A 57,671-nucleotide genomic window follows, 5' to 3' on the forward strand; every position below is an offset into this window, starting at 1 on the left:
GAATTGTTTTGTAGAGATGAGTTTACAAAAAGGAAGGCTATCAATGCATCAAGTTGAAGAAGATGGTTCATTAAGCTCGTTGGATGATTTGTTTGAAGACGAGGACCTACAAGTAGGAATGTAACCCAAACCATTCACGAGAATAGTTTATAAAGAAGGGTAAAGATCTAGAATGAGAATATGGTACAAAGAGGGTGACACTCTAACCTTTGTTAGATAGAGTTCTCCCTCTTTTTCTATGCATAAAAATTGTATGGATATAAAAAGGCTGCACACACTATAGATTGGGAGGTGTGTAGATGGATAAAGTTCAACAAAAGTGGTTATATCGGCTTATTTTTATTTTACTAACACTACTAATTCTTTATATGATTGTTCAACTAGCGCCACTTTTGTCTCCAATTGGTGCGGTGTTTAGAGCTCTATTATTACCTGTTGGAATAGCAATATTATTAACATACCTTCTGCATCCTCTGGTAGAAAAGATGCACGATGATGCAAATATCCCAAGGCCAGTAGCCGTTTTACTTATATTCTTAGTAATCGTCTTTGTATTAGGATTTCTTTTAACAATAGGTCTTCCATCTTTTATTAATCAGGTACAGCATGCATTTGAAACAATCCCAGCCCAAATAAGAGAAATTGAAAAGGAAACACAGAGAATACAAAGATACATTGATACACTTCCAGCGCCTTTACAAACCCAAACTCAAGAATGGAAGGTACAGCTAGTAAGAATGAGTGAAGGTGTTTTTGATCAAATAGAAGGCGCAGTACTCTTCCTTATCAAATCGATGTTTTCTTTTATCGTAATTCCTTTTCTCGTGTTCTTTTTTTTAAAGGATCATGAGTTGATAAGAAAATTATCCTGGTATTTGACTCCAAGGAAATGGCGTGATTCGTTAAAGAGATATATAAAGGATGTAGATCATACATTCGGCAATTATATACGTGGACAGCTGTTAGTATCTTTGTCAGTTTTTATCATTTCAACTACGGGATTATGGATTTTGGGTGTACCTTATCCGATATTACTAGGTTTGTTTATGGGGGCGATGGACTTAATCCCTTATTTTGGTCCTTTTATTGGTGCGATTCCTGCTGTAATTGTTGCATTTTTACAATCATGGCAACTCGGTGTAGCTACCATCATTCTTATCTTTGTAATTCAACAAATTGAGGGCAATATTCTTTCGCCCGTAATCGTAGGGAAGACACTTCACTTGCACCCAGCACTGATCATTTTAGCTTTATTAGTCGGTGTTGAAGTAGGAGGCTTTCTTGGTATGTTAGTTGCGGTTCCGATCTTAGCAATTGGGAAAGTTACGCTCTTGCATATTCGCTTTCATTTTATGAAAGATTGACATTTTAATGTTTGTTTTTCTATAATAGAGGCAAATGAAAAACGTAGATGGAACGAGTATGAAGCAGACCACTCTAAAGAGAGGTGTATCTAGGCTGAAAGTACACTGAGTGAAGGGTTTCAGAAGGCTACTCCTGAGTGCAGATAACCTCTGACGTTATTGTCGCGTTAAGACAATTAAGTGATAGACATAACTCCATGTCTATAATTAGGGTGGTACCGCGTGAAAAACTCTCGTCCCTTTTCTAGGGATTAGGGTTTTTTTTTATGAAAATGTAACTAAGCTAGTCGGCATTTAGAAAAAAGAAAAAAGTCTCTTTTTTCATTTTTGCCTGGGGTAATGAAACGAACTATTCAGTACGTACCCTTAGAGTGAGCGCTCATGGTTGTTTTTGTTCCGAAAGAATATACATACTAAGGAGAGACGAAGATGAAAAAACTGACATCTGCAGAAGTTAGACAAATGTATTTAGATTTCTTTAAAGAAAAGGGACATGATATTGAACCAAGTGCATCTTTGGTTCCTCATGAAGATCCTTCTTTACTTTGGATTAATAGTGGTGTAGCAACTTTAAAGAAATACTTTGATGGAAGGGTTATACCTGAAAATCCGCGAATTACTAATGCACAAAAGTCGATAAGAACGAATGATATTGAAAATGTTGGGAAGACAGCACGTCATCATACTTTCTTTGAAATGCTCGGAAACTTCTCAATCGGTGACTACTTTAAAGAAGAAGCGATTGAATGGGGATGGGAATTTTTAACTAGTGAGAAGTGGATTGGATTTGCTCCAGATAAATTATCCGTTACGGTTCATCCAGAAGATGATGAAGCCTATGATTATTGGAAGAATAAAATTGGGATTCCTAAGGAACGTATTATTCGATTAGAAGGGAATTTTTGGGATATTGGGGAAGGCCCGAGTGGACCTAACACGGAGATTTTTTATGATCGTGGACCGAGCTATGGCAATGATGAAAATGATCCTGAACTTTATCCAGGGGGAGAGAATGAACGGTATTTAGAAGTTTGGAATCTGGTTTTTTCTCAATTTAATCATAACCCAGACGGTAGTTATACGCCGCTGCCAAAGAAAAATATTGATACGGGTATGGGGCTTGAACGTATGGTTTCTGTCATTCAAGACACACCAACCAACTTTGAAACTGATTTATTTTTGCCTATTATTCAAGCGACAGAAAAAATTGCTGGAGTAAAATACGGTGAAAATAAGGAAACTGATGTTGCATTTAAGGTCATTGCCGACCATGTTCGTACGGTTACATTCGCTGTGTCAGATGGAGCTCTTCCTTCTAATGAAGGACGTGGCTATGTTCTCAGAAGATTGTTACGACGTGCAGTTCGTTATGCAAAGTTAATTTCAATCCATAGACCGTTTATGTATGAGCTTGTTCCTGTAGTTGGAGAAATTATGGTTGACTTCTATCCAGAAGTACAAGAGAAAACTGAATTTGTTCAAAAGGTTATGAAAAATGAAGAGGAACGGTTCCACGAGACATTAAACGAAGGTTTATCAATTCTTGAGAAAATTCTAGTTGATGCAGAGTCTTCTAATAAAGAAGTGATTGATGGGAAAGACGTATTCCGTCTATATGATACTTATGGCTTTCCGGTGGATTTGACAGAGGAATATGTTCAAGAAAAAGGCTTGGAAATCGATCGTGAAGGTTTTGATCGTGAAATGGCAGCGCAACGAGAGCGTGCCCGTTCGGCACGTCAAGAATCTGGTTCCATGCAAGTTCAAGATGAAGTGCTTGGACAACTAACTACGGAAAGTAAGTTTATTGGTTATGATCATTTAAAAGCAAATGCAAAGATCGAAGTGATTGTTTTTGAAAGAGAGCTTGCGAACGTCGTTTCAGCTGGTAATACGGCTCAAATTCTTCTTGATGAAACACCGTTTTATGCAGAGAGTGGTGGTCAAGTTGCAGATAAAGGAACGATTCGAGGAGAAAATGTCCTTGCGCAGGTAACAGCAGTAACCAAAGCTCCTAATGGCCAACACCTTCATACCGTTCAAGTTAAAGAAGGTGTACTTGAAAAAGGAGCAAGCGTAAGCTGTATCGTCGAAGAAACTGAGCGTATATCAATCGTGAAAAATCATACGGCTACGCACTTACTACATCAAGCTTTAAAAGATGTTCTTGGAGCGCATGTTAACCAAGCTGGATCACTTGTATCGGAGGAACGCTTGCGTTTTGATTTCTCTCATTTTGGTCAAGTAACTCCTGATGAGATGACAAAAATTGAAGAAATCGTAAATGAACAAATATGGAATGCTCTTTCCGTCGATATATCTTTGAAGAAGCTTGACGAGGCTAAAGAGATGGGTGCAATGGCTCTGTTTGGAGAAAAATATGGCGAAACGGTTCGGGTTGTAAAAGTTGGAGAATATAGCTTAGAGCTTTGTGGTGGCTGTCATGTCCGTAATACAGCTGAAATTGGTTTGTTTAAACTTGTCTCGGAGTCAGGGATCGGAGCAGGCATACGCCGAATTGAGGCGGTAACTGGAAAGGCTGCTTACGAACATATGAATGAACAAATTCAATTGTTAAAAGATGTAGCAACGAGCTTAAAAGTGAAAAGAGTACAAGACGTTCCAGCTCGGATGGAAGCAACTCAACAACAAATTCGTGATTTACAAAGAGAGAATGAATCATTGGCGGCCAAATTGGGTAACATGGAAGCTGGGAATCTTGTTAATGAAGCAGTTGAAGTGAATGGTGTGAAAGTTTTAGCGAAAAAAGTTGACGCACAAGACATGGATAGCTTAAGAGGTATTGTGGATACCTTAAAGCAAGATTTATCATCAGGCGTAATCGTTTTAGGTGCTGTTTCAGGTGAAAAGGTGAATATTGTTGCCGGCGTAACAAAAGATTTAAACAAACAAGGCCTTCATGCTGGCAAATTAGTAAAAGAGATCGCAACACGTTGTGGTGGCGGTGGTGGTGGTCGCCCTGACATGGCTCAAGCTGGAGGTAAGAATCCAGCAGAGTTGGAAACAGCGCTAGCTTTTGTAGAAGAATATGTAAAATCGATTTCCTAATTCGACTTTAATGTTGTACAATGGAAATAACCAAGCTATTTGCCGGGTTGTTCAAACGTAAAACAGACCGAAATAGCAAAGAATGAAAGAGGTGTTTGTGATGAGCTCTATGGACAAAACGATGCAATTTAATTTTCATGATGATACGGATGATGTTGATGTCCAAGAGGTACTCCTTTCTGTATATGAATCACTAGAGGAGAAAGGATATAACCCCATTAACCAAATTGTGGGCTACTTACTATCAGGAGACCCTGCGTACATACCACGTCATAAGGATGCGCGCACGCTCATTCGTAAGCTTGAACGTGATGAACTAATTGAAGAGTTAGTAAAATCCTATTTATCACAGCACCGTAAGGAGAATGGATGAGAGCACTAGGTTTAGATGTTGGTACAAAAACAATAGGCGTAGCATTAAGTGATGAACTTGGTTGGACGGCACAAGGTTTGACGACCATTAAACGGGTTGAAAATGAAGAAGACAAAGACTACGAAGCAATTGTTAGCCTCGTTGAAGAACATGATGTAGGTACGATCGTGATTGGTATGCCTAAAAATATGAATGGAACAATTGGTCCAAGTGGTGAGCGTAGCCAAATTTTCGCTGATACATTAAGTAAACATGTTTCGTGCACGATAAAGATGTGGGATGAGCGTTTGACAACTGTCGCAGCTGAAAAAATGCTCATCTCAGCAGATGTTCGTAGGAAAAAGAGAAAGCAAGTGATTGATAAGATGGCTGCGGTCATGATTTTACAAGGCTATCTTGACCACAAAGGAATGTAGCAGTGCTTTCTAACGTTGAAATTTATGTTGGGGCCAGCCTTCTACAAACATTAAGACAAAGAGGTGCAGAATAATGACAGAACAAGAAAAAGAGCGTATTGTGATCCCTGATGAGAATGGGGACGAGCATCTTTTTGATGAATTATTTAGATTCCATGTTGATGCAACTAATAAGTCCTACATTCTAGTTACACCTGTTGGCGCAGAAGAGGACGAGGACGAAGAAGTAGAAGTATTTGCTTTTCGTTTTGAGGATCGTGAAGGAGAAGAGGATGACATTGCCCTTTTCCCAGTTGAAACAGATGAAGAATGGGAAATGGTTGAGGAAATGTTAAATACATTTCAACCTGAAGATGAATAAATAACAGTGAGAAAGATTGAGGAGTTATCCTCAGTCTTTTTTTTTAACTTTTTTAATAGCAAAATTGAGACCAGGTGCTATCGGGTAAAAGCAATCCCAAAAACCAGGGTACTTTCGAGTAAAAGTAGTACCCAAAATCAGGGTATTTTCGAGTAAAAGCAATACCTAAAATCAGGGTATTGCTTTTACTCTTTATCTTTCGTCGAAATGTAGTATAATAAGGTGGTGGAAGGAGGGGAATGATGTCTAATTCCAGCAAAAAACCTCGAAATGAATTGTATGAAGAACGAGTTTCTCAGGCTAGAGTTGTGAGAAAGGTCGTCTTTTTTTGTGTTGTTGGGTTGTTAGTAATAGGTATCATTATATTTCTTAGTGGTTACTTTTATATTAAGAATACATTAGGTCCTATGGACAAGGATAATCCGGAAGAGGTCCATGTGACGATTCCAATCAATACTACTGCAAACCAAATTGGAACAATACTTGAAGAAGAGGGACTTGTTCGAAATGGAACGTTTTTTCGCTACTACGTTCGATATAAAAATGAAACAGGTTTTCAAGCAGGCGATTACTCTCTATCAACTTCTATGACAATGGATGAGATTATAACGGAGTTGAAAGAAGGAAAAGTTATGCAAGAGCCGGAACTATCTTTTACTGTACCTGAAGGAAGATGGCTTGAAGATGTAGTGAAGATTGTTGCTGAAGAGACTAGTTATTCAGGCGATGAAGTAATGGATTTTATTACTGACCAAGAGTATGTAGAAGGTCTGGTTGACCAATACTCAATGTTAACGGATGAAATATTAGATGAAGATATTCGATATGCGTTAGAAGGTTACTTATTTCCTGCTCGTTATGATTTTATGGAGGAACAGCCTTCAATTGAATCAGTGATTGAGGCTATGTTAAATCGCACAGAAAATATACTAGAGAAGTATTCAACTGAGATCGAAAATAGTGAATATACGATTCATGAATTGTTAACACTTGCCTCGATTATTGAAAGAGAAGCCCAAAAATCAGAAGATCGTTATTTGATTTCGGGGGTTCTTTATAATCGTTTAGACAGTGAAATGAGGCTTCAGGTGGATCCAACGGTTTCTTATGCTGTAGGAGAACATCTGTATATGACGAGTTATAATGCTACAGAAGTCGATTCACCATATAACACTTATCGCTATAGTGGCATTCCAATTGGACCTATTGCCAATCCGGGAGAGGATTCAATTAGAGCTGCTCTAAACCCTGAAGAGACTGATTATTTATTCTTCTATGCCCGTTTTAATGGAGAAGTTATTTATAATCAAACGTATGAAGATCATCATCGTACCCATCAGACATATCGAGATGAATGGGTAGAAGGTCAAAGTCAACAAGAAGATTAATTTTTAATGGGGGGATGTGTTTGATAACACACCCTCTTTTCTATGCTTGAACAAAAAGAATGGAGTGTAGCAATGATTAGTGAACAAGTTGAAAGTTACTTGAAGTCTCTCGTGCCAAAACGAGATGAACGAGTCGAGCAAATAGAGGCATTTGCAAAAGAAAATCAAGTTCCCATTATGGATCTAGTAGGAATGGAAAGTCTGTTACAACAGTTAAAGCTGCAAAAACCTAAGCGAATACTAGAAATAGGGACAGCAATTGGTTATTCTGCAATTCGAATGGCTCAAGCATTACCTGATGTAGAAATTGTTACGATTGAGCGTGATCTAGAGAGATATAAGCAAGCTGAAGTGAATGTTTCTAGGCTAGGTCTGTCTAGTAGAATTGAGTTAAAATTTGGTGATGCTTTTGATTTGGTTCAAATACTTGAATCTGAACCCCATTTTGATGTATTATTTATTGATGCCGCGAAAGGACAGTACCAACGTTTTTTTGAAATGTATGGGAAGCTTGTCCATAAAGGTGGAGTTATTTACTCAGATAATGTGCTTTTCCGTGGGTTTGTTGCGGGGTCAGACATAGAAAATAAACGGTTACGCAAAATAGCGTCAAAGATACAAAGTTATAATGAATGGTTAATGAACCATCCCAGCTATGATACGAGGATTTTGCCAGTTGGAGACGGATTAGCCGTTAGTATAAAGCTATAAAAGGAGGAAGTTGAAAGTATGGAACAGAAACCAGAATTACTTGTAACACCTATAGACATCGATGCAATCAAGCGCTTATTTCGTGCCGGTGCTGATGCAATTGTAATTGGGGAAGAACGTTATGGGTTACGTTTAGCTGGAGAGTTTTCTAGAGAAGATGTAAAAGAAGCTACAAAGCTTGCCCATGAGCAAGCAAAAAAAGTTTATGTGTCCATGAATGCACTTTTTCATAACGAAAAAGTAGACGAATTAGCTGATTATATTCTCTTTTTAAAAGATGCACAGGTAGACGGAATCATCTTCGGGGACCCTGCTGTTTTAATGGTCGCACGCGAGGTCGCTCCTGAGATGAAATTGCACTGGAATACTGAACAAACTGCTACTAACTGGTTTACGGCAAACTATTGGGGACGTAAAGGAGCCAAGCGTGCAGTGTTAGCTCGTGAAATTAATATGGATGCAATCGTTGAAATTAAAGAAAATGCTGATGTTGAAATTGAAGTTCAAGTTCACGGAATGACAAGTATGTTCCAGTCAAAGAGAACATTGATTGGAAACTACATGCAATTCCAAGGAAAGAACTTAGGGGTTGAGAAGCGTGATAAAGAGCGCAATTTGCATTTATTTGATCCTGAGCGTGATGCGCGTTATCCAATTTTTGAAGATGAGAATGGCACTCACATTATGAGTCCTAATGATATTTGCATTATTGATGAGTTAGAAGAGATGATAGATGCAGGAATTGATAGTTTTAAAATTGATGGAGTATTAAAGTCAACAGATTATATGGAAACAACTACGGCACTTTATCGCGAGGCAATTGATCTGTGTATAAATGACCGTGATAAATACGAAGAACGTAAAGAGGAATATGTAAACAAACTCGAAGAAATCCAGCCGGAAAATCGCAAACTTGATACGGGATTCTTCTTTAAAGAGACGGTCTATTAGAAGGGAGGATATTATTATGACAACGACGATTGCTGAACGCACGAAAGAAGGAAAACGAATTATTACAAAAAAACCAGAATTATTAGCTCCAGCTGGAAGTTTAGAAAAACTCAAAGTAGCTGTGCATTATGGTGCTGATGCTGTTTTCATCGGTGGACGTGAATTTGGCCTACGTTCTAATGCAGATAATTTCTCACTAGAAGAAATGAGAGAAGGAGTAGAGTTTGCCAATAAATATGGAGCGAAAATTTATGTAACAACTAACATTTTTGCCCATAATGAAAATATGGACGGGTTAGAAGAGTATTTACAGTCACTTCAAGAAGTGGGGGTTACAGGGATTATTGTAGCCGATCCTCTTATTATTGAAACGTGTAAAAGAGTCGCTCCAAAAGTAGAAGTGCACTTAAGTACACAACAGTCTTTATCTAACTGGCTAGCTGTGAAGTTCTGGAAAGAAGAAGGGCTTCATCGGGTCGTGCTTGCACGTGAGGTTGGGCTTGAAGAAATGCTTGAAATGAAGAAAAAGGTCGATATCGAGATTGAAGCGTTTATTCATGGTGCAATGTGTATTTCATATTCAGGTCGCTGTGTATTGAGTAACCATATGACAGCACGTGATTCAAATCGTGGTGGCTGTTGTCAATCTTGTCGCTGGGAATATGATTTATATGAAACAAATGAAAACGGCGAGAAGGCATTATTTGGGGAAGATGACCCACAGTATACAATGAGCCCGAAAGATTTAAACCTTGTTCAAGCAATTCCAAAGTTAATTGAAGCTGGGATTGATAGCTTAAAGGTTGAAGGGCGAATGAAGTCAATTCATTATGTAGCAACTGTTACAAGCGTGTATCGCAAGGTGATTGATGCGTATTGCGCTGACCCAGATAACTTCCAAATAGATAAAGCTTGGTTAGACGAGCTTGAAAAATGTGCGAATCGTGATTTTGCTCCTCAGTTTATTGAAGGTACACCAACCTTTGAAGAGCAAATGTATGGCAAGCATGGTAAACGAACTAAGTATGATTTTGCCGGCTTAGTCCTAGATTATAATGAAGAAACATCCATGGTAACCTTGCAACAACGTAACCATTTTAAAAAGGGAGATGAAGTGGAGTTTTTCGGTCCTGAAATTTCAAATTTCGTTCAAAAAGTTGAAACAATTTGGGATGAAGATGGCAATGAGCTTGATGCGGCTAGACACCCACTGCAAATTGTCCGTTTTAAAGTAGAAAAACCAGTTTATCCACAAAACATGATGCGTAAAGAGGTAAGATAATGACGAAGAAACCTATTGTTATCGGAGTTGCTGGAGGAACTGGTTCAGGAAAAACGACGGTAGCAAAAGAAATATTTCATCAATTCAATGAACAGTCGATCGTATTAATAGAGCAAGATGCCTACTATAAAGATCAAAGCCATCTTAGTTATAAAGAACGGTTAAATACAAATTATGATCATCCATTGGCGTTTGATAATACATTATTACTAGAACACCTGCAAATGCTATCAAATGGTCAAAAAGTTGAGAAACCAGTTTATGATTATAAGGCCCATACTAGATCAGAAGAAGTAGTTGTGATTGAGCCGAAGGACGTTATTATTCTAGAGGGTATTTTAATCCTTGAAGATGAATATTTGCGCAATATGATGGATATCAAATTATTTGTAGATGCCGATGCTGATATTCGTATTATTAGGCGTTTAATGAGAGATATTGAGGATCGTGGACGTTCAATCAAATCAGTAATTGATCAATATACTTCTGTTGTGAGGCCGATGCATTTACAATTTATAGAGCCGACAAAGCGTTATGCCGATATTATTGTGCCAGAAGGTGGGCAGAATCGTGTCGCAATTGATCTAATGGTGACAAAAATTCGTACAATTATTGAAGAAAAAGCAATTTTGTAATAGCATAGGAACAGGTCTATAAGTTAAAAACTCGGGTTTCCGAGTTTTTAATTTACATATGTAGCAGTTATCCAATATTATATTATCGATGTAGTAGATGATGAGGAGTGAAAGACATGGCAGAAGAGAAAAAGCATTATATGACGATGGATGGAAAAAAGAAATTAGAAGAGGAATTAGAGTATTTAAAAACAGAACGACGGAAGGAAGTCGTTGAACGCATAAAAATAGCACGTAGTTTCGGTGACCTTTCTGAGAATTCAGAGTATGATTCTGCGAAAGAAGAGCAAGCATTTGTTGAAGGCCGTATTGCGCAACTTGAGAAAATGATTCGAAATGCAGTCATGATTGAAGATGAAGAAGGAGCAGCAAATGTTGTCTCTTTAGGAAAAACCGTTAAGTTTATAGAACTACCAGATGGAGATGAGGAAGAGTATACAATTGTCGGTAGTGCAGAATCAGATCCGGCTGAAGGTAAAATTTCAAATGATTCTCCTATGGCACAAAGCTTGTTAGGAAAAGCAATTAATGAAACTGTTGTTGTAAATACTCCTGGTGGAGAAATGGAAATTAAAATTATTGATATTAGTTAAACGTTTACACCGAGCCACTCGAGTTATATAGAGTGGCTCTTTTCGATTTGGTATCATCTATGTTTTTTTATGTGAAATCTTGTATAAAGCGAATATCGCGCTTTTTAGTAAGATCTTGTATAATAACGAAAGAGATATTACTAAGGGAGTGGAACTATGTCAGGGTATCGTTATGAGCAACGTAAAAAGAAACGAGTCAACCGTATATTAAATGTGGCGATAGGTATTGTAACCATTCTTATTATTGTATTTGCTGTCCAAATCTTTTTTGATAATTCTATAGCCGAAGAAACGATAAGTGAAAGTGATAATTTAGATGGAGTTGAACCGGTGGATGAACTAGAAGGAAAGGAAGCTAACCTTATTGGTGCAAACACCGAAACTGAGGATGAGACAGTCGAGGAAGACACTAGTCTAAGTGAAGAAGAGGCTGAAGAAGAGGAACTTGAACCAATTCCTGATGGGGAGTGGGAGCCAGTTGGTACCACACAAACTGGGGAATTTTCTCATGATTTCACAAGAGATGGTACAAACTGGAATGAGATGGTGAAGGCCATTAAATCAACAGGGTTTGAAGACATAACTTTATGGCGGCTTGAAAATGGAGGTACAGGTACAACAGCACGTGGAGAAGTGAGTGAAAAAGGATCCAATGATAAGTACGAAGTCATTATTGAATGGATTGACGGCCATGGCTGGATGGCTGTTGAGAAAAATAAAATAAATTAAGGTAAGCATGCTATAGGAATCTGCTCCTCATTTCTATTGAGGACAGGTTCTTTGATTTAGATAACCACAACATGGCTTTGAGAAGAAAGGAATTATTATGTCACATACAATTATTACGAATGGAACGATTATTACAGTAGATTCGAATCAAACAGTACATAAAAATGGAGCTTTGGCATTTGAGAATGGGAAAATAACTTATGTTGGGAACGTGCCAAAAGATTTATCTGACTATGATGAGGTCATCGATGTAAAAGGAAATATTGTATTACCAGGATTGATTAACACTCATGGTCATGCCTCCATGTCTTTATTACGTGGATATGCAGATGATTTGCCGTTGCAACAATGGTTAGAAGAAAAAATGTGGCCAAATGAGGCAAAATATACGAAGGATCATGCAAAGTGGGGAGCGTACTTATCAATTATTGAAATGCTTCGGACAGGAACGACTACATTTGTAGATATGTATGACAATATGGATGAAGTCGCTATGGCTGTAGAAGCATCTGGTATGCGTGCAAGGCTATGCCGTGGAATGATAGGGTTTGGAACTGAAGAATTGCGTCAAAGCAAATTAGAAGAAGCTGCGAATTTTGCACGCAATTGGAATAATCAAGCAAATGGACGTATTACGACAATGATGTCGCCTCATTCTCCGTATACTTGTGGACCTGATTTCATAGAGAAAATTGTATCTAAAGCAGTTGAGTTAAATTCACCTATCCATATTCACATGTCAGAAACTCAATCTGAAGTGGAATTAAACGAACGTGAATATGGAGAACGTCCCGTAAGACATTTAGAGAAATTAGATGTCTTTCAGCAACCGACTCTTGTGGCACATGCTGTACATGTTGAAGAGTGGGAAATGGACATTCTTGCCAAACATGATGTAAAAGTTTCTAATAATATTATTAGTAATCTAAAATTAGCTAGTGGAATTGCTCCGGTGCCTGACATGCTAAATAAAGGGATTACGGTTTCACTTGGAACTGATAGCTCTGCTTCTAACAATAATTTGGATTTGTTTGAAGAATTGAAGCAGGTCGCCCTTTTGTATAAAGGTGTGCACAATGATGCTACGTTAATCTCAGCAGAAAAAGCACTTCAAATGGCAACGATTTATGGAGCTGAAGCTATTTGGTTAGATGAGCAAATTGGAAGCCTTGAAGTAGGGAAGGAAGCAGATCTAGTTATTATGAATACGAATCAAGCTTTTTATCAGCCAGCTCATAACTCTATTTCTCACCTTGTCTACTCGGGAAGTGGAAGAGATGTGAAAGATGTATTCGTACAAGGAAAACAAGTTGTGAAAAATGGAAAGTGCGTAACGGTAGATGAAGAAAAAGTGATATTTGAAGTGAATCGTTTAAGCGAGCAGTTCTAAATGTAAATGCCCCGTAGCTGTTACTGCTAGGGGGCATTTTTTAACTTCTTTAATCTATTTTCCAGCTCTCTAAATAGGTTTTTTGCTTTTCTGTTAACGAATCAATACTGATTCCAAGAGATTGTAACTTTAACTGTGCCACTTGTTGGTCTAGTTCATACGGAACTGTAATAATACGGTTGCCAATTTCTTTGTAGTGTTCATTAACATAGGCTAGGGATACAGCTTGTAAGGCAAAGGTCATATCCATAATTTCAGCTGGGTGACCATCACCTGCACCAAGGTTCACTAAACGTCCTTCTGCAAGTAAATAAAGCTTACGACCATCTTTTAATAGATACTCTTCAATGTTTTTGCGAACTTCACGTTTAGATGTCGATAGTTCATCAAGAGCATGCTTATTTACTTCTACATCAAAATGACCTGCGTTTGCAAGGATTGCCCCATCTTTCATATTTTCCATATGCTCACGGCTTATTACATATTGGTTACCAGTTACTGCGATAAAATAATCACCCTTTTTAGCTGCATCAACAAGCGACATTACTTCAAAGCCATCCATATAAGCTTCAATAGCTTTGATGCTATCTACTTCTGTGACTATTACCTTTGCACCGAGCCCCTTCGCTCTCATCGCTACACCTCGGCCACACCAACCGTAGCCAACGACAACAACGGTTTTACCAGCAACGACTAAGTTTGTTGTTCGGTTAATACTGTCCCAAACGGATTGACCAGTTCCATAACGGTTATCAAAAAGATGTTTACAATAGCCGTCGTTAACTGCAATCATTGGAAAAGGAAGATCGCCTGATTTCTCTAGTGCTTTATCGCGAATAACACCTGTAGTTGTTTCTTCACAACCACCACGAATGTTTTTAATAAGGTCAGGTCGTTCTGAATGTAGAAGAGTTGTAAAATCTCCTCCGTCGTCAATGATCAAATCAGGCTCGACTTCAAGCGCCATAATTAGATGTTGCTTAAATTCTTCTGGGTCAGGACGATGCTTCGCAAAAACAGTAATACCATCCTCTGCAAGAGCAGCACATACATCATCTTGTGTAGAAAGAGGATTACTTCCAGCGATATAAACATCAGCTCCACCTGCTTTAACGACTTTAGCGAGATAGGCTGTTTTTGCTTCTAAATGCAGGCAGATAGCAACTTTTAACCCTTTGAATGGTTGGGTAACTTCAAATTCTTCTCGAATACGATTTAAGACGGGCATATGTTCTTTAACCCAATCAATTTTTAAATGGCCTTCCGGTGCGAGACTCATATCACGAACGATGCTTTTCATATTTATTATTTCCTCCATTGTATGTAATTCCAACTAACCATTATCATAACGTATAATGACATGAGAAGAAAGTTTGCTACATTAATGTGCTTGAAAAAAATTTTTATTATTTTTTAAGAGTATTTAACCAGTTCCCACTGATGGAATTGTTTTTCTGTATTAACAGAGATTACATCTGCTATTCATGCTAAAAGCTGATAGAATGAATCTAGTAGGAGGCAGATAAAATGGAAGAAAAAAAGGTAAAACAACTTGAAGCGAAAATTGCAGATTATAAACAATTCGGGTTCATTTTATTGTCTTTAAGCATCTTTATGTTTATTGGATTAGTGATTCCAACAGAAAATGCAGCCATTACACTACCAGGTGTATTTATTGGTGGTATATTTATAGCGCTTGTTACAGCAGTTGTGTTTCATCGACTTGCAATGAAAGCACAGAAACAATTGTATGAAGAAAGCAATCAATCTTAAATATATATGAGGAGCTGACTTAGCTTGAGGTTAAGTCAGTTTTTTCGTGTTAAAATAATAAACTTAAAGGTTATAGACAGACGTATCTATAATAAAATGTGTACATACTTCAAAATAAAAGTAAAAGAGAAAGAGTTTGAGGGGAGTAATACATGGTACATTCTAAGACTAAAAGACCGCTCGTTCTTGCTGCAATTATGTTGTCGATGTTTCTAGCGGCAGTGGAAGCGACAATTGTAGCTACAGTGATGCCAGGGATCGTTGCGGACTTAGGGGGATTTTCATTATTTAGTTGGGTTTTTTCTGCCTATTTGCTAATGCAAGTTGTTATGATACCTTTATATGGTAAACTTGCAGATTTGTATGGGCGAAAAATTATATTCTCCATAGGTATTGGGATCTTTTTGCTAGGATCTATTTTATGTGGATTTTCATTGTCAATGGAAATGTTAATCATTAGCCGTATATTACAAGGGATAGGAGCGGGGGCAGTTCAACCAATAGCGACAACAATTGTAGGTGATATGTACACCAAAGAAGAAAGAGCGAACATTCAAGGCTATTTAGCAAGTGTATGGGGAGTTTCCGCGATTTTAGGACCGGTTCTTGGTGCTGTATTTGTGGAGTTTGCTCATTGGTCTTGGGTATTTTGGATGAATGTACCGTTAGGGATTCTTTCAGCTTTGATTGTTATATTTTTCCTTCATGAAGAAGTCGATAAAAAGAAGAAAAATATCGACTATGTAGGAGCGTTTTTATTATTTTTATCTGTATCATCTTTAATGTTCGTGTTGGTACAATTTGATGGTGAACTCTTGTTGACTCCGTTTCAGCTTATTAGCATAAGTGGTGTTTCATTAATGAGTTTTATTTTATTTATCCTGAACGAGCGTAGAGTGAGAGAACCGATGATCACGCTCTCCCTATGGAAGAAAAAAGAAATACGATATGCTAATTTAGCTTCATTTATGTCTGGAGCCATGTTACTAGCAGTCGCAAGCTATTTACCAACCTATGTTCAAGGGGTTCTTGGCCAAACTCCTCTAATTGCTGGGTTGACTTTAACAGTTATCTCAATAGGCTGGCCAATTTCATCTACGATAGCTGGAAAAATGATGCTAAAAACTGGGTTTCGGGTTACGGCAGTTATTGGTGGAGTGGCTTTAATATTAAGTAGTTTATGTTATTTGATGCTACCCTATATAGCACATCCCCTTTGGGCGGCGCTGGGATCGTTTTTATTAGGGGTTGGTATGGGCTTTTCAACAACGACCTTTATTGTTTCGATTCAATCTAGTGTTGATTGGAAAGTGAGAGGCGAAGCGACAGGGATGAATATTTTTATGCGTCAATTAGGTGGAGCAGTTGGTGTAGCGTTTCTCGGAGGAGTCTTAAATAAGCAATTACAAACATCTCTTAATCAAGCAGATGAGATGTTACCAATTGATCCAAACATTGATGCAGTCAACGTTTTACTCGAAGCAGAACAAAGGGCCCAGCTCTCAATAGGTGAACTAGAGCAATTGCAGATGATCCTTGCTAACAGTTTATCAGCAGTATTTATGGCGTTGTTTTTACTAGCGATAATCGGCTTTGTTTTCATTAGTCTATTGCCAAAGGATTCAGTTCAATCGAAAAACCAAGATGCCTAGTTAGGGCTATCTTGGTTTTGTTATTTCTAAAAAATGGGTAAGGATGCGCGCGGTTAGACCCCATATTACATAGTCTTGATAATAATAAAAGTATTCAGCTGTCTCGTTATAACGTTTCGTATACGATTTCCGGTTTGAAATTTTATCCATAGGGAAGTCGTCTCCAGGTTCATGCCACATCTTCATAACATGTTGTTTTGGTTTGTAACTCATTAAAAAAGAAAGAGGAACAGTAAAAATGTGGTCAACTTCCTTTTGGTTGATGTTTACTTCACTCAGGTTCTTTAACTTACCTACATACGGATAGATAATTCCTCGGTAAGGTGTAACAAGGATATCAAGTGGAGCAATAATAGAAACTTCGCCCTCAGGAATGCCTATTTCCTCTGATAGTTCACGGACGGCAGCAGCTTCTGCAGATGAATCGTTCTGGTCAATTTTGCCACCCGGAAAGCAAATTTCTCCTGGCTGTTTATTTAACGCTTTTGACCTCACTTCAAAAACGATTGATAATTCATCATTTACATGAACTAATGGGACAACGATAGCTGAATTCATTGTATTAGATGAACTGAGGATTCCATTTTTTCTATTCGTTAACTTTTGTTGAATGAAAGAGAAGTCATTCATGTTTTAACCTCCTACTAATAAAATACATTGCACTTATTAAGTTTATTAATGTCGAATTACTGAGTTTATTATTTATCTTACATGTTAATAGATTTCACACTTTTTTAGTAGCTTTAAGTTTTATGTTAGATGATATAACAAAAGTGCTGTAAGTAGAAATAGTATAGGGTACATTAATTACAGGAAAGGTCATTGACCTAGCTTCCAAAATGTTCTCTCTACTCTCCCCCATTGCGAGCGATTCGATGAATCGCTCATTTTTTTATTTTCAAGGTTTTAAATTTACTTTTTCGTTAATTATTTAGTTTCTTATAATAATTAGTTAATTTGTTTGGTATGATCAAATAAAGAACTTTATAAATCATAATAAGCAAAAGATTGGTTTTGATTAAAGAATAGTAAGGGCGATGTTTTATGAGAGACATACAAAAAAACTTTATGAATAATGAAACTTTGTACGAAGTGTTTTACGATCCAGAAACAGAGTGTTTATCTTTTGAGCGACTCATTCATTTTTTAAATCACTCTTATGATGGGTTGTTACTCAGTGACAGGAATGGTCGTATTTTCTTTGTTAATGAAGCTGTTGAGCGGATATCTGGTTTGAAAAATGAAGATATGTTAGGGCTTACACCAGAAGAAATGCAAGAAAAAGGCTATATTTTAACCCAATCAAAACTGAAAAAAAATCCACTTACAATTGAACAAACATTAAGAACTGGCAAAGAGATTTTCACAACAAGCCTTCCTATAAAGAATGAAGGTGGCGAGATTGTTTGTTATATTGCTACTTTTCGAGATATCAACGAACTAAATGAATTGCACCAAGAACATAACCTCCAACGAGATATAGATTATACGGAGTTACAGGAATTACGGACACGCTTTTTAGTTATGGATGAATTCGTAACGACTAGTGCACAGATGAAAAAGATAATTGAAAAATCGATTAAGGTAGCTCAATCAGATGCGACCGTCCTCATTAGAGGAGAGTCAGGTGTTGGGAAAGAATTAATCGCGAAAACAATTCATAATTCGAGTTTCCGTTCGGAAAAGCCTTATATCCAAATAAATTGTGGGGCTATTCCTGAGAATTTAATTGAGGCTGAGTTATTTGGATATGAAAAAGGAGCATTTACGGGGGCTGAACGAACAAAAGCTGGTTTACTTGAAATGGGAAATGAAGGCACAGTTTTATTGGATGAAGTTGGAGATTTACCGTTAACTGTTCAAGTGAAGTTGCTTCGAGTTTTGCAAACCGGTGAATTTTACCGAGTAGGTTCTACTAAACCTAGAAAATTGCAGGTGCGTTTTCTAGCTGCAACACATCGCAACTTAAAAGAAATGGTGAAAACAGGTGAGTTTCGAGAAGACTTGTTTTATCGATTAAATGTAATTCCGATTGAAATTGCTCCACTTAGGGAGAGAAAAGAGGATATCATTCCTCTTGCTTACCATTTTTTAAAGAAGAACAATGAAAAGTATCAAACAAGAAAACGCTTAGATGAAGAAACTTGTAAGTTATTAGAGCAGTATACTTGGCCTGGAAACATACGTCAATTAGAAAATGCTATAGAAAGAATGGTTATTATGTCAGATGAAGATAGCATAAAACCATCGGTTATGCCTGAAGAAATATTAGTTACGAAACACCCTGAAACTAAGTTACCGAGCATAATGGATGAAAGGGAAATTATTCCATTAGCTGAATTAAGAGAGAAAACAGAGAAAGAGATGATCCAAAGAGCAATTAAAGCATATGGAAGCATTAGAAAGGCTTCCAAACATTTGAAAGTTGATCATACGACAATTGTTAGAAAGATGAAAAAGTATGGGATAACAAAAGAGATGGAGTAAAACACGGTGATAATAATCACCGTGTTTTACTTGTGCACCAGTTAGTGTTTTGTTTATGCACCGTTTTTGTAATGCGATCTAGAGAAATAAGATAGATGCGTGTTTCATGACTTGGCATGAATTTTGCAATAGAAGGAGTGAAGGCATAAGGAAGAAGGAGATGTGAAGTTATGAATATATTACTTGGAGCTAACATAGTATTGTTTCTCATTGTTACATTATATGCCGTGTATTTATTTATTACACTTGTCAAAACAAGGTATGAATACATTAAGCTCGGCAAGAAAGCAGAATTTCAACATACGATGAAGGAGCGTCTTAATGCAATTTGGGTCAATGTATTTGGCCAGAAAAAATTGATGAAAGACAAAAAGAGTGGAACGATTCATTTAATGTTTTTCTACGGCTTTTTACTCGTTCAACTTGGGGCGATTGATTTAATTTGGAAAGGACTTGCGATTGGTTCGCATTTGCCACTTGGTGGGATTTATCCTTATTTTACGTTTTTCCAAGAAATTGTCGTTCTCATGATCTTAGTTGCTGTTTACTGGGCATTCCACCGTCGTTATGTGGAAAAGTTAGGTCGTCTGAAGCGCAACTGGAAAGCTGGACTTGTGTTGATTTTTATCGGGGGATTGATGACATCTAAGTTACTCGCAAAAGGGATGGAACTCATTTGGCTTGAAAAATCATTAAGTGGGTTTGAGCCGATCGCATCTGGTATTGCCACTGTCTTTGGCTTTATGTCTCCAGCTGTTGCGGGCGCTTTATTCTTTGTGTTCTGGTGGATGCACTTATTATTCTTATTAACATTTTTAGTGTACGTACCACAATCTAAGCATGCTCACTTACTTGCGGGGCCAGTCAATGTCTTTTTAGGGCGTACACATAAAGTTGGGCAACTGTCTTCGATTAACTTTGAAGATGAAGAACAAGAAGTGTTTGGAGTCAACAAAATTGAAGACTTTAACCAAAAGCAGCTTGTCGATCTTTATGCATGTGTCGAGTGTGGACGCTGTACGAATATGTGTCCAGCAAGTGGAACTGGTAAGATGCTCTCACCAATGGATTTAATCGTGAAAATGCGCGACCATTTAACGGAAAAAGGGGCTGCTGTAACGTCAAAATCAGCTTGGCTGCCAGCATATGCGTTTTCGAACACGAAAGCGAACCAACTAGCGATGCAAGGAGCCGGAAGCAAGGAAGCAGCTGCGGGCTATGACGTTAGCTTAATTGGTGATGTAATAACAGAAGAAGAGATTTGGGCTTGTACAACATGCCGTAACTGTGAAGATCAGTGCCCGGTGATGAATGAGCATGTTGATAAGATCATCGATATGCGTCGCTATCTTGTGTTAACAGAAGGGCAAATGGATGCCGATGCCCAGCGCGCCATGACAAACATTGAGCGCCAAGGCAATCCGTGGGGCATCAGCCGAAAAGAGCGCGAAAACTGGAGAGACGGCCGTGATGATATTCACGTACCGACGGTAAAAGAAATGGAGAAAGCAGGAGAAGAATTTGAATTTTTATTCTTCGCAGGTTCAATGGGCTCCTACGATAAACGCAGTCAAAAGATCGCACAGTCTTTTGCGAAGGTGATGAATGAAGCAGATGTGAAGTTTGCGATTATCGGAAACAAAGAAAAGAACTCAGGTGATACGCCAAGGCGTCTTGGGAATGAGTTCTTGTTCCAAGAGCTTGCAACGGCAAACATTGAATTGTTCAAAAAGCATAACGTGAAAAAAATCGTTACGATTGACCCACATGCTTACAACACCTTCAAAAATGAGTATCCGGAGTTTGGGTTAGAAGATGTTGAAGTCTATCACCATACTGAATTACTCGCAGAGTTAATCAAGGAAGGCCGCATCAAGCCGAAACATGAAGTAAATGAAAAAATCGTTTATCATGATTCTTGTTATCTCGGACGTTACAACGAAGTTTACGAGCCACCACGCGAAATTTTACAGGCGATTCCGGGAGTAGAAATCGTTGAAATGAAACGTAATCGCCAGGACGGCATGTGTTGCGGAGCCGGTGGTGGCATGATGTGGATGGAAGAAGATACGGGTACTCGTGTGAACGTTGCTAGAACGGAGCAGGCACTTGAAGTTGAGCCATCCGTGATCGGAAGTGGCTGTCCGTATTGCTTAACGATGTTAAGTGACGGAACGAAAGCAAAAGAAGTCGAAGAAGGCGTTCAAACGCTTGACTTAGTCGAAATTTTAGAAAAATCATTGACTGCATAATTAGGAAGAAAAAGCTGTTCACATTTTTTTGTGAGCAGCTTTTTTCAATAAGGTTTAGTTTTCTTTAAGAGTTTTTCATATAGAGGAACTATGCTCTTTTATAAAACCATTTCTTAGTATATTATTGTTATTATTAACATAATATTTCAAAAATTCAATTATGTATCTTGTCTTAAAACAAGATAGTACGAACAGAGTGAAAAGCTTTCTTTACGAATGCCGTGAGTATATAAGACTCTTGCTAAGATTACTGTCTAGACATCCAAATCGTGTCTAGTAATACCTACATATGTAGGGCGAGTGGTTTTGAATGGACATGAAAGAAGGGTTTAATTTGCAGGGAGCTAGTAAAAACGGTTGTTATAAAAAAAGACTTTTTATGTTGATTAAATGGATATTATTTATAACAGGATTATTTATATTGTCGTTAGGTGTAGTATTAATGATGAAAGCAAATTTAGGTGTAGTTTCATGGGATGTATTGCATATAGGACTTTCTAATAAAACACCTTTTTCGATCGGAATATGGGTCCAAATTGTTGGCATTATTATGATATTTATTACGTGTATCCTGGACTACAGTTGGCCTCAGATTGGTAGTGTATTAAATATAATTATAGCAGGGTGGTTTATTGATCTAATACTTTATTCTAATATAATCCCAACATATACCGGTTTTATGATGCAATTCCTAATATTTTTTTTAGGTGTAATATTAATGGGATTCGGAATAGGAATGTATGTGGTAACAAATATTGGTGCGGGGCCAAGGGACGGTATGACAATAGTATTGGCTAAGAAACTGAAATGGTCAATCCGTTCAGTACGGACAATATTAGAATCATTAGCGCTAGGATTAGGTTGGTTACTTGGAGGCCCTGTGGCAATAGGGACTTTCCTAGCTGTATTCTTAATTGGTCCTGTCATGCAGTTATTTTTAAAGTTTTGGAGAAAGATTATTAGAAGGGTCGAGCTAGTGTTAAGCGCAGATAAGGGGATGGTTGTACAACAAGTTAAGAAAAAAAGTCTATAAGCAAAGTAAAACAACATTCCATTTTTTTTGGAGTGTTGTTTTACTTTCCAACAAAAATTGAAGGAAAGAATGAAATATATGTCTGAATAATGTTATGATTAAATAAAATTCATCAAAGTATTCAAGGGTGTGTAAACGTTCTTATTGGTGTTTTCCTCAGTTTAGATAAAACCCTTTCTTAACATAGATTGTTCGAAGATAGGAAGGAGAGTTTCGAATGCAAATGAGTAAAAGAGAAGTACTGTTAAATAGACTAGAAAATCATTTGCGAATGACTGCAAGACAACTTGTAAAATTCGATACGAAAGAAGAAACGTTACAATACTTGAGTGACTCATTTCGAACTGAACTCAATTGTGATTTTATCGGAATATTTTTTCAAGAGGGAAACCTTCTTATTCCAAAAGTTTGGAGTGGGGTTCAAACTAAAATGATTGAAGCATTCCCTCTTAAAGTTGAACAGTGCTCGCCGTCGCTTTTAAACAAAAGTTTGGTATTTCAAAATATTAAGGAAAAGTCTAGTTGCGAATTTACAAACTTGTTAAAAGAAGAAAGACTTGCAACTTGGTTTACGATTCCGTTAAAGGATGATTCGAACCGGTTCGGTTTTTGTATCATTGGCTTTGTAGAATACGTTCAATTATTACTTGAAATGCAAAAGGCATTTGTGGAGTTTGGTAAGGATGTAGCGGTTGCGTTGTCATTATCTAAACAAAAGGAAATGCAAAAGAATAAAATGAAAGGCATTGAATGGATCAGTAAAAATCTAACATTAGATAGTTCTATTGATCAGGTAGTCGAAAAGATAGTAGAACGTGCCGGTAAAGCAACAAATGCAAGGGGAGCATGCATTTATTTATATAATGAAACTGATAATTGTTTTACTTTTCAACCACCTTTGTATGGAGAGGTAAACCAATCTAAAAGCATTATGATTGAAGAAAATTATTTACTAAAGGAATATTTCCCGTACTTAGAAACCCCTGGAGGACCACAACTCACAGTTCCTCTTGTTATTAATTTAAAAACAATTGGTGTTCTCCATGTTGAAAATAAGGAACAAGGTTTCTTTAAAGATGAGGATTTAGGAATTTTGGAGTTGTTATGTAATCATGTGTCAGCCATGCTTGAAAATGCCCGTCTTTACAATAATGAAAGAGATCATAAGCAAAGGTTGCATTATTTAATGGAGTATCAACAAGCACTTGTAAAAGAAACTGTTGAGGATGATAATTTTGACGGGATTACCTTAACTTTAAGTCAACTGTTTACAAGGTCAGTGATTTTATTTGATCGCTTTATGAGACCGATAGCTTATAAATTATATCAGTTAGATGAAGATCAATTCCAACAACTGGTGGAGATTGCTACAGTAAAAACTTTTCAGAAAAAGAATCAGGATTTATGGTTCTCGATGGAAAATGAAAAAAAGGTTGGTGTGTGGCCGATAAATGGTGGTGGGGATTTATTGGGCTACCTAGCTATTGACATTACGGATGAAGAGATAGACGATTTTTACAGATTGAGTATTGATTTAGCGCGAAATATTTATTCAATTCAATTTATTAAACAAAAACTCGTTTTAGATGCAAAGGAACAAGTTAAAGATGGATTTGTCCATAAATTACTAGTGAGCAAAATAGAAGATGAGGATAGTATTATCCAGTATGCAAACTTGTTTAACTGGAATTTATTCAGCCCTCATAGAGTGGCTGTTCTATCTATTACATGGGATGGACAAGAGGAAACTAACCAGAACCTCCTAGAAGAACAAGCAAAAAAGTCGTTGTTATGGGATAAATTAAAAACAAAAATTATGATGTATGATCAAGATATTTTAATAGCAAATAAAGGAGAACATTATATTCTTATTGCTCCCTTAGAAAAAGAAAAAGAAAATCCAAAACGTTATTGGGCTAAACTTTATGAAAATATCAAAAAAAGAGTAGAATTAGATGGTATTCCATGTACAATCCTCGTAGGAATAGGAGGGAAAACAGATAAGCTAGCAAGTTACTATCCGGCTTATCAACAAGCAGTTCAGGCATTAAATGTCGTTTACCATCGCTTTAAAGATGCGGGTTTTGCTTTGTTTGAGGAATTAGGATCCTATACATTATTGCATCATTTGAAGAACTCTGAAATAGCTACTCTATTTATTCAAATACATTTGGAGCCATTGATTGAGTACTCAGAAGGCAAGAATATGGATTTATTTAAAACATTGCGAGTGTTTCTCCATCACAATGGAAGTATAAAAGAAAGCGCTAAAGAATTATTTATTCATAGAAGCTCCCTTTTATATCGTTTAGAGAAGATAGAAAGCTTATTAGGGATTGAACTTAGTGATTCAGGTCATCGCTTTGATTTAATGATGGCTTATAAATTATATGATATGTATTCTACAACGTAGAACTTAATTAATTATGTTTAGAGGTTATCTTATAAGGTCAGACTCCTGTAGATTGTTAAATTAGGAGTGAATTTGACTATAGGATAATCTTTTTTTTTGGGAACAGAAAGGGTTATCCGTCAAGCAGTTAAAAAAAGATCATGAGTTTCCTACATTATGAAGGTATTTTTTGATGATTGTTCATTCTATAATGAAAACATAGAAAATAATAAAAGTGGTGATACATTTAGGAGGGGATTCGGATGAGCATAAAAACAGTAGGAGTCGTCGGTGCTGGGGCAATGGGAAGTGGGATTGCCAACCTTGCAGCTATATCAGGGTTTAACGTTATTTTAAGAGATATTGAAGAAAAGTATGTACAAGGTGGATTAACAAGAATTAATAAATTTATGGAAAAAAGCGTTGCCAAAGGAAAAATGACAGTCGAGCAAAAAGCAGAGGTGCTTGAGAGAATAAAGGTAACAACAGAGTTAGAGGATTTGAAAAATGCTGATATTGTTATAGAGGCTGTAATTGAAGATTTAGAAGTGAAAAAAGATGTTTTTTCTAAATTAGACGAAATTGTACCTGAGCATGTCATTTTGGCAACGAATACATCATCTATGTCGATTACAACGATTGCTGAAGCGACAAATCGACCTGATCGTGTTGCTGGACTGCATTTCTTCAACCCAGCTCAAATTATGAAACTAGTTGAAATCGTTCGAGGATATAAAACTAGTGATGAAACAGTCGAACAATTAAAAGCGCTTTCAAAAGAATTGAACAAAGAATCTGTTGTTGTTAATAAGGACACTCCAGGATTTATTGTTAATCGAATTATGATTCCACAATTTATAGAAGCGATTAAACTTCTTGAAGAAGGTGTGGCATCTGCAGAAGATATTGATAAGGCTGTTACTCTTGGCTTAAATTATCCAATGGGTCCTTTCACATTACAAGATTTTGCAGGAGTAGATATCGGTTATCATGTAATGGAATATTTTAAAGAAGAGTTTGATGATTCACGTTTTGCACCACCATTATTAATTAAACAACTAGTAAGGGCAGGAAGATTAGGTAAAAAGACGGGAGCTGGCTTCTATGACTACGAATAATCAATTGGAGGGAAAAGCAATGAATTTGGAGTTCTTACAATGTGAAATTGAAAATAAAGTGGCAGTTGTTACAATTAATCGACCACCCGTTAATCCATTAAATACACAAGTGTTTAAAGAGATTGATACTCTAATGGGCGAACTTGAGGAAAATGAAGAAGTACGTGCCATTGTACTTACTGGCAGTGGTGAAAAAGCGTTTGTTGCAGGTGCTGACCTAAATGAGATGATGCATTTAGATACGGTAGGTATTGCAGACATGAATCGAGTATCTAGAAATGCTTTCACGAAGGTTGAAAACTTGACTAAACCAGTAATTGCTGCAGTGAATGGGTTAGCTTTAGGGGGAGGATTAGAATTAGCATTGGCTTGTGATTTGCGCTTATGTTCTGATAAAGCAAAATTTGCTTTTCCTGAAGTGGGCTTAGGTATTATCCCTGGTGGGGGTGGTACACAACGCTTGCAAAGAATTGTAGGGCAAGGAATCGCTAAGGAATTACTGTACTTCGGTGATATGTTCGATGCAGAGAGAGCGTTAAGCTTACAAATCGTGAATAAAGTCGTATCGAAAGAAGAATTGTTATCAGAAGCAAAAGAGTGGGCTGGAAAGTTAGCACAAAAACCACCAGTTGCATTACGTATGGTTAAGGTAGCTGTTAATACGGGAGCGAACGTAGATATAGAGGCAGGCTTAACAGTTGAGTCAGCATGCTTTGGTAATGCCTTTGCTACTGAAGACCGTAAAGAAGGACTACAAGCTTTCGTTGATAAAAGAAAACCAGTCTATACAGGACGCTAGTATAAGAAGTCTTTTAGAGGTATGGGAGGATACAAACACCATACCTCTACTTTAAGATGAAATATGCAATTCAATCAATGCAATCGAGGAACCACACTCTAGGGAGGAAATTTTGTTATGGGTTATGATTTGACACTAGCAGAAGTTTTAGAACAGACATACGAAGTAAATCCAAACAAAGAAGTTATCTATGATGGTGAGAATCGAATCACTTATCAAGAGCTCTATGATCAATCAAGACAAATAGCTTCTGCCTTATCTCAAAAAGGGATCCAAAAAGGTGATAGAGTAATTGTTTGTTTACCGAATTGGCATGAGTTTGTTGCTGTTTATTTTGGGTTGGCTACTATAGGTGCAATTTTAGTTCCAGCTAATACGAGGTATCGTACTGAAGAATTGGAATACATTCTGGAGAATTCAGGAGCCAAAGCTGTCTTTATTGCTAAGGACTTTGGACATGTTGACATGTTTAAGCATTATATTAAGGAAGAAAGCAATCAATATTCACTCGAAAATATTTTTACTGTTCGTTTTCAAAGTGATGAGTATTGTTCTTATGAAGACTTGTTACAGTTAGGGAAACAGGCATCCGTTCCCGAAGTGAAGATTGATTCCAAAGAAGACATATTTTCGATTCTCTATACGTCTGGTACTACAGGGAAACCAAAGGGTGCGATGTTAACACATAAAAACGTTGTCCATACTGCAAAAGTATCAGCAGAGTCATTGGAATGTACAAGTGAAGACGTTTTTTTGGTCGCGGTTCCCGCATTCCATGTTTTTGGTATGGTACCTGGTATTCTATCGGCTATTTCAGCTGGGGCAAAAATTGTTTTTATGGAAAAGTTCAAAGCTGGCCCGGCATTAAAGTTAATTGAACAAGAAAAAATCTCTGTTCATCATGGTGTGCCAACTATGTTTATTCTTGAATTAAATCATCCAGAATTTGACCAGGCTGATTTATCGTCATTACGAACAGGAATAATTGCTGCAGCGCCATGTCCAGAAGAAATCGTGAGAAAGATCCGTAATAAGATGGGCTGCGATGTTGTTGTCTCATATGGGTTAACAGAATCTTCAGCCGGAGTCACGATGACGAGCTTTTCAGACAGTGATTTACTCCGATCGGAAACGGTTGGAAAAGTCCTTGAGGGAGCAGAAGCGAAAGTTGTTGACTCCTATCGGGAAGAAGTAAAGGGTGATGTTGGAGAATTAGCGATCCGAAGCTTTGGCGTTATGAAAGGCTATTATCGTATGCCTGAAAAAACAGAAGAAGTTAAGGATGAAGCTGGTTGGTTTTATACAGGTGATTTAGCAACCATTGATGAGAGTGGTTATATTCGAATCGTTGGACGTAAAAAAGAAATGATTATTCGTGGTGGGTATAACATTTATCCGCGTGAAATAGAAGAACTTTTCTATAAGCATCCAAGTGTATTAGAAATAGCGGTTATTGGATTACCAGATACCGTATTAGGTGAAATAACCTGTGCAGCAATCAAGTTAAAACCCAATCAAGTAGAAGATGAAGAGTCAATGAAGGCTTTTATTAAAGAAAAAGTGGCAAATTATAAGATTCCAGACCGATTTGTTTTTCTTGATGAATTACCAATGACGGCCAGTGGAAAGATAAAGAAAGTCGCTTTAGAAGAAGAACTACGAAATGAGTTTAAGACGTCGCTACGTTAACGTTTGCATATTTTACAAAGAGGCGCCTAAAAGGCGAAAATAGAGGGGGTGTCCTAAAAGGTGAAAATCAACCTTTGGGACACCCCCTTTTGTTAATTATAATGTGTTCTAATAAATGTCTGACCGATAGTAACCTAGTAATTCGGAGATTTCTTCGGCTGCTTTTTTTAGTTCTTCTAGGAAATACATATATTTATTTTCGGTAATTCTTGATGTAGGTCCTATAACAGCTAAAGAGGAAACAACTTCATCAGTATAGTCACGTATAGGAACTGCAATCCCAATAAAGCCTTCATAATACTGGTGTTTAGAGATAGCATATCCTCTACTCTTTATTTTTTGTAGCTCTTTTTCTAACGTCTTAGGATCTGTAATTGTATGAGGTGTAAAGGAAGAGAGTTCATCTTGTAGAACTTGTTTGATACGGTCTTCATGTTGATAGGCTAAAATTGCCATTCCTTCACTTGTACAATGAACAGGGTTTCTCCTTCCAATTGTTGTAACTAAAGGGGTGGAACTATGATTTTCCACTCGGTATAAGTAGACAACTTCATTTTTCTCTAATAAACAGATATGAGCCGTTTCTTTAAGTGTTTGAACGAGTGTGTTTAAAATAGGAAGAGCATCTTGATAGACTTCCCTCTGTACAGTTACAACACCACCTAATGTAAGAAGGGAAAGACCTAATCGGTAACGATTTGTACGTGGGTTTTTCGATAGGAAATTTTCCTTTGCTAACGTTTTTATTAGACGATGAACTGTACTTTTAGGCAGGTGAAGTTTCTCAGCAATTTCTGTTACACCAAGTTCATTTTGGTTAACTTTAAATAAACGTAATATTTTCATAGCATTTTTAACGGAGGATAATAAATTTGGATCTTGTAATTTTGACATAAAGCAGCCCTCCTCAAACTGAATCTTAAATTATTTTCTTGAGATAATGGTGTTAGATAATTGCTCACTAGCAATTAACACGTATTTTATGATTTGTTCTTTTGATGGATAGATTCGCTTAATGGGTCCAGTTACATCTATAGATGCAATCACTTTATTCTTAGCATTATATATTGGGGCTGCAATTGATATAATTCCTTCGTGCAGCTCTTGTTCACATGAAACGAAGCCCTGTTTTTTTATTAAGGTTAATCTCTCTATTAATTTTTCTGGTTGAGTAATGGTGAATTTGGTGAATTTCTTTAATGGACCAGATATAATTCTTTCTATAAATTCACCTTTCTGGTGCGCTAGTAAAACTTGGCCACTGCTCGTACAATGAATAGGGTTTCTCTTTCCGATGTGTGAGTTTAATGTTACTGGAAACCTACACTCTACTTTTTGAAGATAGATAATGCTAGTCCCTTCAATGATCCCGATGTGGGAACTTTCCCCCATTTTACTAGTAAGTTCTTTAAGAATTGGATTTGCTTCTTGTATGATTTTTAATTGAGATGTGACGGTGTTTGTTAACGACAAAACGGAGACCCCTAAACTATATTGATTTGAATAAGGATCTTTATGGACAAACCCTTCACTTGCTAGTGTACTAAGTAAACGATGAGTGGTACTTTTGGCAATATTTAATTTTTGAGCGAGCTCGCTAACTCCAATTTCTGGTTCTTCTATTGAAAAACATTTCAATAATCGCAATGAATTCTCTAGTGAAGTAAATTTATTTGTATTAGTCATTGAAATCCCACTCTTTTCGTAATCAAGTTTAAACAGAAGGAGAAACGATACCATTCTTCACTCATAAAAAATTAAAAATATCTCTAAAACGTTCCATATAAAAGAACAAAGATCTATTATAACTATAACATAAATTTTATAATGAATTCAGAAGCTTACAAAAGCAAACGCTTTCTTAAAATAGTTGGGGGGATTTATTTATGAGTACGGTTGAAAAACGACAAGTAGTTGTAGTTGGAGCAGGTCCTGTTGGCTTGACAGCAGCCCTAGCTCTTAGAAGCAAAGGAATTGAAGTTACGGTATTGGAAGCGGATCCAAAAGACCGTCCACGTCCAGGAAGTCGTGCAATTTATATCCATAAGGCGACGTTAACTCACTTAGAAGAGATTTCTCCAGGACTTGGCTTCACACTTGCTAGAAATGGAATCGCTTGGCCAGTTAAGCGTACATTATTCCGTGGTAAGGAAGTATATGTAAAAAACTATGGTGTTACTGATATGCATCATCCAACAAAGTTACCTCCATTTACAAGTTTACATCAAGATGAAATAGAACGCCATATGTTTGATGCTTGTATAGAAGCAGATGTAGAGTTTGTTTGGGATACACCAGTTAAAGAGGTTAAAACAGATGAAAATGGAGCGCAAATTGTAACAGAGTCTGGAGATATTTGGGAAGCCTCATATGTTATTGGTGCAGATGGAGCTCGCTCAGTTGTGAGAGAAACAGCTGGAATGAAATTAGAGGGACCTCGAACAAATGATACATTTTTAGTTGTTGATGTTAAAGAAGATGAAGAGAATCCACTTCCGGTTGAAAGGGTATTCCACTATCAACACCAAGCTATGGGTGGACGAAATGTTATGTTAGTTCCATTTAAAGGTGGATGGAGAATTGATTTACAACTTCTAGAAGGAGACAATCCAGACGATTTCACTGAAATTGAAGGAGTAAAAAAATGGTTACCAAACGTAATGGATGCTAAATATGCTGAGCGTATTACATGGGTATCTTCTTACCGTTTCCATCAAGTTGTCGCGAACTCTTTCACTGACAAGAATAATAAAGTTCTACTTGTCGGTGAAGCGGCACATCTATTCGCTCCATTTGGCGCCCGTGGGTTAAATTCAGGAGTACCAGATGCTGTTATATCGGTTAATGGTATTGCAAAAGCGCTTAAGACAGATGATTCAACAGTTGCAAATGAAGCAATTCAAGCTGCAGCCAAAGAGCGTAAAATTGCAGCAGAGTGGAATCGTAATGGTTCAACAACGGCACTAGAGCATCTTCAAGGTAATTCATCATATATGAATATGAAGCGTGAGCTTGCAGCGTCTCTTACACCAGTAGTACCTAAGTTAGGTAGATGGTTGGATGAAGGCCCTTATGGACCGAAGTCAGGACCACCTGAATTAACAACTAAGTATTAAGCGTTAAAGAGTAGATCAATGGTTCGGGAGCGTAGCTAGTATATGAAATTACTAATGTCTCCTGTGTTGCAGTAGTAATGTTAATTCCACACCTCCTGCGAAAGTAGTTAGTAAGGTGTGGAATTTTTCAAATCAAGATAATCTAGGCAAGAGGTGCATTACAATCGGTCATTTAAGAGATAAAGTTATTATCGTTACAGGTGGAGGACGTGGAATTGGATTTGCGATTGCTCAATATTGTTTAGAACAAGAGGCTGATGTCGTTATTGTTGACCATCTGAATGAGCGAATTCAAGAGGCTATTGATAAGCTCGACTCAAAAGGTAGCAACATCTATGGGATCGTGGAAAGTGTGGCGACTCGTGCTGGAGCAACTCGAATCGTTAAAGAAACACTTGATAGATTTGGGAAAATTGATACGTTAATTAATAATGCAGCCATCACCCGTGATAATAGTCTACTTAAAATGGAAGATGATGAGTTTGATGAGGTTATAAATACTAATTTAAAGGGACCTTATTATTGTATGAAAGCTGTTGCAGGGCCAATGGCTGAGCAAGGTAGTGGCTGCATAGTCAATATGATTGCTGCTTCGGCAGTTGCAGGTAACCCAGGTCAAACTAACTATGCTGCAGCTAAAGGTGGACTTTTAGCAATGACTTTAACATGGAGTGCAGAACTTGCAAGAAAAAATATCCAAGTTAATGCTGTTATTCCCGCTGCATGGACGGAAATGTCTGAGAATATTCCGGAAGAAGTGATGAAAAAAGTTGTTGGTGAAGAGAAACTACGCAAGCTACAATCTCGTAAACCTGACCAAGTAGCTCCATTAATCGGTTTTCTTATTTCGAATTCTGGACGGGAAATTTCAGGACAGTGCTTTGGGATTGCAGGTAAAGAGCTATCTATTTGGAGTTATGCTAAACCGGCCGTAACAAAGGAATCAAACGAAGAGAAATGGTCATACGATGAACTTTGTCAATTAGTTGAAAAGGATCATAACAACTTATGGCAAGTTCCTGTATCTCCTTTTCTTTAATATAAGTATGTAAATATAAGGGAGAGGATAATATGGTAACAGCGTTAGAAAAGAAAAATACGGAAATTTATGGACCTAATGGTAATAATGTTGCGATTCTTGTGTCGCGTTTAAATGAAATAAACTGGTACGAAAATCTCGGGAAACAAAATGGGAGAGTAGAAGCAGAGAAAGCAATTAAAGATTTCACAAATCATTTAAAAGTTGATGGTTACCAAGTAAATTGGTTAACAAAAGAACAACTACCTGCTTTTTTTGAAGATATGCATTTAGAAACAAGCCCTTTGTGGAGAGATTTACAAGATATTCCTGAGAGGATAAAGCAAAAGGCTGTAGAATCTGGACGTGAAGAGCTTTTGTCCTTTGCTAACGATGTTGTTCCTGAACAAGCGTTTCATGGTTCATATGAGGGGGCTTTTAGTGAATTAGAACAATATGACCGAAAAGTTATTCATATTGCTACTGTTACTGGTATGTATATTGCTGGTTTAGCGGTAGCGTGGGAATTGCTTGGGGATTTAGAAGGCTTTGAGGTGAACCCGTTCTTGGCGCTTATTGAGATAGTTGAAAAGGGTCACTTACCTCTTGGTTTATATGATAATCAGTTTTCTGTAATATAGGGTTACTAGAGAAAGGGCATCTACTAAATGAGTTAGTTTTTACTACTCATTTGGGGATGTACCTTTTTTGCTTTTCAATAGGATACAATATTTTAGTAGGAAGTGATAGTCGATATGAAATATAAAAATGGTGACAGTATTGTTTTACCAATAAGCATTCCCATACGAAATTCACTAAAAACAATAAATTATTTCTTGCAAAAAAATGAACAAGGTCTTGTATTAATAGATGCAGGTATGGATCAGGAGGTATTTTGGGATGGTTTGGTAGAAGGACTTCAGAAACTTGGATGTATTATTAGTGATTTAGATGCTATTTTACTGACTCATCACCATATGGATCATGTTGGCCTAGTTAATAGAATTCTCTCGGTACATAACCTGCCTGTCTATGCTCATTCATTAGCTATTCCTAGGTTGAAAAGGCATAAGGACTTTCTAGAGATGAGGATTAATTTTTTTCAACAGTTGTACAACGAAATGGACTGTGGTGAATACGGAGACAAGCAAATTCAAAAGATGCAAGTAAATACGAGAAAGAACGATAATCTTAAATTGCAGACTGAAGTAAAGACTTTAGAAGAAAACCAAGAAGTTTATGGTCTTAAAGTGAAGGAGTTGCCAGGGCATGCTCCGGACCAAATAGCCTTTTTAGATGAAAAAAACAAGTGGGGATTTGGAGGAGATCAACTCATTCAACATGTGATGAGTATTGCGTTAGTAGAACCAGATGAAAAAGGGAACAGAAGAGCAACACTAGTGGAGTATGTTCATTCTTTAAAGAAATGCCTGGAGTATGAGTTGGAACTTGTATTTTCTGGACATGGAGAAGTGATCACAGATGCACAGGCATTAATTAATGCTAAGTTAGTGAGTATTGAACAAAAGGCAGAGGATATTCTAACTAGCATTAATCAAGGCGCCTCAACAGGAAAAGAGATTGCCATTCAACAAGTAGGAACGGACAAATTTGAGAGGAAGTTTTATTTTGTAATGTCAGAATTGATCGCATACCTAGATTATTTAGAAGTGAATAACTATGTGAAGAAAAGTAAGCTTGATAACAAATGGCATTATTATGTCTTAAAGTAACATTGACGCCAATAAAAGATCAAAATAAAATGGGGGTAATATAACGAAAATAAGTGATGGATCGAGGAGAAAAATGAGAGAACTAAATGTTGAACCGATTAGAGCATTAGAAAGAGCAATTCAAATACTGAATTGCTTTTCATTTGACAGAGTGGAGCTAAGCATTGATGAAATTGTAACGAAAACCCAATTAGCTAAAGCGACTACCTACAGACTGCTTTGGACGTTAGAGAAAAACGGTCTTGTTCATTTTGATGAAAAAGGTAACAAATACCGTCTTGGACATAAGTTACTAGAGTATGGTGGAATTGTATTGGAAAATTTGGATATACGTAGAGAGGCTGAACCTATAGTTGTTGAGCTATTTGAAAAGAGTGGACATACGGTTTTATTTGGTGTTCCACAAGATGATACGATTCAATATGTACTAAGGTATGACAGCGATGAGGGATTTCAACCACGTTCCTACATTGGAGGAAGGCGTATTTTGAATATGGGGGCATTAGGCATTGTCATGCTAGCATTTATGGAAGAAAAATATGTGCAAAATCTCTTAGATAAACATCCTTTACAAGCCCATACCCCTCATACTGTTGTAAGCAACTCAAAGTTTTTGGAGCGACTCAACACAATAAAAACACAAAAATACTATGTCGATGTCGATGAGACATTTGTTGGTTTTACAGCGATTGCCTTACCAGTGTTTGGATCGAGAGGAGAAATTGTAGCGTCTCTTGGTATTGCAGGTCCAAATTTCAAAATGGAGGGAGAGGCAAGAGATCACCTCATTTCCATGACCAGAAAAGCTGCAGAGAAAGTTTCGGAAAGGCTTGGTTTTGTTAATTAAATAGTTAGATTGTAAGCGGCTAAAAAGGTATCCTTTTAAGTCGTTTTTTTTATAAGAAAGTTTGTTATAACTTCTTTTGGAATTGTTTGACTTTTTAAAAAGATAGCTTTATAATTTAATTGAGATCACCAAATGAATTATCAATTCATACAGTGAATCAAAAAAAAGGGGGGGTCTTGCGTGAGTAACCAGAGTAATGTCGAGAGTCAGCTTGATATATTGTCTAAAACGTTAGAGGATTCTAACTTAGGACCATTGTGGGAAACGTTAGGGGAAATGGTAACAAAGGAACCAACACATAAGATAAAGCCATACCTTTGGAAATGGCATATTATTAGAGAGAATCTCATGAAATCTGGTGAACTTCTCAAAGTTGGCAGGAAAGCTGAAAGAAGAGTGATCTACTTACAGAACCCTTCATTGAAAGACAAGGTGGGGTTTGCTACTGAAACACTTTATGCAGGCATTCAATTATTACTTCCGGGTGAAGTTGCACCATCGCATCGCCACTCGCAAGGAGCAATTCGCTTTGTGATTGAAGGAGAAGGCGCATTTACAACGGTAAACGGTGAAAAGACATATATGGATGAAGGTGATTTAGTCTTAACGCCAGCATGGACTTGGCATGATCATGGGCACGAAGGAACAGAGCCGATGTTGTGGATGGACGGATTAGATGTTGGTATGGTGAAAAATCTATGTGGATCCTTTTTTGAGCTATTTGATCAAGATACGTACCCAGTGAAAGGTGTACCGGATGGAACCGTATCAAGATTTGCTGCAACAGGTGTACGTTCTGTTACAGAAAGAAAGAATCATAATGGTTATCCTTCACCATTAATCAATTATAAGTGGACAAAAGTAAAGGATGGAATAGAAGAACTGTCTCGATTAGAACCATGTCCATTTAATGGGTATGCTGTAGATTATATTAATCCAGCCAATGGCCAGTCAGCTGATGCGAGAATTGGTTGCACGATGCAAAAGTTAACAGTTGATATGCATACACGCGCACACCGTCATGTTCACAGCGTCATCTATCATGTGAAGGCTGGAGCCGGTTATACGGTTATTAACGGTGAGAAGTTTGAATGGTCAAAAGGTGATTTTTTTGTGATTCCCCCTTGGCATTGGCATGAGCACCATAATACAGGTGAGGAAGATGCTTATTTATTTTCCATCAACGATCGACCAGTTATGGAACTAGTAGGTCTCGAGATGGATGAGGAGTATACTGAAAATAATGGGTATCAAACTATCACAAGTACGTTCCAACCGTAAATAAAAAATAAATGAATAGCAGGAGGAAACTATGAAATTTGCACTTTTTAATAATTTCCAATTAGGATTAGTAGAAGACAATGTCATTTTTGATATCGGAGAGTTGCTTTTTGGGAAAGAATATAATTTCTGTCCAATGGTAGAATTTATTGAAAATTACGCAGAGTACAAAGAGAAGGTGGAGATGAATTATAAAAATGCTACTACCTATCCATTAAGTGAAGTTCGTTTAAGGCAACCGGTTTCTCGTCCTGGAAAAGTAGTTGCAGCACCTGTAAATTATTTGTCTCATAAAAAGGAGATGAAAGTTGAACATACAGCTCGAGGACTAGGTTTCTTTTTAAAAGCAAATTCATCGATTGTTGGTCCAGAGGATGAGATTGAACTTCCTTATGAAGATCGTCGATTTGATCCGGAATTAGAGTTGGCATTTGTAATCGGGAAAAGAGCGAAGAATGTGAAAAGAGAGGACGCTCATGAGTACATCTTTGGTTATACAGGTTTAAACGATGTAACGCTTAGACCAAATGACGATAAAGAGGAAGAACGTTGTCTCCGTAAATCATTTGATACATTTACTCCTATGGGGCCGTGGCTCGTAACTGCTGATGAAGTAGGAGATGCTCAAAATCTAGAAATCTCTTTAACGGTAAACGGTGAAGTTCGCCAAAAGACGAATACAAAAGATATGATTTGTGGAATTGCAGAATTAGTAGAAATTTACTCACATGTATTAACGCTTGAGCCAGGTGATATTATTGCTACTGGTACTCCTGATGGGGTAGCTCCAATTCATAAGGGTGACATTGTGACAATTAATATTGAAAAGGTAGGTTCTTTCTCAAATCCAGTTACTCACGTTAAAAGTTTAACAACCTCATAAAAGTTGAAGACATTTAAATTATGATAAGGAGGCTTTTCCAACAAGACTTTAGCTTAGAGGAAGTCATTGGCAAAAGCCTTTTTTTAAAGAGTTATTTAATGTAATTCCAGAAGGGGTGTTTAGTGTGATTGTAGAAGAAAATACGTTATCGGTAGCTGAATTGTTAGAACGCGCTGCAAAAGTCAATCCGAATAGGGAAGCACTTTACGATCTTAACAAAAGAATAACCTATAAAGAGTTTCAAGAAAATGTAGATCAACTCGCTTCTTCTCTCGTTAAGTTAGGGGTGACAAAAGGAGACCATTTAGGTGTTTGTTTGCCCAATTGGAATGAAACCGCTATTATTTTGTTTGCGACAGCAAAAGTAGGAGCAACAGTTGTTCCGTTTAATACTGGTTATCGAGAGCACGAAATAGAATATATAATAGCTAATTCAGATCCTAAATTTTTATTTGTTAGTGAACAAATAGATGAGCAGATCGGAATGGCTTTGTTAGCATCTAAAGTTGAACGTGTGATCTCGGTAAGGTTTGAGCATTTCAGTGCAACTTCGTTTCAATCGTTAATGACAGAAGAGCATGATCAAAGTATTTCTATGCCGAACATTGATGTCGATAATGATATTTTTTGTATTTTATACTCTTCAGGTACAACAGGAACTCCAAAAGGTGTCATGATTCCTCATCGTAGCTTCATTCAATCAGGTTTAACAATTGGAAAAAGCTTAAGATGTACGTCTGATGATGTTTTTATTGTTCCAGCACCTCTTTTTCACATCTTTGGAATATCATGTAACCTGATGGTAGCTGTAGCGTATCAAGCAAAGGTAGTCCTTCAAGAGAAATTCAAACCAAGAGATACGCTGGAACTAATTGAACAAGAGAACGTAACCATTCATCAAGGTGTACCAACGATGTTTATTATGGAATTGAATTACACTGATTTTGAAAAGTATGATTTATCTTCGTTACGAACGGGGATGGTAGGAGCTGCGCCGTGCCCACCGGAGATTATAAAAGCCGTTAGAGAAAAAATGGGGTTAAACCTTTTAATCTCATTTGGAATAACAGAATCTGGGACCGTAACGATTACAGACTATGATGAAAAAGAGGAAAATTACTTTCAAACAGTCGGCAAACCTATCGATGGAGTCGAATTAAAAATTGTAAATGAACATAGAGAGACACTGCCTGCTGGTGAGATTGGTGAAATTGCTTGCAAGAGTGTAAGTAATATGAAAGGCTATTATAAATTACAGGAACAAACACAAAAAGTTCTTGATGATGAAGGATGGTTTTATACAGGGGACCTTGGAACATTAAATGAAAGCGGTTACCTTCGTTTTGTTGGCAGAAAGAAGGAAATGATCATCCGTGGAGGGTATAATATTTACCCCCAAGAAATAGAAGGAATATTATCAAAAAATACAAAGGTATTGGAGTCAGCTGTTGTTGGGGTTCCGAATGAGGTTCTTGGTGAACTTGTTTATGCAGTGATCAAGTTAAAAAGTGGAGTAATATGTACAACTGATGAGGTGAAATCATATTTAAAGCGTTTTATTGCTGATTATAAAATACCGAGTGAAGTTATTTTTGTTGAAGAGTTCCCTGTAACAGCGAGTGGGAAAATTCAAAAGTTGAAATTACGAGATCAAATTATTGAAAAAACAATTGGATAGCTAAAGCTGTAAATATAAGAGATTGCCTCACAAGGTTCAAATCCTAAAAGATTCAGTATAAGAGTAGCGTCAAAAAACTGAACAATTGGATTAAGGAGCTTTGCTTTGGGTCAATCTTTTAGTTGTTAGAAGGTTTTTTATAGACTTTTTTGAGTGTACAGACACATACAAGCCCAATTATACATAGTGTTAGAGTAACGACATTATGGGGGTGATCTCGTGTCTACAATAATTGCTGCGATTTCTTACTTATTTAAAGAGGTTATCGTTTTTGTATCATACGTTAAAAACAACGCTTTCCCACAACCACTCAAAAAAGAGGAAGAACGTAAATACTTAAAGTTAATGCAAGAGGGAGACGAAAAAGCACGCGACCTTCTAATTGAACATAACTTGCGACTTGTCGCACATATTGTGAAGAAATTTGAGAACACAAGGGAAGATACAGAGGATCTAATCTCAATTGGCACAATTGGATTGATCAAGGCAATAGAAAGCTATTCAGATGGAAAAGGGACAAAGTTAGCGACCTATGCCGCACGCTGTATCGAAAATGAAATCCTAATGCATCTACGTGCTTTAAAAAAGGTAAAGAAAGATGTATCATTGCATGACCCAATTGGTACAGATAAAGAAGGAAATGAAATTACTTTAATTGATGTATTGCAAGAAGAAGGCGAAGATATTGTTGATGTCATTCAAACAAATATGGAAAAAAGCCAAATATATCAATTTATTCATGTATTAGATGAGCGTGAAAAAGAAGTCATTGTTGGTCGTTTTGGTTTGAATTTAGAAGAGGAACGGACACAGAGAGAAATTGCAAAGGAATTAGGTATTTCAAGGAGTTACGTTTCAAGAATTGAAAAGCGTGCATTAATGAAGCTGTTTCATGAATTTTATAAGCAAAGTCATGGAAAGAAGTAAAAGGGCTGGAGAGGTATATCCTCTCACGGCCCTTCTTTAATTTATCATAGGAAAATTTTTATCCGTTTACGACTTCACCACCATTTATATGAATAACTTGCCCGGTTACATAGGAAGAATCGTCAGAAGCAAGATACACATAGCTTGGTGCTAGCTCTGCAGGTTGACCAGGTCTGCCCATTGGAGTATCTGTCCCAAAAGTAGCCACTTGATCAGCGGGAAAAGATGCAGGAATTAAAGGAGTCCAAATAGGACCTGGAGCAATCGCATTAACACGAATTCCTTTGCCTACAAGATTTTGCGACAGCGACCGTGTTAGAGCAACTATGGCACCTTTCGTTGAAGCATAATCCATTAGTACTGGGTTTCCTTTATATGCAACTACTGAAGCTGTATTAATAATCGAACTGCCTTGTTTGAAGTGGGGCATAGCTGCTTTGATTAAATGAAAACATGAGTACAGGTTTGTTTTAAACGTACGCTCCAACTGTTCTACAGATATATCCTCAATATTCTCTTGATAATATTGTTCGGCTGCATTATTCACTAAACAATCTAGTTGGCCAAAAGTTTCGATCGTTTTGTTAATTGCTTTTTGACAAAATGATTCATCGCCAATATCTCCGGAAATTAACAAACATTGTCGACCATATTTTTCAACAACGTCTTTTGTTTGGTTGGCATCATCGTGCTCTTCGAAATAAACAATAGCAATATGTGCGCCTTCTTTAGCAAATGCAATGGCTGCAGCTCGACCAATGCCACTGTCCCCTCCAGTAATAACGGCAACTTTGTTGGTTAATTTGCCACTTCCATTATAATTTGGATCATCATAGATAGGTAACGGATTCATTGTACTTTCGATCCCAGGTTGATGGTTTTGGGATTGAGCGGGTTGACCGTTTGATTGTTTTGATTTTATGTCGTTATAATTCAAGTATGATCACTCCTCATGAAATCAGTAACAAAGGCAAAGAGAAAAATTTGAGTACGTTTATTAGGATGACTCGCTCTTATAGGAATTAACCGAAAATTTCACAATATGACTATATAATCGGAATAAAAAAGGTTGTCTTATCAAAAGACAACCTAGGTAGAAGATTATTATGCAACATTAGAATTAGCAGATTGTGAACTTTTGCGATGAGCCTTACGTATCTTGTTGATGTACCAGATAGCAACAAGAAGGGTAATAATACCTCCAATCATGATAGAGCGCTCATACGGCAAGGAGAGCCCTTCTGGAGCATAAAGGAAGTAAGTAGACACCACTGCTGTCATGAAGAGTGCTGGGATGCCACAAATCCAATGAAATTTACGTGATTCTAATAAGTAAATTGCAGCTGTCCAAAGCATGATAGTGGCTACAAGTTGGTTGGTTCCTCCAACATATCTCCATAAAAAGGTATAATCAATCGTTGAAAGCCAAAAGGCAGGAATTGTAACAGGTATAGTAGCAAGTAAAATACCTTTAAGACCACGAACTTTAAAAAACTTTTCGACTAATTCAGTAACCATCATGCGTGAAGAACGTAATGCAGTATCCCCAGTTGTAATTGGTAAGATAATTACGCCAAGTATTGCAAGAATGCCCCCAAGGGTTCCAAGTAATGCGATTGATATTTCATTAACGACTCCACCAGGACCACCTGCAGCTAAGGCTTCTTGAAGTCCACTAGTTCCACTAAAAAAGGTCATGGCAGCCGCTGCCCAAATGAGAGTAATAATCCCTTCTGCAATCATGGCACCATAAAAAACTTTTCTTCCATGAGATTCACGTTTGATCGTTCGAGCGAGAATAGGGCTTTGAGTACTATGGAAACCTGAAATAGCTCCACAAGAAATGGTAACCATTAAGAGTGGCCAAATTGGCAATTCACCAGGGTGTAAATTTTGTAATGTAAGGTTAGGAATTGACTGATTTGAAAAAAGCAAAGCCCCACCTATTGCTACAGCCATAAAAATTAAAATAGCACCAAAAAGAGGGTAAATACGACCAATAATTCGGTTAACTGGCAACACTGCAGCGAGTAAAAAATAAGCAAAAATTAATGCAATTGCAAAAGTAAAAGACAGTGGAGTTAGACTAGCAATTAATTGAGCCGGTCCAGCAGTGAAGGCAGCTGCAACAAGAATCATTAATATAATAGATACAAAGTTAGTAATTACTTTCATATTATTTCCAAGGTAGCGTCCTACTAAATTGGGGAATTGAGCCCCATTATGGCGCAAAGAAAGCATACCAGAAAAATAATCATGTACCGCTCCAGCAAAAATACAGCCTACTACGATCCAAATAAATGCAACAGGGCCGTATAAAGCTCCGGCTACGGCTCCAAAAATTGGTCCAAGGCCTGCAATGTTCAACAGTTGAATTAAACTTGCTTTCCACCACGGCATCGGTGTGTAATCAATTGCATCATGATTTGTATATGCTGGTGTTTGGTTAGTATCATTAATAACGAAAATTCGTTCAACAATTTTTGAGTAAATCATATAACCAACAATGAGTAAAACAATGGCCAAAAGAAACGTAAACATAGTACTTCCTCCAATTATCTGAAAAATCTAAGTATGATAAGTATTGTAACTATATCTTTCATGTGAATCAATATATTTTTCTGAAAAAATTAAAAATTATTAGAAGAAAATGATTTGTATTAATAAATGAGTGTAAAAAGGCTTTTAAATAAGATAAAACGAATAAGGGTGACAAAAATGTTTGTGTCACCCTTATTGTTATATAATTATTTTTTTATTCTCGGTTTTGTAGGATCACAATCTGGTTGTTCTAGATGTGCCGATTCTGCGAGCTTCTCCAAATAGTAACATTCTTCTCTTGCCATGTGGTCAGCCATCAATTGATCAAGAGTGCCAAGCAATTGATTGCTCATCTCCAGTTCTTCAAGTTCATTTAAAAAAGTTTTAAATAAAATAAGCTCAAGTCTTATCTTTTCATTAAAACGATCAAGAGCTGGAAAACGCTCAATGTTTGAACGCAAATACCCAGCCATCTCAACAGCCTTAATGTAATAGTGCTCGAACCTTTCAGTGAACTCTTTGCTTTTTTGCTCTAATTGTTTTTCCACTAAGTCTAGGGAGTCAGTTATTCCTCCTGCATGCCCTGCAGCATCTAAAAGCCAAACAAGGTGGTGGTGAAGTGGATGTGAAATAGGGGGGCTTTGTTGTTTTCGTAAATACGGTAGTAGTCGAAGATATTCTTCAACTTCATTAACCATATGATTTAAAAAAGTAGGAGTAAGTTCAATTGTAACGTCCCCAATAAGGTGTTCGCGAATAATATTAAGTTTAAACGATCTAATTGCTTCAGCCTGTTCATAAGCTTGCTCTGTTAACCGTTGCAACTGTTCATTCGTTAGATTTTGACGGCTATGTTCTAAAAGGGTATCAAACGTATGAATAAATTGCGTTGCTGTTTGAACAAACTCTGTTTCAGTAGGCGATAGAGTATCTCGAATGAAACGAGCATGGTCTCCTAACACTTGTAACCAAAAACGATGTTCAAATAAGGCACTATCGTAAAAAGTACTCATAATGAATCCTCCTAAGTAAAGGTTAGCTTTCTTCAATTTATGTCAAGGAAAGATCTAATATGAGCTGTTGATTTACAAGTAATGATAAAAAAACGATGAGAGCTTGTCTCATCGTTAATTTCTAATCTTATTCGTTTACAGCGTCTTTAAGTTGTTTACCTGGCTTGAAAGCTGGATTCTTTGTAGCAGGAATCTCAATCTCTTGACCAGTTTGTGGATTGCGTCCTTTACGAGCAGAACGTTCACGTACTTCGAAGCTACCAAAACCAACAAGTTGAACTTTTCCACCTTCAACAAGGGCACTTGTAATACTGTCGAATACTGCGTCTACTGCTTTTGATGCATCCTTTTTCGAAAGGTCTGCTTGCTCAGATACTGCGTTAATTAAATCTGTTTTGTTCATGAAAAAAAACTCCCTTTCATACCTTGTTTTGAAAAACGCCCTCATCTGTATGATGAAGTGTTCATTCCTCATTTTTACTTAACTAGTCAATTGACCAAGCTAAAAATAATGCCGCAACTTAATTTAATAATGAAAGCCCAGTGGTGTCAAGACTTTCAACGGAAATTAAAGCATATTAACCCAATTTTTACTCATTTTTTGACAAGATGTCACATTTTCTTGTTATTATATAGTTAATTATGTAAAAAAATAAGAGGTGACATCAATGCCATCCTCTACATTTTACGTACAGAAACAGAAGAAATCATGAGTAGTGCAAGGATAAATGTAATGAATATGAAGTAAAAAGGAGCTACATAAGGCACTAAAAGAAGTTGAAAAGTTAAAATACATCCTGCTGCTGTAATTGGCAATCCAACAAAATAGCCATTGCTTTCTGTGATGTTAAATCGAGCTAAACGAATAGCACCACAAGCGATAAAGAAAATCGTAATAAACATACCAGCTAATCCAAAATTAGCTAAGACAGCCTGATATAATAAGAATGCAGGGGCAACACCGAAGGAAATAATATCACTTAAGGAGTCTAATTGTTTTCCAAACTCAGATGTACTATTAAAACGTCGTGCAGCTGCTCCATCTAAGCGATCTGTTAAGGCAGCAATTGTAATAAAAAGAAGACCTAATCGTAATTCATTTTGTAATATAAACATTATAGCAAAAGCACCTAGTCCTAAGTTTATAAGGGTCAAGAAGTTGGCTATTTGCCCTTTCAACTTTTTGACGGTATGATCCAATTGGTGTAAAAGGAACATGACATCGACTCCTTGCGCGAATTTATGCAAATAATAAGCATTTTACCGTTCTTAAATAATAATCATACCACAGAATAAGCAAAACGACTAGTTAACAAAGTATGATATCGTGTTCAAAAATGGGGGATTAAATTTGAAAAAAATGCTGTTTCGTTCTTGTATTGAGTTGACCAATCATCGTCTTACGTCCTTATGGTTAAAAAAGTTTGCTAGGTCTAAAGTGAGCAAGCCTTTGATAAGACCTTTCGCAAAAACGTTCCAGTTGAATCAAACTGAAATGAAAAGACCATTAGAGGAATATCAAAGCTTACATGAGCTATTTATTAGAGAATTAAAGCTAGGGAAAAGGCCGATTGATAAAGACTTACAAAGCATGACAAGTCCAGTTGATGGAATTATCGCACAATATGGTCAACTTACCCAACAAACGGTGTTTCATGTGAAAGGACAAGATTATAATATTGAAGAGATGCTTGGATCAAATCAAAATGCTGAGTCATATGTTAATGGTCATTATTTTATTCTATACTTAAGCCCAAGTCATTATCACAGAATCCATAGTCCAGTTGATGGAATAATTACGAGACAATGGCAGCTAGGGAGGCAATCCTATCCAGTTAATGATCTAGGCCTTCGTTTAGGAAGACGACCATTATCAAGAAATTACCGTGTAATAACAGAATTAGAGGTTGGTGGTAAGCATCTTGCTATTGTAAAAGTTGGAGCGATGAATATTAATACAATTGACGTGACACACAAAGGAGAAAAACTCCAAAAAGGAGAAGAACTGGCTTATTTCTCATTTGGATCTACTGTGGTGTTATTGTGTGAAGATGGATTGGTCTCAAACATAGAAGAGTCATTAGCTGGTGAAATAAGACTTGGAGAAAAAATTGCAACATTAACGATAGAAAAAGAATAGTTATATAAAAACAGGGGTGCCAAAAGGTCTGAACTTGACCTTGGCACCCCTCTCTGTTGGCTTGAGACAGCTTCTTCTTCTTTTCTATTGCTGTTCATTCATTTTCTTTTTATACAAATCCTTGAGGTCATCCTGGCCACTTTGCTCCCATAGAGGAACCCCTGTGCGATAAGCAGCCCTTGCTAACATTAAGGAAGCAACAGGTGCCGTTAAGAAAACAAATAAGATAGCAAGCAAGATCTTTCCAGCAAATATTCCCTCAACGAACAGGAAGAAAAGGAATGTTGCTACCATAATGGAAATAACGCCGAGTGTTGCACTTTTCGTTGCAGCATGAGTACGTCCATACACATCCGGAAAACGAATTAACCCGATCGAACCAAGGAGGCTAAGGAAAGCCCCAATTATAATAAAAATCGTTAGAATAATCTCAATCGCGGTCAAAAACAACACCCCTTTCGATAAACTTTGATAAAGCAATGGTACCTACAAACGCTAGTATACTAATGACAAGGATGACTTCCGAATAGGCGAGTGTTTCTTGAACAATCATGAGTATACCAATAAATCCGATAAGGTTAATACCAAATGAGTCTAGTGCAAGAATTCGATCAGGCATTGAAGGCCCGATTACGGTACGGATAAAGCAGACGAATAATGACACTGACATCACTGCTAAAGCGATCATCATAATCGTATGAAACATTATTTCGTCACCTCCAAAATGGCACGTTCAAACGTGTTATGAATTTGACGAATCATTTCTTCTTTATTCGGTACGTCAAGCGCATGGATGTAGATATACTTGTTATCATCAGAAAAATCCATTGATAAAGTACCTGGTGTAAGCGAAACAAGAGAGGCGAGCAAGGTTAACTCCCACTCCGTTTCAAGCTTAGTCGGTACGGCTACGATACCGGGTTTGATATTCAATTTTGGACTAAGAATGATTTTTATTACATCAATATTGGCCTTTGCCAACTCCCAAAAGAATAACAATGTCAATTTGATAAATGCCCATACACGGCGAAAATAAAAATCAAATTGTAAAAAGCGTCTTAATACGAAAAGAATTAGGATCCCAATAACATAACCGACTAGAAAATCGACACCAGTATAGCTGTTTTGTAGAAAAGCCCAAATGAGCGCAATGACAATGTTTAATAATATTTGAAAGGCCATAGCAACTACTCCTTTAGAACAGATTCGATATAAATCGATGGATCTAGGATTTGTTCTGCCACCTGCAATGAGTATACAAAGATTGGTTCTGCAGCGAAACCAAGTACTATTGTCAGCGCAACAAGTGGAACAATTGGCAGAAGGAGTTTGCCAACTTTAATATTTGCCTGCTCTTCTGTATGTTTTTGTTCCCCCCAGAACGCATAAATGAAAATTTTCATCATTGAGAAAAGGGTTAACAGACCTACTGCAAGAGCAACAGCTGCGATTATATAGTTACCTTCTTCAAAACCAGCTAATATAATTGGAAACTTACTAAAGAACCCACTTAATGGTGGTATTCCTGCAAGTGAAATGGCTGAGATAAAAAACATCCAAGCGAGATATGGATGAGTTTTAAGTAATCCCCCCATCTTTTTTAGGTCTGTTGTTCCGGTGATTTTTTGAGCAGCGCCAGCAAATAGGAACAATGCAGACTTAACAATAATATGGTGCGCAATATAATAAATGGCCCCTGCAACAGCGAGCGTAGAATAGATTCCAAGCCCCATAACCATATATCCAACCTGGCTTATAATGTGGTATGAGAGGATTCGTTTGAAATCAAATTGAGAAACGGCTCCTAATACCCCAAAAATCATTGTAAAACCAGCAATTGTTACAATGAGCCAGTGGGTAAATCCTGGATCGTGTGTAAAGATTAGCGTGAAAGAACGAATAATCGCATAGATCCCGACTTTTGTTAGTAATCCACCGAATAACGCAGCAATTGCCGCTGGTGGACCATAGTATGAACGTGGCAGCCAAAAGTAGAGTGGGAATAAACCACCCTTCATTGCAAAGACAACGAAGAAAATGACGGCGATAACGTTCAATACACCAGTTTGTTCAAGCTCTCCAACTCTTTCGGCAATATGAGCCAAATTTAACGTCCCTGTTACAGCGTAAATGTAGGCAATACCAACAATAAATAACATAGACGCAAAAACGTTAATTGCCACGTATTTAAAAGATTCGCGTAGCTGATATTTCGTTCCACCCATAACAATAAGAACATAGGAGGAAATCAGCATAACTTCAAAAAATACAAACAAGTTGAAAAGGTCACCTGTTAAAAATGCACCGTTCACCCCTGCTAGTAAAAAGAAGTAAAACGGATAAAAGAAAAATTTCTCGCGCTCCGATGAGATCGTTTGAAAAGCAAAAAATAAACAGACAACCCCAACAATACTACTTAAGATTACCATCATTGTTGCAAACATATCTGCAACTAACACGATCCCAAATGGTGCTTGCCAATTACCTAGCTCTAGAACCGTAATTCCATTTTGGTAGACAACGGCTGCTATATAGATAGATAAAATCAGCATTCCAATCGCCGTGATTCCACTTATCACGCGTTGGATTTTGTGATGTTTTCCAAATAGGATTAAAATCGTTCCAATAATAAATGGGATTAGGATTGGTAAAATAATTAAGTTATTCATCAGCAGATCCCCTTAATTGGTCTAAATCATCAGTCTTATGTTCTTTATAAGTCCTGTAAGCAAGAACGAGTAAGAAAGATGTGACCCCAAAGCTAATAACAATCGCTGTTAGGATAAGAGCTTGTGGCAGTGGATCGGCATAAGCTTCAGATCCCAAACTTAACAACGGCGGTGTCCCTCTTTGTAAGCCAGCCATTGTTAACAGCAGCAAATGAGCTCCGTGTGATAATAGGATAAGTCCTAAAACAACACGTAATAAGCTTTTGGTTAAAATCATATATGTTCCGACCATAAAGAGGACCCCGACAACGATGGACATTAGTATTTCCATTATGCATCATCCTCCGCAATCGTTAGAATTATAATTAAAGCAATTGCAACAACGACTAAGTATATCCCAAGGTCAAATGGTAATGCAGTCGTTAATTCTGTCTCTCCTAAAATAGGAAGTTGATAGTACTCAAAAAACTGGGTTAGGAATGGGTAGCCAAACAACATACTAGCTACACCTGTTGCAATTGAAAGTAAAAGTCCAACTGCAATGATTGTAGTGTAGTTAAACGGCAATGCTTTTTTCATACTCTTTAGATCAAAACCTAGATACATTAATAAAAGAGCACAAGCAGTCATTAATCCCCCAATGAAACCTCCACCGGGGTTATTATGCCCGGCGAAGAATAAGTACACCGAGAAGGCTAGGATGATGAAAGTGATAACCCTAGTTAACGTATGAAGCATTAACTCATTCGATTTGATTTGTTTCTTCACACATCTTCCCTCCCTGTCATTCTGAGTTTAATAAGAGCTACAACACCGAGAGCAGCAATACCAAGCACAAGTACTTCAAGCAAGGTATCTAGTCCACGGAAGTCAACTAATATTACGTTAACCATATTGTATCCACCAGCTAACTCTTTTGAGTTTTGAATGAAGTATTCTGAAATTGCCTCAAAACCAGCTTCGTTCCCAAGAGCTGATGCACTAAAAGCAATGACTGTAACAAGGGCACCAACTGCTACTGATATGATCAAATTTACAATGTTGAAACGAGGTTTAAACGACTCTTTCCGAAGCTCTGGCAAGTGATAGAACACAAGCATAAAGAGAACAACCGTTACTGTTTCTACAAGCAATTGTGTTAACGCTAAGTCTGGTGCACGGAAAACGACAAAGAATAATGCTAATAGAAACCCGATAACACCAACAACAATAACCGCCGTTATCCGGTGATTGATAAAAGGTATAACGAGAGTTGCCCCAACAAAGATGATAACAAGGATCCACATAAAGGGATCAATGCCTGTGACATTTGTAGTATCAATCGCAAAGGCATCATAACGATACATCGTGTATCCAAATAGTAAAATCATGAACACACACATGTAAAGAAAGTAGTCACGTAAGAGCCCAGTCATTTGAATGCGTGTTGCAAACTGAGATCCACTAATTAAACCAGTTAAGGAGTGATCATAGAACCAGTTTAATGGATCGCGCTCCTTTTGATAGATAGCCATCTTTGCCCACTTTTTCATCATTAAGAAGATGATGGTACCAAGAACAACTACCCCAATCGTCATAAATAACTCAGCATTGAACCCGTGCCAATGATAAATATTTACATAGAACCTTTCGTCTGCACCTAAGAGACCAGGCAGGATTGCAGCCATTGCAGGTTCAATGAGTGTGTATGCAAGTAAGTTCGGGAACAATCCGAAGATTACTACTAAAGACCCTAAGATTATTGGACTTATTAACATTCCAATTGGTGCTTCATGGACATGTTTTACATCGTAATTCTCTGGTTTGAATTTACCAGTGAATGTTTGGAAAAACATTACTAAACAATAGACAAAGGTGAATACACTCGCAACCCATGCAAGAATCGGGAAGAGTATACCCCATGTTTGCATATTAAAAATGTTGAGTTCTGATGCATTTAATACACCAGTAAAAAACATTTCTTTACTTAGGAAACCATTAAATGGTGGCAAACCAGCCATTGAAGCGAGGCCGATTAACGAGATTGTAAAGGTTATAGGCATGATCGTCATTAATCCACCCAGTTTACGGATGTCACGTGTACCCGTCTCATGATCTATAATCCCAGCGGTCATAAACAAGCTACCTTTAAAGGTTGCGTGGTTAATTAGGTGGAACACAGCTGCAAGAATTGCTGTTGTATAAAGTGCTGTTTCATCACCGTAGCCAAAGTATAAAGAGGCAGATCCAAGGCCGAGTAAACACATAATTAACCCAAGTTGACTGATCGTTGAAAAAGCAAGTATCGATTTAAGGTCTTTTTGTCTAACAGCTGAAATCGAACCCCAAAGCAATGTAATAATCCCTACGAGGGAAAGAATCCAGAACCATTCTGCTGCCCCTCCAAAAACTGGAGTAAGACGAGCTACTAGGTAAATACCAGCCTTAACCATAGTCGCAGAGTGTAAATAAGCACTTACTGGTGTTGGAGCCTCCATTGCATCTGGCAACCAAATATGAAATGGGAACTGTGCTGATTTTGTAAAGGCACCAAGTAAAACAAGAAGCATAGCAGGTAAAAAGAGTGTACTTGTAGTTACTAGATCAACATTGGCAATGATTTCACGAATACTAAATGTACCCGTCATCACATAGAGAAGGGAGAAACCACCAAGCATTGATAAGCCACCAAATACAGTAATAAGCATTGACTTTTGTGCACCGTATGTTGACTTTTCACGGTGGAACCAATAGCTGATTAACAATGCAGATGAAACACTTGTAACTTCCCAAAATACATAGAGTACAATTAGGTTATCCGATAATACGACCCCTTGCATTGCCCCCATGAACATAAGCAAGTATACATAAAAGTTATTAAGCTTCTCTGTTTTCTTTGATAGATAATAGATCGAATAGAGAACAACTAATGTTCCAATCCCTGTAATGAGTAATAGAAACAGTAAACTTAATCCATCAACATATACAGTAAAATTAATCCCGAGAGAAGGGACCCAAGGGACAGTATACTCTATTACATTACCTGCAGATGTTACAGGTAAAAGTTGTATAAAGTAAATAAACAAGACTAGCGGGAGAACAAGGACAAACCACCCCGTATGTATTGGCCTTACGTACTTATACAAAAAAGGGATTAAAATGGCTAACAAAAACGGGGAGATTGTAGCCCAATGTAAAACCGTCAAATGACATACCTCCTTTTTAAGTTAAAAATAAAATGTGCTGAGCTTTTTTGACCTTTACTTTTTTCTTGTGTTTACCCACTTCAAATTAGCCTAGATAAAAGTATAACCTACTTTTTTTAAGCTTGCATCCTAGACGTTTTTAGCATTTGCGATTTTCTCAAAACTTATTAAATATGTAGAAATAAGATAAAAACAAACAAAAAAAATTTTTCTTTCATAAAAAAAATGGGTTTTTAGTTAATTGAATTTAGAAAATCTGGAAAAACTATGTATATTTTCTGCTTTGGTGCGACACTCTATAAACAAAGGTTAGTAAAGTCTTTTTAAGTGGAATCAAAGCAACATTCTAGGTGGAAATTGTGTCCTAAAACAGGAGTGACAACTATGAGTAATAAACAGAAAGGGTTACTAGCAGGTGGTATCTTTATCGTTCTCTTTTCAGGTGGGTGGTATGCTAACGAGTTTAACAATCGCGCAATTCATGAAAAAGGACTAGATGGGCCTGATAATGTGATGATTCAACAAGTACATGATCGTGATGTACCTACTACATTTCCATTTCAGCCAAGAGAGTACATCCGTATTGGAAAAAGTGTCCCTAATTAAAGATAAGTTTTATATGTACACATAAAAAGCAGCTATCACTTTAGGTAGCTGCTTTTTATTAGGTACTAAGAGGATAATTTTATTTTGTCAGAGAGAGAGCGCTTAGCTATTTCTACGCGTATTAATTCAATAAAGTCATGGTTAAGATTTAATTCTACTGCCTTGAAATATGTTTCAATTAAAAGTTCATCAGAAAGGTTTTTCATTTGTCCCTGTCATATTTTGACAGGTTCACCTCCTCCGTATAATTTGTCCACTTTTTTATCGTCATAGTTTTAATTTAACGTGAATATTCTAATAAGTTGTTTGTTGATTTAATCCTATCATGACTTCAGAAATAGAACAACTGTTCTACTTATCCACATTACTAAGTGGATAAGTTGTTAGTTCCCTGTTCATTACCAAATGAAACCTTTGTATCTATAAGGGGATACCGTGTATAAACTTATCCACAGGTGTTGGTTATTGGTTTTCTTTGTCGAAAAGTTTTTTTAAAAAAAGAAAAATATTACAAATTGTCGATATCGAAAAACCTTCTGTGTCTTACATCTTTATAATTTATTGAAAAAAAAAAGGACTAAATGTATAGTTAAAGCTTGGAAAGCTATGGTAACAGTTGCTAATTTTCAAGGGTACAACCGAGACGGCCCTTGTATTACCTGTAAAGGCAGTAGCCAAGTGTATGATTTAGCTTTAAAAATAAGGATGAAGGTTGTAATTGTCTCTAATAATAGAAGTATGAGAGTACGCAATATAGGAGGTACTATATGGAAGAAAGAAGATTAATATGTTCAGGTTGTGGTGTAGCTATTCAATCCGACGATAAGGATAAATTAGGGTACGCACCGAAATCGGCACTAAAGCGAGATGTTTTAATTTGTCAGCGCTGTTTTCGTTTAACTCATTATAATGAGGTGCAAGATGTTTCATTAACGGATGATGATTTCTTGAAAATTTTAAATGGATTAGGGCAGAAAAATGCATTGATAGTCAAAATTGTTGACATCTTTGATTTTACAGGTAGCTGGTTACCTGGACTTCATCGCTTTGTAGGTGGAAATGATGTGTTATTAGTTGGAAATAAGGTAGACTTATTACCAAAGTCTTTAAATCACAATCGTTTAGTTAATTGGATGAAAAAATCGGCAAAAGACCTTGGTTTAAAACCGATCGAAGTACTGTTGATGAGTGCTGTTAAAGGCAATGGAATAGGAGAAGTTGCTTCCGAGATAGACCGTCTTCGTAATGGGAAAGATGTCTATATTGTCGGATGTACAAACGTAGGGAAATCAACTTTTATAAACCAGATGATCAAGACATTTGGAGGAGATACAGAACAATTAATAACGACTTCCCATTTTCCTGGTACAACATTAGATATGATTGACATTCCGTTAGAGGATGGTCGCGCTTTATATGATACTCCGGGAATTATTAATCACCATCAAATGGCTCATTATATAAATAAAGAAGAGTTAAAGGTCATTACTCCCAAAAAAGAAATCAAGCCAATGGTCTATCAACTGAATGAGGGACAGTCTTTGTTTTTTGGAGGATTAGGCCGTTTTGATTTTGTAAAAGGAGAACGCACATCTTTTACCTGTTATTGTTCCAATGATTTGCATATTCACCGAACGAAAAGGGAGAAAGCGGACGAACTATATCAAAATCATTTAGGAGAATTACTTACACCTCCTGGCCAGAACAACAAAGAACTACTTCCACCACTTGTAAAGCATACTTTTCGTATTAAAGAAAAGAAAGTCGATATTGTCTTCTCAGGCCTAGGCTGGGTGACGATAAATGGGGGAAATATTGAAGTTGAAGGGTATGCGCCCAAAGGAGTTAATGTAACCATTAGAGAATCAATCATTTAGTTTATGGAGGGAGGAGAAAGAGGATGGGGAAGATTTATGGATTATTAGGCCATCCAGTTGGGCATTCGATGTCCCCACTTATTCATAATGATGCGTTTAAACGTGAAAGAATTGATGCGAGTTATTATGCTTTTGACGTGAAACCTGAAGATGTAAAAGAGGCAGTTAACGGTATAAAGGCATTACAAATTGCAGGATGTAATGTTACAGTTCCTCATAAAATAGCTGTGATGGACTTTTTAGATGAAGTGGATGAGGAAGCTAAACTTATCGGTGCTGTAAATACGATTGTTAATCAGGCTGGAAAGTTAATTGGATATAATACAGATGGCCGTGGTTATGTTCACTCTTTAATAGAAGAAACGAAAGAAGATTTCTCTGATAAACGCTTCTTAATCGTTGGTGCCGGTGGTGCTGCTAGGGGTGTGGTAACGGCTTTATTACGAAACGGGATTGGGTATTTGGCGATAACAAACCGAACGCTTGAAAAAGCAGATTCATTAATGGATCTGGCGAAAAAATTTGATGTGCCGGCAGTTGCAATTGATCGTTACGAGGCTGAAAGAACTTTAAGTGAATTCGATGTAGTTATTAATACGACCTCTGTCGGGATGAGCCCGAATATTGATGAAGTCCCACTTGCGCTCGATAATTTAAAAAAGGGTACTATTGTAAGTGATCTAATTTATAACCCGCTGCAAACTTCTCTATTAAGGGAGGCAAAAAGTCGAGGTGGGATAGCATTAAATGGCATTGGAATGTTTGTGAACCAAGCGGCTTTATCGTTTGAACACTGGACTGGAAAGATGCCAGATCGAGAAAAAATGAAAGAAATCGTATTAGAACAATTAGGAGGAAGAAAATGTTAACAGGTAAACAAAAAAGATTTTTACGTTCAAAAGCGCACCATTTAAATCCAATTTTCCAAGTGGGAAAAGGTGGAGTGAATGAAAATATGATTAAACAGATTGCTGAAGCACTAGAAGCTAGAGAGTTGCTTAAAGTAAGTATCTTGCAAAATTGCGATGAAGACAAAGATGAAGTGGTCGACCGGCTTATTCATTCAATAGAGGCTGAACTAGTTCAAGTAATCGGAAACACAATTGTGTTATATAAAGAGTCAAAAGAAAACAAGGTATTAGTACTCCCTTCTTAAGAGGATAATAGTAGGAGAGTGAGAATGATGAAAAAAATTGGAGTGTTCGGTGGTACATTTAACCCTCCTCATATAGGTCATTTAATTTTAGCTCAAGAGGTCTTATTTTCTTTTGAACTAGATGAGATATGGTTTATTCCTGTAAATGTCCCTCCACATAAGGAAAGGGACAATCTTGCTTCAAATCAGGATCGAGTCGATATGCTAGTTAGGGCAACCGAGAATCATGAACATTTTCATGTAAATACAATTGAGTTAGAGAGAGAAGGTCCTTCATATACTATAGATACAATGAGACAATTGAAGCAATTGTATCCTAAATATGAATTTTACTTTTTAATTGGGGGAGATATGATTGAGTATCTTCCTAAGTGGGAAAAAATAGATGAGTTACTAAAATTGGTTACATTTATTGGTGTTGAGCGGCCAGGATCTTCTTTAAATTCATCAGACTACTCCAAGTTTGTCCAACTTACGGAAATGATGCAGATTGATATCTCATCATCAGATATTCGTCAAAGAGTACAAGAAGGTAGGCCGATAACGTATTTGGTTCCTAGTGAGGTAGAAGTATTGGTGAAAGAGAGGTCATTGTATGAACCGAGAACAAGCGCTAGCAATGGTAAAACTTCAACTTACTGACCATCGCTATGAACATACACTAGGAGTTGTTGATACAGCAATTGAACTTGCTCAACGTTTTGGAGCTGATAAAAAAAAAGCAGAGCTAGCAGCTATTTTCCACGATTACGCAAAGTTTCGTGATAAGGAAGAAATGAAATCATTAGTTAAGGAGAAACTAGAAGATCAATCAATTCTTCATTATGGTGACGAACTCTTACATGCACCATGTGGAGCTTATTTTGTAAAACATGAAGTGGGTATTTTAGACCAGGAAGTTTTAGATGCTATATATTACCATACAACAGGTAGACCAGAAATGACTCTGTTAGAAAAAGTAGTGTTTTTGGCTGATTATATAGAACCAGGAAGGAAGTTTAAAGGTGTCGAAGAAGTGCGCAAGCTTGCTCAAGAAGACTTAGACAAAGCAATCCTTCAAACATTAGAAAACACAATTTCTTTTTTAATGAGAAGAAGACAACTTGTGTTTCCTGATACATTAGCAACCTATAATAGGATACTAAAACAAAAAAAGGAGAAGTGATAGTAGTGAATGAATCGTCAACATTGGCTCTAGCGGTAAAAACAATTGATGATAAAAGGGCAGAAAATATCATAGCTTTAAATATGAAAGGTGTATCATTAATAGCAGATTATTTTGTTATCTGCCACGGGAATTCGGACAAACAAGTGCAAGCGATTGCTACTGAATTGAAGAAAGTTATGCAGGAAGAAGGAATAGAAATTAAACGTCTAGAAGGTATCGATCAAGCTAGATGGGTATTAATTGACTTAGGCGATGTTGTAGTTCATGTTTTCCATAAAGATGAGCGCGTGTATTACAACTTAGAAAAACTTTGGGGAGATGCTCCAACAGTAGAATTAGAAGGGGTCTTAGGTTAATGGAACTAAAACCTGGTTATAACGTCAACCTTGAGGTTGTTAGAAAAGCAAATTTTGGCTATTTCTTAAGTGATGGGAACATCGATATTCTTTTGCATGATCGTGACATAACAAGTGAACCGAATGTCGGTGATCGTTTAGATGTATTTCTATATCATGACCACCAAGGCCGGTTAGCTGCAACGATGGAAAAGCCTTTTTTGGAAGTTGGCGAGGTTGCTTGGCTTGAGGCTGTGGAAGTAAAAACTGGACATGGTGTTTTTTTTCATAATGGTATTTCTCGCGATTTATTTTTATCGATGGACGAATTGCCATATGATAGAGAAATGTGGCCTCGCCCCGGAGACAGACTCCCCTTATCTTTGACATGGGACAAAAAGGGTCGGTTAATGGGGAAACTAGTTAAAGGAGAGCCTATAGAAAAAACAGCTGTAAAAGCGAATCAAGAAATGATGAATAAAGAAGTAAGTGGACATGTATATCACTTTCTTGATGAGGGTGCCCTTCTATTAACAGATGAAGGATATATTGCTTTTATTCATAACGATGAAATGGTGCGTACGGTAAGATATGGGGAGTATATTCAAGTTCGGGTACAATTTGTTCGTGATGACGGACGAATCAATGTAACAATGGCCCCTTTGCGGTCAGAACAACAAGAAGAAGATGCAGATCGTATATATGCGTTTTTGAAAGACCGTGGAGGCTCAATGCCTTATGGAGATAAATCACCACCAGAGGATATTGAATTGCGATTTTCGATTAGTAAGGCGAAGTTCAAACGTGCTCTAGGAAAATTAATGAAAGAAAAAAAAATAGAACAACGAGATGGTTGGACGCACCTAAAGAAATAGGAGTAGTGAAAGGAGTCGTTATGAATTATCAAGCTTTTGCTACTTTATATGACACGTTAATGGCTGATGCACCTTATCAAAAATGGATCCAATATGTTTATGATCAAGTTAACACTAATCATTTAGAAGGCTTTAATGTTCTTGATGTTGGTTGTGGTACGGGCGA

59 protein-coding genes and 1 other annotated feature (2 of these 60 cut by a window edge) are annotated in these 57,671 nt (G+C 37.1%); of the genes, 42 read left to right on the forward strand and 17 right to left on the reverse strand.

From position 1 onward, the window contains the following. From AC1FXZ_RS12280 to AC1FXZ_RS12345, 14 genes are all read left to right on the forward strand, one after another. Nucleotides 1–124, forward strand: partial view of a hypothetical protein gene (locus tag AC1FXZ_RS12280; RefSeq protein ID WP_480054007.1) — the 3' portion only. 65 nt of this gene lie to the left of the window's left edge; the window shows 124 of its 189 coding nt (coding positions 66–189); its start codon lies off the left edge, out of view; its stop codon occupies nt 122–124. A 175-nt stretch (nt 125–299) separates the two neighbouring features. Further along, the gene (locus AC1FXZ_RS12285) at nt 300–1,364 is read left to right on the forward strand and encodes an AI-2E family transporter (RefSeq protein WP_480054009.1); all 1,065 of its coding nucleotides are present in this window, start codon (nt 300–302) and stop codon (nt 1,362–1,364) included. A 35-nt stretch (nt 1,365–1,399) separates the two neighbouring features. Further along, nucleotides 1,400–1,608 (forward strand) — a binding site (T-box leader). 185 nt (nt 1,609–1,793) lie between these two features. Continuing rightward, nucleotides 1,794–4,433, forward strand: a complete 2,640-nt coding sequence (gene alaS / locus AC1FXZ_RS12290; RefSeq protein WP_480054011.1) for an alanine--tRNA ligase — start codon at nt 1,794–1,796, stop codon at nt 4,431–4,433. A gap of 100 nt (nt 4,434–4,533) precedes the next feature. Beyond that, a complete protein-coding gene (locus AC1FXZ_RS12295; RefSeq protein WP_480054013.1) occupies nt 4,534–4,806 on the forward strand; it encodes an IreB family regulatory phosphoprotein in 273 nt (90 codons plus the stop codon). Continuing rightward, complete coding sequence (ruvX, locus tag AC1FXZ_RS12300; protein ID WP_480054015.1) at nt 4,803–5,222, forward strand: Holliday junction resolvase RuvX; 420 nt, start codon at nt 4,803–4,805, stop codon at nt 5,220–5,222. Before AC1FXZ_RS12295 ends, ruvX begins: the two co-directional genes overlap by 4 nt. A 73-nt stretch (nt 5,223–5,295) precedes the next feature. Beyond that, nucleotides 5,296–5,583 carry a DUF1292 domain-containing protein gene (locus AC1FXZ_RS12305; protein ID WP_480054017.1) on the forward strand — a complete coding sequence of 96 codons (288 nt, stop codon included), beginning with the start codon at nt 5,296–5,298 and terminating at the stop codon, nt 5,581–5,583. Between the two features lie 242 nt (nt 5,584–5,825). Then, nucleotides 5,826–6,971: an endolytic transglycosylase MltG gene (gene mltG, locus AC1FXZ_RS12310; RefSeq protein WP_480054019.1), complete on the forward strand. Its 1,146-nt coding sequence runs from the start codon at nt 5,826–5,828 to the stop codon at nt 6,969–6,971. A 72-nt stretch (nt 6,972–7,043) separates the two neighbouring features. Next, complete coding sequence (locus AC1FXZ_RS12315) at nt 7,044–7,682, forward strand: O-methyltransferase (protein WP_480054021.1); 639 nt, start codon at nt 7,044–7,046, stop codon at nt 7,680–7,682. A gap of 18 nt (nt 7,683–7,700) precedes the next feature. Then, on the forward strand, nt 7,701–8,633 hold the full coding sequence (locus AC1FXZ_RS12320) for a peptidase U32 family protein (protein WP_480054023.1): 933 nt from the start codon (nt 7,701–7,703) through the stop codon (nt 8,631–8,633). A gap of 16 nt (nt 8,634–8,649) precedes the next feature. Next, entirely contained in the window at nt 8,650–9,915 is a 1,266-nt protein-coding gene (locus AC1FXZ_RS12325) for a peptidase U32 family protein (protein ID WP_480054025.1), read from the forward strand. Beyond that, nucleotides 9,915–10,550 carry a uridine kinase gene (gene udk, locus AC1FXZ_RS12330; protein WP_480054027.1) on the forward strand — a complete coding sequence of 212 codons (636 nt, stop codon included), beginning with the start codon at nt 9,915–9,917 and terminating at the stop codon, nt 10,548–10,550. The genes AC1FXZ_RS12325 and udk overlap by 1 nt, the downstream gene beginning before the upstream one ends. Before the next feature lie 116 nt (nt 10,551–10,666). After that, a complete protein-coding gene (greA, locus tag AC1FXZ_RS12335) occupies nt 10,667–11,143 on the forward strand; it encodes a transcription elongation factor GreA (RefSeq protein WP_480054029.1) in 477 nt (158 codons plus the stop codon). A gap of 156 nt (nt 11,144–11,299) precedes the next feature. Continuing rightward, nucleotides 11,300–11,872: a YrrS family protein gene (locus tag AC1FXZ_RS12340; protein WP_480054031.1), complete on the forward strand. Its 573-nt coding sequence runs from the start codon at nt 11,300–11,302 to the stop codon at nt 11,870–11,872. A 97-nt stretch (nt 11,873–11,969) separates the two neighbouring features. Next, nucleotides 11,970–13,262 carry an amidohydrolase gene (locus tag AC1FXZ_RS12345; RefSeq protein WP_480054032.1) on the forward strand — a complete coding sequence of 431 codons (1,293 nt, stop codon included), beginning with the start codon at nt 11,970–11,972 and terminating at the stop codon, nt 13,260–13,262. A 49-nt stretch (nt 13,263–13,311) separates the two neighbouring features. Here AC1FXZ_RS12345 and AC1FXZ_RS12350 read toward each other — a convergent pair whose 3' ends face one another. Next, on the reverse strand, nt 13,312–14,562 hold the full coding sequence (locus AC1FXZ_RS12350; protein ID WP_480054034.1) for an adenosylhomocysteinase: 1,251 nt from the start codon (nt 14,560–14,562) through the stop codon (nt 13,312–13,314). A 227-nt stretch (nt 14,563–14,789) separates the two neighbouring features. Between AC1FXZ_RS12350 and AC1FXZ_RS12355 the strand changes: the two genes are divergently transcribed. Together AC1FXZ_RS12355 and AC1FXZ_RS12360 are read left to right on the forward strand one after the other, a co-directional pair. Continuing rightward, nucleotides 14,790–15,035 carry a YrhC family protein gene (locus AC1FXZ_RS12355; protein WP_480054036.1) on the forward strand — a complete coding sequence of 82 codons (246 nt, stop codon included), beginning with the start codon at nt 14,790–14,792 and terminating at the stop codon, nt 15,033–15,035. Nucleotides 15,036–15,187: 152 nt separating this feature from the next. Next, nucleotides 15,188–16,687, forward strand: coding sequence for an MDR family MFS transporter (locus AC1FXZ_RS12360; protein WP_480054038.1), 1,500 nt, complete (start codon nt 15,188–15,190; stop codon nt 16,685–16,687). Nucleotides 16,688–16,693: 6 nt separating this feature from the next. On the opposite strand, the gene AC1FXZ_RS12365 is transcribed toward AC1FXZ_RS12360, so the two are convergent. Then, complete coding sequence (locus tag AC1FXZ_RS12365) at nt 16,694–17,317, reverse strand: NUDIX hydrolase (protein ID WP_480054040.1); 624 nt, start codon at nt 17,315–17,317, stop codon at nt 16,694–16,696. Nucleotides 17,318–17,731: 414 nt separating this feature from the next. Between AC1FXZ_RS12365 and AC1FXZ_RS12370 the strand changes: the two genes are divergently transcribed. From AC1FXZ_RS12370 to AC1FXZ_RS12400, 7 genes are all read left to right on the forward strand, one after another. Then, nucleotides 17,732–19,174, forward strand: a complete 1,443-nt coding sequence (locus tag AC1FXZ_RS12370; RefSeq protein ID WP_480054042.1) for a sigma-54 interaction domain-containing protein — start codon at nt 17,732–17,734, stop codon at nt 19,172–19,174. Between the two features lie 170 nt (nt 19,175–19,344). Then, a complete protein-coding gene (locus AC1FXZ_RS12375; RefSeq protein WP_480054044.1) occupies nt 19,345–21,426 on the forward strand; it encodes a (Fe-S)-binding protein in 2,082 nt (693 codons plus the stop codon). A 310-nt stretch (nt 21,427–21,736) separates the two neighbouring features. Continuing rightward, nucleotides 21,737–22,459, forward strand: coding sequence for a YczE/YyaS/YitT family protein (locus AC1FXZ_RS12380; protein WP_480054046.1), 723 nt, complete (start codon nt 21,737–21,739; stop codon nt 22,457–22,459). A 217-nt stretch (nt 22,460–22,676) separates the two neighbouring features. Continuing rightward, nucleotides 22,677–24,872 (forward strand): helix-turn-helix domain-containing protein, encoded by a 2,196-nt coding sequence (locus AC1FXZ_RS12385; protein WP_480054048.1) that lies wholly within the window; start codon nt 22,677–22,679, stop codon nt 24,870–24,872. A gap of 242 nt (nt 24,873–25,114) precedes the next feature. Then, nucleotides 25,115–25,969: a 3-hydroxyacyl-CoA dehydrogenase family protein gene (locus tag AC1FXZ_RS12390; RefSeq protein ID WP_480054050.1), complete on the forward strand. Its 855-nt coding sequence runs from the start codon at nt 25,115–25,117 to the stop codon at nt 25,967–25,969. A 19-nt stretch (nt 25,970–25,988) separates the two neighbouring features. Then, nucleotides 25,989–26,768, forward strand: coding sequence for an enoyl-CoA hydratase-related protein (locus AC1FXZ_RS12395; RefSeq protein ID WP_480054196.1), 780 nt, complete (start codon nt 25,989–25,991; stop codon nt 26,766–26,768). A 117-nt stretch (nt 26,769–26,885) separates the two neighbouring features. Then, the gene (locus tag AC1FXZ_RS12400) at nt 26,886–28,457 is read left to right on the forward strand and encodes a class I adenylate-forming enzyme family protein (RefSeq protein ID WP_480054051.1); all 1,572 of its coding nucleotides are present in this window, start codon (nt 26,886–26,888) and stop codon (nt 28,455–28,457) included. Between the two features lie 108 nt (nt 28,458–28,565). Here AC1FXZ_RS12400 and AC1FXZ_RS12405 read toward each other — a convergent pair whose 3' ends face one another. Together AC1FXZ_RS12405 and AC1FXZ_RS12410 are read right to left on the reverse strand one after the other, a co-directional pair. Beyond that, a complete protein-coding gene (locus tag AC1FXZ_RS12405; protein WP_480054053.1) occupies nt 28,566–29,351 on the reverse strand; it encodes an IclR family transcriptional regulator in 786 nt (261 codons plus the stop codon). A 30-nt stretch (nt 29,352–29,381) separates the two neighbouring features. Next, nucleotides 29,382–30,143 (reverse strand): IclR family transcriptional regulator, encoded by a 762-nt coding sequence (locus AC1FXZ_RS12410; protein WP_480054055.1) that lies wholly within the window; start codon nt 30,141–30,143, stop codon nt 29,382–29,384. Between the two features lie 200 nt (nt 30,144–30,343). Here AC1FXZ_RS12410 and AC1FXZ_RS12415 point away from each other — a divergent pair, with 200 nt between their 5' ends. The 9 genes from AC1FXZ_RS12415 to sigK all read left to right on the forward strand — a co-directional run bounded on the left by AC1FXZ_RS12415 (nt 30,344) and on the right by sigK (nt 39,940). Then, complete coding sequence (locus AC1FXZ_RS12415; RefSeq protein ID WP_480054057.1) at nt 30,344–31,573, forward strand: FAD-dependent monooxygenase; 1,230 nt, start codon at nt 30,344–30,346, stop codon at nt 31,571–31,573. A gap of 115 nt (nt 31,574–31,688) precedes the next feature. Beyond that, nucleotides 31,689–32,612, forward strand: coding sequence for an SDR family NAD(P)-dependent oxidoreductase (locus AC1FXZ_RS12420; protein WP_480054059.1), 924 nt, complete (start codon nt 31,689–31,691; stop codon nt 32,610–32,612). A gap of 32 nt (nt 32,613–32,644) precedes the next feature. Next, nucleotides 32,645–33,232: a hypothetical protein gene (locus AC1FXZ_RS12425; protein WP_480054061.1), complete on the forward strand. Its 588-nt coding sequence runs from the start codon at nt 32,645–32,647 to the stop codon at nt 33,230–33,232. 114 nt (nt 33,233–33,346) lie between these two features. Further along, nucleotides 33,347–34,324 (forward strand): MBL fold metallo-hydrolase, encoded by a 978-nt coding sequence (locus tag AC1FXZ_RS12430; protein WP_480054063.1) that lies wholly within the window; start codon nt 33,347–33,349, stop codon nt 34,322–34,324. Nucleotides 34,325–34,397: 73 nt separating this feature from the next. Next, the gene (locus AC1FXZ_RS12435; RefSeq protein ID WP_480054065.1) at nt 34,398–35,171 is read left to right on the forward strand and encodes an IclR family transcriptional regulator; all 774 of its coding nucleotides are present in this window, start codon (nt 34,398–34,400) and stop codon (nt 35,169–35,171) included. 180 nt (nt 35,172–35,351) lie between these two features. Then, nucleotides 35,352–36,452 carry a cupin domain-containing protein gene (locus tag AC1FXZ_RS12440; protein ID WP_480054067.1) on the forward strand — a complete coding sequence of 367 codons (1,101 nt, stop codon included), beginning with the start codon at nt 35,352–35,354 and terminating at the stop codon, nt 36,450–36,452. Between the two features lie 31 nt (nt 36,453–36,483). Next, on the forward strand, nt 36,484–37,335 hold the full coding sequence (locus tag AC1FXZ_RS12445) for a fumarylacetoacetate hydrolase family protein (RefSeq protein WP_480054069.1): 852 nt from the start codon (nt 36,484–36,486) through the stop codon (nt 37,333–37,335). A 124-nt stretch (nt 37,336–37,459) separates the two neighbouring features. Then, nucleotides 37,460–39,013: a class I adenylate-forming enzyme family protein gene (locus AC1FXZ_RS12450; protein WP_480054071.1), complete on the forward strand. Its 1,554-nt coding sequence runs from the start codon at nt 37,460–37,462 to the stop codon at nt 39,011–39,013. Between the two features lie 219 nt (nt 39,014–39,232). After that, entirely contained in the window at nt 39,233–39,940 is a 708-nt protein-coding gene (sigK, locus tag AC1FXZ_RS12455) for an RNA polymerase sporulation sigma factor SigK (RefSeq protein WP_480054073.1), read from the forward strand. Nucleotides 39,941–39,998: 58 nt separating this feature from the next. Here the strand turns inward: sigK and AC1FXZ_RS12460 are convergent, their stop codons facing one another. From AC1FXZ_RS12460 to pssA, 5 genes are all read right to left on the reverse strand, one after another. Continuing rightward, complete coding sequence (locus AC1FXZ_RS12460; RefSeq protein WP_480054075.1) at nt 39,999–40,877, reverse strand: SDR family oxidoreductase; 879 nt, start codon at nt 40,875–40,877, stop codon at nt 39,999–40,001. A gap of 167 nt (nt 40,878–41,044) precedes the next feature. Continuing rightward, nucleotides 41,045–42,481: a carbon starvation CstA family protein gene (locus AC1FXZ_RS12465; RefSeq protein WP_480054077.1), complete on the reverse strand. Its 1,437-nt coding sequence runs from the start codon at nt 42,479–42,481 to the stop codon at nt 41,045–41,047. A gap of 206 nt (nt 42,482–42,687) precedes the next feature. Next, nucleotides 42,688–43,494: a DUF2935 domain-containing protein gene (locus tag AC1FXZ_RS12470; protein ID WP_480054079.1), complete on the reverse strand. Its 807-nt coding sequence runs from the start codon at nt 43,492–43,494 to the stop codon at nt 42,688–42,690. 127 nt (nt 43,495–43,621) lie between these two features. Next, the gene (locus AC1FXZ_RS12475) at nt 43,622–43,897 is read right to left on the reverse strand and encodes an HU family DNA-binding protein (protein WP_227934874.1); all 276 of its coding nucleotides are present in this window, start codon (nt 43,895–43,897) and stop codon (nt 43,622–43,624) included. A gap of 275 nt (nt 43,898–44,172) precedes the next feature. Beyond that, nucleotides 44,173–44,712 carry a CDP-diacylglycerol--serine O-phosphatidyltransferase gene (gene pssA / locus AC1FXZ_RS12480; protein ID WP_480054081.1) on the reverse strand — a complete coding sequence of 180 codons (540 nt, stop codon included), beginning with the start codon at nt 44,710–44,712 and terminating at the stop codon, nt 44,173–44,175. Nucleotides 44,713–44,845: 133 nt separating this feature from the next. Here pssA and AC1FXZ_RS12485 point away from each other — a divergent pair, with 133 nt between their 5' ends. Continuing rightward, nucleotides 44,846–45,634, forward strand: a complete 789-nt coding sequence (locus AC1FXZ_RS12485; RefSeq protein WP_480054083.1) for a phosphatidylserine decarboxylase — start codon at nt 44,846–44,848, stop codon at nt 45,632–45,634. Between the two features lie 84 nt (nt 45,635–45,718). Here AC1FXZ_RS12485 and mnhG read toward each other — a convergent pair whose 3' ends face one another. The 7 genes from mnhG to AC1FXZ_RS12520 are packed head-to-tail and all read right to left on the reverse strand — an operon-like array spanning nt 45,719 to nt 51,488. Then, complete coding sequence (gene mnhG / locus AC1FXZ_RS12490) at nt 45,719–46,078, reverse strand: monovalent cation/H(+) antiporter subunit G (RefSeq protein ID WP_480054085.1); 360 nt, start codon at nt 46,076–46,078, stop codon at nt 45,719–45,721. Next, nucleotides 46,065–46,340: a Na(+)/H(+) antiporter subunit F1 gene (locus tag AC1FXZ_RS12495; RefSeq protein WP_480054087.1), complete on the reverse strand. Its 276-nt coding sequence runs from the start codon at nt 46,338–46,340 to the stop codon at nt 46,065–46,067. Before AC1FXZ_RS12495 ends, mnhG begins: the two co-directional genes overlap by 14 nt. Beyond that, the gene (locus AC1FXZ_RS12500; protein WP_480054089.1) at nt 46,340–46,816 is read right to left on the reverse strand and encodes a Na+/H+ antiporter subunit E; all 477 of its coding nucleotides are present in this window, start codon (nt 46,814–46,816) and stop codon (nt 46,340–46,342) included. The genes AC1FXZ_RS12495 and AC1FXZ_RS12500 overlap by 1 nt, the downstream gene beginning before the upstream one ends. Nucleotides 46,817–46,821: 5 nt before the next feature. After that, a complete protein-coding gene (locus tag AC1FXZ_RS12505; RefSeq protein WP_480054091.1) occupies nt 46,822–48,303 on the reverse strand; it encodes a Na+/H+ antiporter subunit D in 1,482 nt (493 codons plus the stop codon). Then, nucleotides 48,296–48,634, reverse strand: a complete 339-nt coding sequence (locus AC1FXZ_RS12510; RefSeq protein WP_480054093.1) for a Na(+)/H(+) antiporter subunit C — start codon at nt 48,632–48,634, stop codon at nt 48,296–48,298. The genes AC1FXZ_RS12505 and AC1FXZ_RS12510 overlap by 8 nt, the downstream gene beginning before the upstream one ends. Beyond that, nucleotides 48,634–49,071: a Na(+)/H(+) antiporter subunit B gene (locus AC1FXZ_RS12515; RefSeq protein ID WP_480054095.1), complete on the reverse strand. Its 438-nt coding sequence runs from the start codon at nt 49,069–49,071 to the stop codon at nt 48,634–48,636. Before AC1FXZ_RS12515 ends, AC1FXZ_RS12510 begins: the two co-directional genes overlap by 1 nt. Further along, entirely contained in the window at nt 49,068–51,488 is a 2,421-nt protein-coding gene (locus AC1FXZ_RS12520; RefSeq protein WP_480054097.1) for a Na+/H+ antiporter subunit A, read from the reverse strand. The genes AC1FXZ_RS12515 and AC1FXZ_RS12520 overlap by 4 nt, the downstream gene beginning before the upstream one ends. 384 nt (nt 51,489–51,872) lie before the next feature. Between AC1FXZ_RS12520 and AC1FXZ_RS12525 the strand changes: the two genes are divergently transcribed. Continuing rightward, entirely contained in the window at nt 51,873–52,094 is a 222-nt protein-coding gene (locus AC1FXZ_RS12525) for a hypothetical protein (protein ID WP_480054099.1), read from the forward strand. 65 nt (nt 52,095–52,159) lie between these two features. Here the strand turns inward: AC1FXZ_RS12525 and sda are convergent, their stop codons facing one another. Next, nucleotides 52,160–52,300 carry a sporulation histidine kinase inhibitor Sda gene (gene sda, locus AC1FXZ_RS12530; protein WP_480054100.1) on the reverse strand — a complete coding sequence of 47 codons (141 nt, stop codon included), beginning with the start codon at nt 52,298–52,300 and terminating at the stop codon, nt 52,160–52,162. Nucleotides 52,301–52,861: 561 nt separating this feature from the next. Between sda and yqeH the strand changes: the two genes are divergently transcribed. The 8 genes in view from yqeH to AC1FXZ_RS12570 are tightly spaced (at most 27 nt apart) and all read left to right on the forward strand, a layout consistent with a single transcriptional unit that may run on beyond the window. Next, nucleotides 52,862–53,971 carry a ribosome biogenesis GTPase YqeH gene (gene yqeH / locus AC1FXZ_RS12535; RefSeq protein WP_480054102.1) on the forward strand — a complete coding sequence of 370 codons (1,110 nt, stop codon included), beginning with the start codon at nt 52,862–52,864 and terminating at the stop codon, nt 53,969–53,971. A 23-nt stretch (nt 53,972–53,994) separates the two neighbouring features. After that, on the forward strand, nt 53,995–54,840 hold the full coding sequence (gene aroE, locus AC1FXZ_RS12540; protein ID WP_480054104.1) for a shikimate dehydrogenase: 846 nt from the start codon (nt 53,995–53,997) through the stop codon (nt 54,838–54,840). Continuing rightward, nucleotides 54,834–55,127, forward strand: coding sequence for a ribosome assembly RNA-binding protein YhbY (yhbY, locus tag AC1FXZ_RS12545; RefSeq protein ID WP_480054106.1), 294 nt, complete (start codon nt 54,834–54,836; stop codon nt 55,125–55,127). Before aroE ends, yhbY begins: the two co-directional genes overlap by 7 nt. 27 nt (nt 55,128–55,154) lie before the next feature. Further along, on the forward strand, nt 55,155–55,769 hold the full coding sequence (locus AC1FXZ_RS12550; RefSeq protein WP_480054198.1) for a nicotinate-nucleotide adenylyltransferase: 615 nt from the start codon (nt 55,155–55,157) through the stop codon (nt 55,767–55,769). Further along, nucleotides 55,723–56,292 (forward strand): bis(5'-nucleosyl)-tetraphosphatase (symmetrical) YqeK, encoded by a 570-nt coding sequence (yqeK, locus tag AC1FXZ_RS12555; protein ID WP_480054108.1) that lies wholly within the window; start codon nt 55,723–55,725, stop codon nt 56,290–56,292. The genes AC1FXZ_RS12550 and yqeK overlap by 47 nt, the downstream gene beginning before the upstream one ends. A gap of 5 nt (nt 56,293–56,297) precedes the next feature. Further along, nucleotides 56,298–56,651 carry a ribosome silencing factor gene (gene rsfS, locus AC1FXZ_RS12560; protein WP_480054110.1) on the forward strand — a complete coding sequence of 118 codons (354 nt, stop codon included), beginning with the start codon at nt 56,298–56,300 and terminating at the stop codon, nt 56,649–56,651. Then, entirely contained in the window at nt 56,651–57,505 is an 855-nt protein-coding gene (locus AC1FXZ_RS12565) for a CvfB family protein (RefSeq protein WP_480054112.1), read from the forward strand. Before rsfS ends, AC1FXZ_RS12565 begins: the two co-directional genes overlap by 1 nt. A gap of 20 nt (nt 57,506–57,525) precedes the next feature. Then, nucleotides 57,526–57,671, forward strand: partial view of a class I SAM-dependent DNA methyltransferase gene (locus AC1FXZ_RS12570; protein ID WP_480054114.1) — the beginning only. 598 nt of this gene lie beyond the right edge of the window; only the first 146 of its 744 coding nucleotides appear in the window; the start codon lies at nt 57,526–57,528; its stop codon lies beyond the right edge, outside the window.

Source organism: Halalkalibacter sp. HAAS-P014 (assembly GCF_056619965.1).

What these genes read in the sequence shown, in the direction of transcription:
- AC1FXZ_RS12390 (WP_480054050.1), top strand. Translation starts at nt 25,115, where the DNA reads ATGAGCATAAAAACAGTAGGAGTCGTCGGTGCTGGGGCAATGGGAAGT.
- AC1FXZ_RS12340 (WP_480054031.1), top strand. Translation starts at nt 11,300, where the DNA reads ATGTCAGGGTATCGTTATGAGCAACGTAAAAAGAAACGAGTCAACCGT.
- AC1FXZ_RS12565 (WP_480054112.1), top strand. Translation starts at nt 56,651, where the DNA reads ATGGAACTAAAACCTGGTTATAACGTCAACCTTGAGGTTGTTAGAAAA.
- yhbY (WP_480054106.1), top strand. Translation starts at nt 54,834, where the DNA reads ATGTTAACAGGTAAACAAAAAAGATTTTTACGTTCAAAAGCGCACCAT.
- yqeH (WP_480054102.1), top strand. Translation starts at nt 52,862, where the DNA reads ATGGAAGAAAGAAGATTAATATGTTCAGGTTGTGGTGTAGCTATTCAA.
- greA (WP_480054029.1), top strand. Translation starts at nt 10,667, where the DNA reads ATGGCAGAAGAGAAAAAGCATTATATGACGATGGATGGAAAAAAGAAA.
- ruvX (WP_480054015.1), top strand. Translation starts at nt 4,803, where the DNA reads ATGAGAGCACTAGGTTTAGATGTTGGTACAAAAACAATAGGCGTAGCA.
- AC1FXZ_RS12425 (WP_480054061.1), top strand. Translation starts at nt 32,645, where the DNA reads ATGGTAACAGCGTTAGAAAAGAAAAATACGGAAATTTATGGACCTAAT.
- AC1FXZ_RS12315 (WP_480054021.1), top strand. Translation starts at nt 7,044, where the DNA reads ATGATTAGTGAACAAGTTGAAAGTTACTTGAAGTCTCTCGTGCCAAAA.
- AC1FXZ_RS12320 (WP_480054023.1), top strand. Translation starts at nt 7,701, where the DNA reads ATGGAACAGAAACCAGAATTACTTGTAACACCTATAGACATCGATGCA.
- alaS (WP_480054011.1), top strand. Translation starts at nt 1,794, where the DNA reads ATGAAAAAACTGACATCTGCAGAAGTTAGACAAATGTATTTAGATTTC.
- AC1FXZ_RS12500 (WP_480054089.1), bottom strand. Translation starts at nt 46,816, where the DNA reads ATGGCCTTTCAAATATTATTAAACATTGTCATTGCGCTCATTTGGGCT.
- AC1FXZ_RS12395 (WP_480054196.1), top strand. Translation starts at nt 25,989, where the DNA reads ATGAATTTGGAGTTCTTACAATGTGAAATTGAAAATAAAGTGGCAGTT.
- AC1FXZ_RS12400 (WP_480054051.1), top strand. Translation starts at nt 26,886, where the DNA reads ATGGGTTATGATTTGACACTAGCAGAAGTTTTAGAACAGACATACGAA.
- AC1FXZ_RS12355 (WP_480054036.1), top strand. Translation starts at nt 14,790, where the DNA reads ATGGAAGAAAAAAAGGTAAAACAACTTGAAGCGAAAATTGCAGATTAT.
- AC1FXZ_RS12365 (WP_480054040.1), bottom strand. Translation starts at nt 17,317, where the DNA reads ATGAATGACTTCTCTTTCATTCAACAAAAGTTAACGAATAGAAAAAAT.
- AC1FXZ_RS12430 (WP_480054063.1), top strand. Translation starts at nt 33,347, where the DNA reads ATGAAATATAAAAATGGTGACAGTATTGTTTTACCAATAAGCATTCCC.
- AC1FXZ_RS12435 (WP_480054065.1), top strand. Translation starts at nt 34,398, where the DNA reads ATGAGAGAACTAAATGTTGAACCGATTAGAGCATTAGAAAGAGCAATT.
- AC1FXZ_RS12525 (WP_480054099.1), top strand. Translation starts at nt 51,873, where the DNA reads ATGAGTAATAAACAGAAAGGGTTACTAGCAGGTGGTATCTTTATCGTT.
- aroE (WP_480054104.1), top strand. Translation starts at nt 53,995, where the DNA reads ATGGGGAAGATTTATGGATTATTAGGCCATCCAGTTGGGCATTCGATG.
- AC1FXZ_RS12360 (WP_480054038.1), top strand. Translation starts at nt 15,188, where the DNA reads ATGGTACATTCTAAGACTAAAAGACCGCTCGTTCTTGCTGCAATTATG.
- AC1FXZ_RS12380 (WP_480054046.1), top strand. Translation starts at nt 21,737, where the DNA reads ATGGACATGAAAGAAGGGTTTAATTTGCAGGGAGCTAGTAAAAACGGT.
- AC1FXZ_RS12370 (WP_480054042.1), top strand. Translation starts at nt 17,732, where the DNA reads ATGAGAGACATACAAAAAAACTTTATGAATAATGAAACTTTGTACGAA.
- AC1FXZ_RS12410 (WP_480054055.1), bottom strand. Translation starts at nt 30,143, where the DNA reads ATGACTAATACAAATAAATTTACTTCACTAGAGAATTCATTGCGATTA.
- AC1FXZ_RS12385 (WP_480054048.1), top strand. Translation starts at nt 22,677, where the DNA reads ATGCAAATGAGTAAAAGAGAAGTACTGTTAAATAGACTAGAAAATCAT.
- AC1FXZ_RS12415 (WP_480054057.1), top strand. Translation starts at nt 30,344, where the DNA reads ATGAGTACGGTTGAAAAACGACAAGTAGTTGTAGTTGGAGCAGGTCCT.
- AC1FXZ_RS12405 (WP_480054053.1), bottom strand. Translation starts at nt 29,351, where the DNA reads ATGTCAAAATTACAAGATCCAAATTTATTATCCTCCGTTAAAAATGCT.
- AC1FXZ_RS12445 (WP_480054069.1), top strand. Translation starts at nt 36,484, where the DNA reads ATGAAATTTGCACTTTTTAATAATTTCCAATTAGGATTAGTAGAAGAC.
- yqeK (WP_480054108.1), top strand. Translation starts at nt 55,723, where the DNA reads ATGAACCGAGAACAAGCGCTAGCAATGGTAAAACTTCAACTTACTGAC.
- AC1FXZ_RS12475 (WP_227934874.1), bottom strand. Translation starts at nt 43,897, where the DNA reads ATGAACAAAACAGATTTAATTAACGCAGTATCTGAGCAAGCAGACCTT.
- AC1FXZ_RS12495 (WP_480054087.1), bottom strand. Translation starts at nt 46,340, where the DNA reads ATGTTTCATACGATTATGATGATCGCTTTAGCAGTGATGTCAGTGTCA.
- AC1FXZ_RS12550 (WP_480054198.1), top strand. Translation starts at nt 55,155, where the DNA reads ATGAAAAAAATTGGAGTGTTCGGTGGTACATTTAACCCTCCTCATATA.
- udk (WP_480054027.1), top strand. Translation starts at nt 9,915, where the DNA reads ATGACGAAGAAACCTATTGTTATCGGAGTTGCTGGAGGAACTGGTTCA.
- AC1FXZ_RS12325 (WP_480054025.1), top strand. Translation starts at nt 8,650, where the DNA reads ATGACAACGACGATTGCTGAACGCACGAAAGAAGGAAAACGAATTATT.
- AC1FXZ_RS12505 (WP_480054091.1), bottom strand. Translation starts at nt 48,303, where the DNA reads ATGAATAACTTAATTATTTTACCAATCCTAATCCCATTTATTATTGGA.
- sda (WP_480054100.1), bottom strand. Translation starts at nt 52,300, where the DNA reads ATGAAAAACCTTTCTGATGAACTTTTAATTGAAACATATTTCAAGGCA.
- AC1FXZ_RS12305 (WP_480054017.1), top strand. Translation starts at nt 5,296, where the DNA reads ATGACAGAACAAGAAAAAGAGCGTATTGTGATCCCTGATGAGAATGGG.
- AC1FXZ_RS12345 (WP_480054032.1), top strand. Translation starts at nt 11,970, where the DNA reads ATGTCACATACAATTATTACGAATGGAACGATTATTACAGTAGATTCG.
- AC1FXZ_RS12510 (WP_480054093.1), bottom strand. Translation starts at nt 48,634, where the DNA reads ATGGAAATACTAATGTCCATCGTTGTCGGGGTCCTCTTTATGGTCGGA.
- AC1FXZ_RS12375 (WP_480054044.1), top strand. Translation starts at nt 19,345, where the DNA reads ATGAATATATTACTTGGAGCTAACATAGTATTGTTTCTCATTGTTACA.
- AC1FXZ_RS12465 (WP_480054077.1), bottom strand. Translation starts at nt 42,481, where the DNA reads ATGTTTACGTTTCTTTTGGCCATTGTTTTACTCATTGTTGGTTATATG.
- pssA (WP_480054081.1), bottom strand. Translation starts at nt 44,712, where the DNA reads ATGTTCCTTTTACACCAATTGGATCATACCGTCAAAAAGTTGAAAGGG.
- AC1FXZ_RS12295 (WP_480054013.1), top strand. Translation starts at nt 4,534, where the DNA reads ATGAGCTCTATGGACAAAACGATGCAATTTAATTTTCATGATGATACG.
- mltG (WP_480054019.1), top strand. Translation starts at nt 5,826, where the DNA reads ATGTCTAATTCCAGCAAAAAACCTCGAAATGAATTGTATGAAGAACGA.
- AC1FXZ_RS12470 (WP_480054079.1), bottom strand. Translation starts at nt 43,494, where the DNA reads ATGAGTACTTTTTACGATAGTGCCTTATTTGAACATCGTTTTTGGTTA.
- AC1FXZ_RS12350 (WP_480054034.1), bottom strand. Translation starts at nt 14,562, where the DNA reads ATGAAAAGCATCGTTCGTGATATGAGTCTCGCACCGGAAGGCCATTTA.
- AC1FXZ_RS12285 (WP_480054009.1), top strand. Translation starts at nt 300, where the DNA reads ATGGATAAAGTTCAACAAAAGTGGTTATATCGGCTTATTTTTATTTTA.